Below are 57,671 nucleotides of genomic sequence, written 5' to 3'. Positions count from 1 at the left end.
TACTGAGCAAGGACCGCCATCCGAATGCCAATGCTATCCCCATGGCCACGATTGCCGAGCAGACCAGCGGGACCATGCTGTAGGCGAGTAATGCAGGTGCCAGCGTGCCCATTACCAGGCCCAACTGCAGAATCATGGCCACGTTGGAAAGCAAGGCTGCTCCTGCGAATGCAGGCGCCAGCCGGGGCGACGACCGCGCCCCGTCCGCCATTGCCGCGATGGTGGCGGTACTGGAGACAAACCCACCGGCGAAGCCGGTCAAGGCCAAGGCCGACCGGGGCCCCAGATGGCTTAGCGCCAGGTGCGCTCCGACGCTGACTGCCATCAGCGCCACGATGAGTGTGCCGAGCCGACTCGGGTTGATGACTTCCCAAGGGTCGACGGTGCGGTCTGGAAGCAAGGGAAGAATCAGAAAGCCAGCAACCAGCACCGTTGCGACGTCCCGAAGCTCACGGCTGGAAACCTTCGCATTCACCTTCCGTATCAGGGCAGGGCCCCCAACCAGTATCACCAGGATGGCACTGCCGGCGAGGATCGCCGTTGCAGGTGCACTTACCGCAATGGCGCCTACCAGATACAGGGCAGGCAGCACAATCAGACTGGCCGCGGCTGCCTGGGAGTGTCGTGGGCGAGGGCAGACTGCCAGGCCCAGCAGCACCGCGCCAGCTACCAGCGCCGCGCCTCCCAGCAGCGCTCCCAACCCGCCTGAGATCGCGACCAGCGCAAGCACAACACTGCCCCCAAAGCGCGTGTGGGCCGCCGCCATCCTCCCGCCTGCTCGCTGCCAGGCCAGTCCAACAAGGGCGCCCACGACAGAGGCGGTAATCAGCCCCGCGGCGGTGCCTGCCGGATCCTGGACGATGCTCAGCATTTTTGGTTGCCCACTGGAATCGGTCAATGGCGATTCTGCTCAGGCATTTGTCCAGAACGAATCCCGGGATGACTTGATCCAAGTCAACGATCCAGGGGAACTTTCGTTGACTTCGATCAAGTTCATTCGTCGCGCGGGGCTCAAGCTAACGACTCCTTCACCCCGGGGAGACCGATCATGTACTGCGACATTCTGCTGCCCTTCGTCTTGGGGCGCCTGCACGAGCAGGCGTTGGGTCTGGCCACGGCGCTTTCGCGTGAGCAGGGGAGCCGTCTGGTAGCTCTGGCTGGGGCCAGTGTAGTTGTGCCGGTAGCGACGGGTTGGATGTACTACCCTGCCGTCTACACCGCTCTGCACGAGCCGGCCAAGGAAACGGTCAGGATGCTTGCCACGTCGCTGGAGGAGCGGCTGGCGGGCGCAGGGGTAGATTGGCTCGTGTCCGCGAACGAGAGGGTGTGGGAGGGGCCTGTGGATCAGGTGATGCCTCAGTCACGATGCGTTGACCTGACCATCTTGGGGTTGCATCGCGATGACCCCGGCATTGAGGACACGCTTGTCTCCTCGTTGCTGGTGGAATCGGGCGTGCCGCTGCTGCTCGTGCCACCGGACGCACGCGATGCGGTGCCGCGTGACGTTGTAATTGCATGGAAAAGCACGAGGGAATCCATTCGCGCGGTCCATGATGCCTTGCCGTTGCTTGTCGCTGCACAGCGTGTACACCTGTTGTCTATCGATGCCGGTCCCGGCGAACCCAGCAGGGAGAAAGACGCGACTCTGCGCCTGGTGACTCATCTACAGCGCCACGGCGTCTCAGCCTCGCCTGTGCACCGCGGCTATGAGGAAGGTGGAGCAGGACCGGCCATACTGAACTTCGTGAAGGAGAGCGGCGCCGATTGCATTGTCGCCGGCGGCTACGGCAGATCCCGTGCCTCGGAATTCCTGTTTGGCGGCGTCACCCGCACACTGATCCGGCACAGTCCGATACCAGTATTTCTCGCCCACTGAGATCGGCGTGAAGCCCGCTGGCCACCCAGTTCTCCCGTACCGGGCATCGGCTGCCGAGCAACGCCGGCTTGGCCTGCCGCACGGCTGATCCAATGCCCTCCCAGGTGATCCATGTACGTGAACAATCCGCCTCACGATGCAACCCGCCTCAGTGTCTCGTTCCTGGGCGGCACGGATACTGTCACCGGCTCACGCTACCTGATAGAGGCCGGTGGCGCCCGCGTCATGGTGGATTGCGGGCTCTTCCAGGGATACAAACCGCTGCGATTGCGGAACTGGCTACCGTTTCCGGTGGATCCCGCATCCATTGATGCGGTGGTGCTCACCCACGCGCACCTGGATCACAGCGGATATCTGCCACGACTGATGAAGCAGGGATTCCATGGATCCGTGTGGTGCACACCGGCCACCCGGGATCTATGCAGGATACTTCTCCCCGACGCCGCGCGCCTGCTGGAGGAGGAGGCGCGCCACGCCAATCAGCGTGGCAGCTCGAAACACCATCCGGCCGAGCCGCTCTACACCGAGGAGGATGCGCAACGGTGCTTGGATCTAATGCGCGTCGTCTACTTTTCCGATCCCTTTGAACCGGTGCCTGGCGTAACGGCTACGTTTCGCAAACAGGGACACATCCTTGGCGCCGCATCGGTATCGCTGATCCATCGGGGCAGGCGCATCACGTTCAGTGGTGATGTCGGTCGTTCGAACGATCCGGTGATGCGCCCTCCCTGGGCGCTGCCGGCATCGGATTGGGTCGTGGTCGAATCGACATACGGCAATCGGCGCCATCCGACGACGTCTTTGACGGACCTGCTTATCGAGCCGATCCGGCGCACCCTCGGGCGGGGTGGAGTGGTGATGATACCGGCGTTCGCGGTGGGGCGCGCCCAGCTCTTGTTGCACGTGATCGCCACCCTGCAGGCGGAAGGGCGGATTCCGCGCGCCCCGATCTACTTGAACAGCCCCATGGCAAAGGACGTCACCTTGCTCTATGGGAAATACAGAAACGAACATCTGCTGGATGACGCCGCACTGGAGCGGTTGCACGCGGCAACCCGGTTCGTCAATAGCATCGAGGAATCCAAGGCTCTCAACCTTCGGCAAGGCCCTATGATCATCGTCGCGGGTAGTGGAATGCTGACCGGGGGACGCATTCTTCATCATCTCATCGCCTTTGGCCCGGATTGTCGCAACATGATCCTTTTGCCAGGCTTCCAGGCAGGGGGAACGCGCGGGGCGGCATTGGTGCGCGGTGACAAGTTACTGCGAATCTATGGTCAGGACGTGCCGATACGTGCCGAGGTGGTACAGGTGGAAGCAGCTTCTGCCCACGCCGACGCCGATGAACTTCTAAGCTGGCTGCGCACGGCACAGACGACTCCGCGGCGGGTTTTCATCACACACGGAGAGCCAGACGCTGCCGACGCTCTGAGGTTAGCCATTGAGCGGCAGCTGCATTGGTCTGCATGCATCCCCGAGTACTTACAGCACATTGATCTCGACCCGGGCTGAGTAAGGTCCGGCATGGCTGCAGACGCCGTAGGTCGTTGGCGCCCGTCGGCATGGGCGGAGAGTGCGAATCTTCTGAAAAACGGGATACTTTCGTGACACACCTTGTCTTCCGCTATTGGGTTGAAGCAGCTCTCGGGCTCGCAGACGCGTTGAGTGCGTACAAGCGAACCCGGGCATCGCTACTTGCTGTTTCGTGTACCGTGCTGCCCATGGGACGCCTCATCGCAGATTCGCTTGGGGCGCAGCTTAGGCTCGCGGTAATAGCTGACGTGCGTGTACCTGCATCATTCCATGTCGCGGCCGCCGGCCGACGGGCGAGGGCGGAAGGCTCACCGTCGTTGGACGGCCCAGAAGCCAACGCCTTCGAAGCAGGCCACGAGGATGTGCAGCAATCGCTCCTGGCCCAGGCACAGGCGTATCGCGGTCGCTGCGAAATCTGCTCATCTGCCGGAATCGAGCAGCGAACGATCATTGTGCTCGATGACGGCTCAGCGAAAGCCTCCACCATTGAAGCTGCCTTGAGAATGGCCCGCATGTATGGTCCGGCGCTGTTGGTGTATGCGGCACCGGTCACCACCAAAGCTACCCTGGCACGAGCGTCGGGGCTGGCCGATGTGTGCATCTATCTGGCCACGACGGACTCGGTCAATGCGGTAGCCGCGCACTTTCTGGAGTACCCAGCAGTCACTGACCGACAGGCGCTGCATGCGTTGTTCCCCAAGCCGATGCGATGGGGGGATGGTGACGGGACGTGCGCGGGCTGTCTTTCGTTCGGAACCGGAGCGCTGTGATCGCGTGAGCACGGCGGAAGGCGAACACGATGTTGCCTTTCGCGATCTCATGTACTGGAATCGAGGAGCAACTCATGAATGACCTGGCAATGGTCTTCGTCATCGATATGGCTGCTGAAGCCAAGATGCTTGGCCAGATCCCGCATATGTGTGTTCTGGGCGTCATCAATCGAGTACATCCGCTTGATTCCTCGCGACTTGGCGATGGCAATCAGGTGGTTCATGAGAATCACCCCCAATCCACGTCCCTGCCATTCGTCGGCGACCGTCACTGCGCACTCGCAGGCATCCCCGGAGGCATTGGTGCTGTAACGGCTCACCCCGATCAATTGCTCACAGGACTCGTCAGAAACGACCGCAGCAAACGCGACCTGGTGAGTGTGGTCCAGTACCGTCAACTGCGTCAGCAACTGTTCGCTGGGCGACCGAATCTGGCCCAGGAACCGGAAGCGGCGGGCCTGTGGCGACAAGCCCTCAATGAACGCGCGCTCGATATCCCTGTCCGCCGCTGTGACGGGTCGAATTAATACCTTCGTACGGTCGCGCAGCACCTCTATCCAGCGTGGAAAGAGCTCGGGGGATAGGGGAGATGATGGGTCTGGAGTGTTCATGGCAGCCGAGGCGAATGGGACGCTTGCATGCTAGGCCCCCTCCGGAGCCAGCGAATTGACGTAGATCAACTTACGTGGTGTTACGTGCAACCTCAGCGCGCCGTGTAGCCACCGTCGATCACCAGGGACGAGCCCGTGACGAACCGGGATTCCTCCGATGCAAGGAAGACCACTCCCCAGGCAATATCGTCCGGCGTACCGACATGGCCCAACGGGTGCAGTTGATCCAGCGCGTGTCTACCGGCCACCAGATCAGCGGTACCGCTGTCTCGCAAGTGCTGCTCGACAAGCGGAGTCCAGATGAAGCCAGGGTGCACCGAATTGACCCGAATGCCGTCGCTCGCATAGATCAACGCATCTGTCTTGCTCATCAGCGTGACCGCGCCCTTGGACGCGTGGTAGGCGGGAAGGTCCGCTGCGCCCACCAAGCCATAGATGGAAGAAAGATTGATGATGCTGCCGGCATGGTTCCTGCGCATGTGGGGCAGGGCATGCTTGGTGCAGAAGAAGACGCCTTTGACATTCACTGCCTGGACCTGGTCCCAATCGGCCTCGCTGAGCTCGTGGGTCGGACGGTTGGCGCCAGCGATTCCGGCATTGTTGACGATGACATCCAGACGCCCAAACCGATCCACGACGGCGTCGATGGCATCGTGCACACTTGTTTCCTGACGAACGTCGACGTGCCAGTAGATCGCGGCAGAGCCAGTGCCAGCCAGCTGATTGACCAATGCGTTGCCTTCTCCGTCATGTATGTCGAACAGGGCTACCGCGGCGCCTTCTTCGGCCATGCGAACTGCGCATGCGCGGCCAATGCCCACTGACGCACCCGTGATGATGCAGACCTTTCCTTTCAATCGATTCATTTGAAGCGTCCTCTTCAGGTTGGAGGCACGCACAGCACCCCCAATACTTATCCTAATTTTGTGGCGCACCGGAACAGGGTGTGTTGACCTGCATCAAGAAATGCGGTTCTTTACAGATCTTTACAAAACAGTACTCCACCGCCATCCGTCAGAAACCCCCCTCGCCTAAATTAGGTATGGGTCAAGTAGAGGATTGGATATGTGGGACACTCCCAATCGCGTCACGTTCGAAACGGCGGGTGTGGAAACCTTTCTTGGCCTTCAAGGCGGCGGCGCCGCCGGTGTTGGCGGGAGCTTGGAGCACCTGCTGCAGGGTATGCCCCTAGTCCGACGCCGCGTTCGCAGGAAGCAGCACGTCATCCGCGCAGGCCAGCCATTTCGTGGATTGTTCTTGGTGCGGTCGGGCATCTTCAAAAGTGCTCTCATCAGTGAAGATGGCCGAGAACGTGTGACGGCGTTCCCGATGCGCGGCGAACTGCTCGGTCAGGAAGCACTGGACCTGGCTGTGTATCCATGTGACGTAATCGCACTGGATGATGGCGAGGTGTGGGATCTGCAGCCCTTCCTTCTGCGTCAGTGCCTTCCTGAATTCGAGGCGCGCTTGACCGGGATACTCGCCTCGGAGATAAGAAGGGATTGGCAATGGATGCTCGCCCTCGGCAGCCTGAATGCCGAGCAGCGGTTGACATCGTTCCTGCTTGATTATTCCACGCGCCTGGCCGAGCGCGGTTTCAGCGCGACACAGATGCTGCTTAGTATGACGCGTGCCGACATCGGCAGCTTTCTTGCCATGCAGATCGAGACAGTCGTCCGCGCGTTGCACAGGTTGCAGGATCAAGGCCTCATCGAGGTCAGTCGTTCGCATATACGCATCGTCGATCTGCCGCGCCTGCGTGCGCAGTCAACAACGCTGAACTGATCTCTTGAGGCGCCCATGTCGGGTGCGAAGAACGCTGTCAAGCGATCAGTTGCTGGACCGCGAGCAAGAGATCCTCGCGCCGATACGGTTTGCGTAGCAAGGTGCCACAGTGCCCGAGGTCGGGAGTGGCATCGGGCGCGTCATCGTGGCCAGTGGTCAGGAGCACCGCCAAGCCGGGCAGCTGCTCGCGCAAGGTGGATGCCAGCGAATGGCCGTTCATCGCGCCTCCCAGCATGACGTCGCTGAAGACCAAGGCCGTATCCGGATGCATCTTTGCGATCGCAAGTGCCTCGACCGCGTCGCATGCTTCCAAAGTGACATAGCCCGCCGCTTGGAGAAGCGATACGGCAACCCGTCGCACGCCGGGATCGTCTTCCACCACCAGAATGGTCTGCCGCGCGCCCTCCACACGATGTCGCGGGGGCAGCACGCGCTCTGGCAGGGACGTGGCGACCGGGAGGTACATGCTTACCGTTGTGCCTCGGCCGTGGACGGTGTCAATGTGCAACATGCCTCGGCTCTGCCTCGTGAAGCCATATACCATGCTCAGGCCAAGGCCGCTCCCCTGACCCATCGACTTGGTGGTGAAGAAGGGCTCGACTGCGCGTCGAGCGGTACTGGCGGACATGCCCATGCCGCGGTCCGCGATCCGGATGACAATGTAGTGCCCTGCCTGCAGATCCTCCATCTCCCGCGGTCTGACCCATTGCTCGCCAACGGAGAGCAGGATTTCGCCGTTTCCCGGAAGGGCATCGCGTGCATTCAACACCACGTTGACTAACGCTGTCTCAAGCTGGCAGGGATCCACATGCGCTGGTGGGAGGCCACGGTGACATTCGATCGTCAACGAGAATGACTCGCCCAGGATTCGTTGCAGCATGGTGCCCAGATCGTGGACCAGCTGGTGAAGCTTGACCGATTGGGGAGCCAGGGGTTGGCGTCTTGCAAAGGCAAGCAGCTTGGAGGTGAGAGATGCTCCGCGCGCCACTGAGTGGAGGGCACCTGCGATAAGATCGCGCGCGCTTTGGTGAGCGGCGTACTCGTCATCAAGAAGCTGCAGGCTGCCGGAGATGATGGTCAACAAGTTGTTGAAATCGTGCGCGATACCGCCGGTCAACTGGCCGAGCGCATCCAGGCGTTGCGCGTGGGCGAGTTGCTCCGCCGTTCTGCGGCGCTGCATTATCGCCGCAACCAGGACTGCGACGCCCTGTATCAGATGAAGGATGTCGTGCTGGATCGGTCGCGTATCTGTGGAAAGTACCATCAGAATCCCTGTCGGCTGGTCGCGGTCACGGAGCAGCGTTGCTGCACCACACGCAAACCCCTCACCAGCTTCGCCCAGCAGTTCCAATTGCCGATCATCAAGAATGGTGGCGCGGTCCACTGGAAGCGACGCTTCAATCAGCGCCCAGCGTGACGACAGTATGTGTTCAAGGGCCTCGCGGTTGATCTGTCCGGCAACGCGCACATCCATGGCTTGACCGTCCGACTCAGGAAAGGCCAACGCGACTGCGTCGGCCTGCAGTTCATCAATAAGCATGCCAGGCAGTGAGCGAACAAGCTGTTGCTCGCTGCCCGCGTCCAGTGCCATCTGTCCCAACCGCGCAATGAAGGCATCATAGCTGGCCCGCACCAGGGCTTGCCGAACGCGTTGACTCTCCGAGATATCGCGCACCGACGCCAAGTAGTGTCGTCCGTGTGTGGTGTCGATCGGACTCAACGCGATTTCCACCGGAAACTGCTGACCGTCCGCCTTCTGTCCGACCAGCACCTGATCGGATTGGCCCATCGGTCGGACGCGCGGAGACGACATGTAACCGAGGCGATGCTGGAGATGTCGCTCTCTCGCGTCGGCCGGTATCAGTGCTTCCACGGCGAGGCCAACGAGCCCGTCATCGCCATAACCAAAAAGACGCTCTGCGTTGCCGTTGGCACGGATTATGCGCCCCTCTGCATCCACCAACAGCAGCGCATCAGGAACGATATCAAATAACTGTGGGAGCATCAGTGCGGTCACGGCGACACGCTGGCAGCCAACCGATAGCCGACGCCTCGGGTCGCCTGGATCAGCTGAGGCTGCGAAGGATCACGTTCGAGCTTGCGCCTCAGTCGGCCGATGTGGACGTCGATAGCACGATCGAAGGGGCCCGCATCGCGTCCGTGTAGCGTATTCATCAGCTGATCCCTGCTCTGTACCTTGCCGGCGCCTTGAACCAGCGCGTAAAGCAGGTCGAACTCGGCCGAGGTCAAGCGGATCGCGTTGCCGTTACGGTCAAGCACCACCCGCTCCGACGCGTTGAGGAGTATCCCATCGAAGAGGAAAGTATCTCTGACTGATGGCGACGGATGCTGTGCACGCCGCAGCACCGAATGTATGCGGGCCAGCAGTTCGCGGTAATCAAACGGTTTGGTAACATAGTCATCGGCACCGAGCTCAAGGCCCACGACTCTATCCACCGAGTCACCTCGGCCGGTCACGATGATGACCGGAATCTGACAGGACTGATCTCGCAACATCGTCAGCCCATCCCCATCTGGCAGGCCGAGGTCCAGCAGGATCAGGTCAACCCCCCCTCGGGACAGGCATTGTTCCGCCGCCGCAACGCCTGCGGCAATGTGGCACTCGACGCCGTGATTCTGCAGGAAGCGGGCTGTGAGGCCGGCAATGGCCTCGTCGTCTTCGACCAAGAGGATGCGCGGTCGGGGGATCAGGGGTCGTTCGAGCACTGCCATCGACGCGCCCTTACGGCATAGTTTGGATGATCATACCCTTAGCTGCGGCCTGCACGTGGCAAGCCCTTGATTCATCTTTGCGAAGGCTCCACTGTTTCTTCCGGAGGGTCGTGATCATGGCGCGGTCAGCACCCCAAACCACGCCCCTATGGCGTAGGTGGCCCCCATTGCGATGGCGCCCCAGACCACAACCCGGAGCGCGCCGCGCAGTTGGGACGCTCCACCGAGCCGCGCCGCAACAGCCCCGAGCGCGGCCAGGACGCATAGCGTGGTTACGACGACAACTCCCGCCAGGTTGCTATGCGCCACGGTTGCAGCCAAAAGAACCGGGGGCAGGGCGCCGACGACAAATGATATTGCAGAGGCACCTGCTGCCTGGAGTGGCCTTGCCTTCAGTACATCGTGAATGCCCAGTTCGTCCCTCAGATGTGCTGACAGCGCGTCATGCGCGGTCAGCTCGCGGGCAACCTCCTCAGCAAGCCGTCGCGTCAACCCTCTCTTTTCGTAGATGGTTGTCAGCTCAAGCAACTCTGCGTCGGGCTGGCTCAGCAGCTCCCCGCGCTCCTTCTCTTCGTCTGCATTTTCCGCATCTGCCTGAGAGCTGACTGAAACGTACTCGCCCGCCGCCATCGAGAGTGCGCCGGCGATCAGTCCTGAGAGGCCCGCGACAAGTATCGTTTGAGTTACCGCGCCAGCACCGACCATGGCGACGACCAGGCTACTGGTCGATATAAGTCCATCATTTGCGCCCAATACTCCGGCACGCAACCAGCCGCCGCGTTGACTGCGATGAAATTCTCCGTGGCTCATGACATGTCCTTGGAGTGTGTCGAGCTTTTGAAGGTACTCCCAGCCCGCTGAAGGCACTAGGCGTCTAATCGGGCGGTCCCCCAACATTGGGTTGCGCGGATCAATAATGGTCAGCTTGCAAGTTGTCAGGTTAGATCTCATAGACCTTGTTCAGCAGAACATCTCAAAACTTTTCGTGTTCTTGGATGGACGACCGCCTGTGCTATTGCCTGAGGGAGAATTCACTATGCTCTTTGAACCCGCGCCACCAAGGACGCCACCTAGGAGGCTACGCGTTGGTATGCAGTTTCACAGTCACCTTCAACCCGTTGAGGCATTGCGACGTTCCAAGGCTGATCTTCCCGCCGTGCACGTCCAATGTCTCCTGGACGATAGACAGGCCTAATCCGCTGCCCTCCGCGCCACTTCCGATCACACGGTAGAAACGGTCGAAGACGCGGTCCTGCAGGTCCTTGGGAATGCCGGGTCCTGAGTCTTCCACCGTAAGAACGCATTGCTCGCCCGTCTGTTCGGTAGACAGCACCACGACCCCATGCTCGGGGGTATACCGTATGGCATTCTCGACGAGGTTGCGAACCAGCAGGCCCAACGAGAACTCGTCGCCGAAGACGTCCGCTTTGTCGAGAACGAGGTTCATGACCTGACTCTTGGAAGCCGCCAAGGCCTTGAGCTCTTCAACCTCGTTGCTCACCAGGGCGTCCAAGCTCAGCTTGCGAAACGTATCCTTGCTGATGTTGCGCTCGGTTCGGCTCAGCGACAGCAGCTGTGATACCAAGCGCTCAACCCGTTCGACCCCTCGGGCAAGCAACCGCTGTGACTCTTGGCGTTCTTCATCAAGCATGGCCAGCCGCGCGTTGTCGGCATGAACCTTCACTGCGGTGATCGGCGTGCGCAGCTCGTGTGCTGCATCTGCGATAAAGCGACGCTCGCGTGCCAAGGCTAGATCAAGCCGCTGCAGCAGCTCGTTTACCGCGCGAACCAGGCCGTGGACCTCCTCTGGGAGCTTCGTGTCATCCAAGGGTGTCATTCGGTCTAGGTCACGCTCACCGATGTCGGTGGAGACTTTCCGCAACGAGCGCGTCGCCCAGGCGACCGTCAGCCAGATGACCAAGGCCATCACCGGAAGCGCAAACAACAGTGGCAGCAGCGTGCCGATGGCGATGTCCTCGGCCAGCTCCTGGCGGATGTCCGAGCGCTCGGCGGACTGAAACCAGCGACCCTGTGACGAGCGCAGCGTAAAGGTGCGCCACTGCGCCCCGTCTATGTCGACATCCGCGTAGCCCGGCGACAAGCTCGCCATTGGCGCAGTGGGCGCACTGTCCGATCGAAGAAGCAGGCGACCCTCAGGTGCCCATATCTGAAACGCCAGCTTGTTTTCGTATGCGTGCCCGTCTTTGAAGGCCAATGCCTCGCCAACGCCGTCGGCGCGCCCGTGCCACCCGCGCAGGACGATGGGGTCGCCGGGAAATGCGCTCAGATCGCTGAGCGGCTCGTCCACCAGGCTCAACAGCACCCGCGAGGACTGCACCAGGCGAGCGTCGAACATTTCCCCGGCCTCCTGCAGCCCGGCCCGGTAGCTCAGACCGGCCGCCAGGAGCATGAGCAGGGAGAGCACCCCCAGCAACACGACCAGCAGGCGGCGACGGATGGACGTCATGCAGCCGCATCCGAGGGGTCGCCCAAGGCGTAGCCGATCCCCCGCACCGTGCGGATGATGCCTGGATCCAGCTTCCTGCGCAGTTGGTGGACATGCACATCGACGGCATTGCTGGCCACGTCCTCATCCCAGCCATACAGGTGCTGCTGGATGGTCTCGCGCCCAAGCGGTCTGCCTTGTTGTTCCATGAGCAGTCTCAGCAGGGCGAACTCTCTCCGCGTCAGGTCCAACGTGTGCCCTTTCCAGATAGCAGTCAGACCCGCCGGGTCCAGGCTCAGCGCGCCCGCTTCCAACGTCGGTTTTGCACGGCCTACGCTGCGGCGGAGCAGGGCGCGCACCCGGGCAAGCAGCTCGGGGGTGTCGAACGGCTTGCCCAGGTAGTCGTCGGCACCCACGTCCAGCCCAAGGGTGCGGTCAGACGCCCGCTCGCGGGCGCTGAGGACCAAAATGGGCACGTTTCCGCCCGCTGCGCGCACCTTGCGAATGACGTCGATCCCGTCCATTCGTGGCAGACCCAGGTCAAGCACAACCAGGTCCATGTCGCCGTCGCCGATGGCGGTCAGCGCGGAGGCACCGTCCTGCACCCAGTCCACGGCGTATGCCGCTCGACGTAGGGCGGTCCGGATACCTTCCCCGAGTGATGCATCGTCTTCGGCGAGCAGGATGCGCATGCAGGCAGTCTCGTTGTCCCGGGCTTACTTGGCAAGGTGGCCCCGGACCTCGTTGAGTTTGGCGGTCGCTTCGGCGCGCCGGCCGGCATCGGCGACTTCCCGGCCGGGGCGGGCAGGTGCAGCAATCGCCTTCTCGAGCGCTGCCCGGGCGCCTTGCCAGTTCTTCTGGTCGCGCAGGAAATCCCCGTAGAAGTAGTTGGCATCGATACCGTTCGGGTCCACGGCCAAGCCCTTCTTCAGCATGGCCGCTGCGGTGTCGTCATTGCCGAATCCCAATGGCCACCCCGGCACCTGGTAGTAAAGGGCTCCCAGGCTGGTGTAGGCCGCACCCTGCAGTGCGTTGGGATCTATCTTCAGGGCGGCCTCGAAGTCCGCACGTGCCTGTTTCACCAGGCTGAGTGCCCCCATGCCACCTTTCTCGCCGGCGAGGCTGGAGAGGACGATACCCTCCCAGATCAGTGCACCGGCATCACCCGGCTCGGTCTGACGGGTCTTCGCTGCCTGGCTGGCCAAGGCCTCGAACGCGGTCTGTCGCTGCGGCTTACTGGTCTGGTAGTTGATCTGGGCCCAGCGGTCGCGCAACTGGGCGACCGTCATGGGCGTTCCCGGTTCGGCGGCACAGGCAATGCCGACCAACATGACCAACGCGCTGATGAGCAGGATGAACATGGTTTTACCGTGACGTTGCTTCATGGGAGGAGTCCTCGTGGATGGGCTGCGCTTGAGCGGCGTGGCGCCTGATGATGGGAAGCTGGGCACGCAGGCTGCGGTCGACCAGCGCGGGGAACATGCCGTTGATGCGCGCGAACAGCTTTTCCGGCCAGCCGAGCTGGCGGCGCCGGTCGCCTTGGACGATAGCGTGGACAAGCGCAGCGGCGACGGTCTCCGGCGCATCGCTGCCGACCTTGAGCTCGGCATTGAGCGCATCGACGGCAGGCGTATTGAAGGCGGTGCGCGTGGCGCGCGGGGAGAGATACTGGAAGCTCAGGCCGGTGCCGTCGTGTTCCCGTGACAGCGCTTCCATGAGCCCCCGCAGGCCGAACTTGCTGGCGCTGTAGGTGGCGAAGCCGGCGAAGCCAATGCTGCCGAAGGTGGAGCCGATGGCAACAACGCTGGCCTGTTCGTGGCGGCGCAAGACCGGCAACAGGGCGTGGATCAGCAGCGCCGAGCCGACCAGGTTGGTCTGCAGCAGGTTTTCCAGCTCATCGGGGTGCTGGTCTTCAAACAGACCGAACGCGCTCTGGGCGTGGCCCAGCACCAGCATCGAGGGGGAGACATTTGCCTGTCCGATCGCAGCGATCAGGTGGGAGCGGCCTAGTGGCGCGGACAGGTCGGCGACCACGGTGTGCACGCGCCCGGCCGGTAGCGCAGCGGCAAGTGTGGTGAGCCGGCTGCGGTTGCGCCCGACGGCCATGATCGAGGCGCCGGCCTGGACCAACGCGTGGCACAGCGCCACGCCGATGCCGCCACTGGCGCCGGTGACGATGACGGTCCTCCCGGCGAGATTCATCACGCGGCCTCCGCCCAGCGCACGCCGTCCTGACGCAGCGTGCGGAAGATGTCGCCATACAGCACGTAGAAGCGCCGGGCGGCGTGGATGACGGCCTGCTGATCCGCCGGATCATCCAAGCGCTCCATCAGCCCTTCGAAGAAACCGACATGCTCGATGTCCAGGTCGCCGTGGGACAGCAGGTAGCTGAACGCGTTTCGCGGCAGGTCGAGCGAGGTCTGGATCGTGTTGGCCGCACGGGTCGCCAGCGCCACGCTGGTTCCCTCCAGCACCAACACCATGCCGAAGAAACCGACCGGGTTGCCGCGGTGGATGGTGTCGTAGGCGTAGCTCACCATCAACTCGGTGGCCAGTGACGGCAGGCTGGCGGCGGCTTGGGCGCGGTCTGCACCGCAGGCCGCAAGGTCGTCCAAGATCCACTCCTGGTGGCCCATCTCTTCTTCGATGTACTCACCAATGGCGGTGCGCAGCCATTCAAGCCGGGCCGGCAGACGCGCCCCGCAGGCCATCAACAGCGGGACGGTGTGCCTGACATGGTGGTAGGCCTGCCCCAGAAAGGCGACGTAGTCTTCGCGGGAAATCTGGCCCCCCAGCGCGGACTGGATGATCGGCACGGAGATCAGGGTGGACCGCTCCTGCTGGGTCTGGGCGAGCAGTTCGGAATGGAAACTCATGCGGATACTCCCGTGGAAGGAACGGAGGCGGGACGGCGATAGCTCGCATCGACCTCGGCCTGGAAATGGGACAGGATGGCGTCGCGACGCGGGCGCCCATTGGCGGTGAGCAGCCCGGTACTTGCAGAGAATGGCGCCGGTGCGCGCACGATGCGCGAGACGCGGGCGTAGTCGGGCAAGCCGGCGTTGACCTCGGCTACGGCGCGGGCGAGGGCGGCATCGTCCAGGTCGGCGCGACGCGGAACCAGCACGGCGACGTTGTCGGCCTGTGCTTCGCCCCATACCACCGCCTGGGCCAGGTCTGGATGGGAGAGAAGCTCGCTTTCCACCCATTCCGGCGAGACATTACGACCAAAGGCGGTGATGAAGACATTCTTGCGGCGGCCGGTGACGTGGACGAATCCGTCAGCGTCGACGTGGCCCAGGTCGCCAGTGCGGATGGGACCGTCGGGAAGCGGTTCGGCACCGAGGTAGCCCAGTGCGCGTGCCCCATCGACCTGGATTTCATTGTCGACAATGGCGATACGAGCGTGTGGAAGCGCTTTGCCGACGCTGCCATCCCGGCTCGCACCGGGTTGATTGAGGCACACCACCGAGGCACATTCGGTCAGCCCATAGCCTTCGAAGACCGGCAGCGCCAGGGCGCGCGCCCGTGCAAGCAACCCCGGCCCCACGCGCCCGCCGCCGACGGCGATATAGCGCAGCGAGGCGGGCAGGGGAGCACCGCTTTCGGCGGCCATCACCACCGCCAGTAGCAGCTGAGGCACCAGGATGACGCTCTCCGGCTGATAGCGGTGCAGGCACCGAAACAGCGTCGGCACGTCCAGGCCCGAGGCGCCGGTGTAACCGATCTCCGCCAGCGACGGGAGCGCGATCTGCGCGTCCGAGAGCAGTGTTGCATACAGCCCGACGACGTTCTCCAGGAGCGTGGAGAGCGGCATCAGGCAGAGGTGGCGGTGCGGCGCAATCGCCGACGACCCTTGCACCAGTGAACTGGCCACCGTAAGCAGCGTGTCGGCCGACAGGCACACGCCCTTCGGGCGGCCGGTCGTGCCGGAGGTGTAGGTCACGCATGCGGTGCCAGTGGGAAGGTCGACCGACGTCGCCGGACAGGTCCGCCACTGGGCGAGCGTCCCGCCATCCAGGGTCCCCAGTGCGCCCGTGCTGCCTGTTGGCGCAGGCGCACCGCCGGCGGTGACCACGCATTGGGCGCCGCTGGACTCAAGGGCATGGGAAATCTGTTCAGGGGAAAAGAACGTCGGCAGCGGCACATGCACGCCGCCAAGCTCGCGCACGGCAAGATCCAAGACCAGCCAGTGAATACCGTTGTCCAGCTGGCTTGCGACGCGGTCGATGCCTTGCAGGTCCAGCCGACTAGCCAATCGCAATGCGCGTTGCCGGATCTGCTCATCGCCAATTTCCGCGCTGGAAGTGAGCACGCGTGCCTTGCGCCCGCCGAGACCGGCGATCAGGGGAGAGGTCAGTGCGTTCATTGCGCCCCCGCCATGGCTTGCAGAGATGGATCAGGATCCGTCTTGGCGCGCGAATCGCGTTTTCGTGCTTGATGCAAGAACGCACGTCCGGCAGCGACATTCCCGCAGACCACCTTCGGCCGGGCCTGGTAGTAGCTGCCCCACTGGGAGGCATCGCCGGTGAGTCGCTCTGGGCTTGCTTCGCCAAGTTCCACCGTCACCAGATGCAGTCGGTCGAGGGCGTTCCGCAGCTGTTGGGTGGCAGCGAACAGCACCCAGCGCACGCGTGCGGCATGCAGCATCTCGGTCAACCGGACAATCAGCTCACGGGCGATGCCAGGCGTGGTGGCGGCAAAGTTGCCGATCTCGGCGATACGGTCGCGGCCCACATTGGCGATCTCCCGATGCGAGAGGATGGCCTGCACGGGTTCATCGAGATATTGCTCGACAAACAATGGGCCTTCGCTGCCCGCGCGCATGCCGACCGCCGCCACCAAGTGCCCCTGGCCATCCCGGAACGCAAGCAGATGGGGCAGAAACGCGTGAAGGGTGGCACCGTAGCGTTCGCGATATACGTGGGCGATGAACTGCTCCACCTCGCTGCGGCTTGAGTCTTGAGGGCCCACGACCTGCGACAGCGGCAGGATCGACGGGAACGTGACAGCGAGAGAGGTGGGGATCCAGGACATGGCGAGCATGCTGGCCGGCCCGGATTAAGGACGAATTAGCCGTTAGTTAAGCAGTCATTATCTTTTGGGAAGACTTTCGTTGCGGTCGCCCAGCCATCTTTCATAGCCCCCAGGCGCTCAGGAGCAAGTGCGTATCCTCGATGGGCATTTGATCAATCGCCGGCAGTGCGGAGGATCAGGGGTGTTTATCGTGGTAGGGCAGATGTCCGCTCTTGGCCGAAAGCGAACCATTGGAGGGGGAAGGCTTGGCGATGTATATCGGGCGAAGGACAGGTGTCCGGTCCGTGCCGGCCACATCAGGCAAGGTCACTCGCCAAGCAGCTGCCTTTCCGTCCCCGGCGACGGTGGCCATACTAAGGTCATGACCTACATTCGCCGAATCCAGACGCACCTGACCGGCCAGTTGCGGAGCGAGGCATGGCGGCGCCGTGCCGCCCTCTGGACGGGCGCGGTGGTGGTTGCGCTCGCCGCGATCCTTTTTTCCAAGGCCAGCGATGCGGCATTTGCCCTGTTTCGACGCGCCATTGAGCACTCGCCGTGGTGGGCGCTGCTGCTCACGCCGGGAATCTTTGCGCTGCTGGCGTGGCTGACCAGCGGGGTGCTTCGTCCCACCCGGGGCAGTGGGATTCCCCAGGTGATCGCGGCGCTGGACAAGCCAGATGAAGCATTCCGGACAACCAACCTTTCACCGGCGGTCTCGGCAGGCAAGCTGCTCCTGACCTCGCTGTCGCTGCTGGGAGGTGCATCGGTGGGTCGCGAGGGGCCAACCGTGCACGTGGGCGCGAGCCTGATGTACCTGTTTGGCCGCTGGTTCGGTTTCAAGGATCCGCGGGAGCTGTCGCACTTCCTGTTGGCGGGCGGTGCGGCCGGTATCGCGGCGGCCTTCAACACGCCGCTGGCCGGCATCGTGTTCGCTATTGAAGAACTCAGCGGGCGCTTCGAGCATCGCTTCTCGGGCACGCTGTTGACGGCGGTCATCGTCGGCGGCGTAGTGTCGCTGGGCCTTCTAGGGAACTACACCTACTTCGGCCATGTGACAGCGGGCTTGCCGTTGGGGCAGGGGTGGTTGGCCATCCTGCTGTGCGGGGTGGTGGCGGGTCTGCTGGGCGGGGTATTTGCCCGCATGGTGCTGGCCAGCGCTGCAGGGCGCCCGCGCTGGCTGGGCAACCTGCGGCAGCGGCATCCGGTGCTGCTGGCAGCTGGCTGCGGGCTGGTGGTGGTGGCACTGGCGGCATTGTGCGGCGATGGGGCCTTTGGCACCGGCTATGAGCAAGCGCGCAGTCTTGTGCAGGGTCAACCGACGGTTGGGCACGAGTTTGGGCTGATGAAGCTGCTGGCGAACCTGGCCTCTTATGCGGCCGGCATTCCGGGCGGACTGTTCTCACCGGCCCTGGCCGTCGGCGCCGGCCTGGGCCACAACCTAGCGGTGGTGATGCCCGGCGTGGACCCGCGCGCGTTCGTGCTGCTGGGCATGTGCGCATACCTTACCGGTGTCACCCAGGCGCCATTGACCTCGGCGGTCATCTCGCTCGAACTGACGGACAGTGGCGATCTGCTGCTGCCTATCCTGGCAACGGTACTCACTGCCCGTGGGATGTCCGGGCTGGTGTGCCGGACGCCGATATACAAGGGACTGGCGGAGCAGTTGCTGTCGCCGGGTTTGCAGCAACCGAGCAGCAAATCGTAACCATTTGTCGCTGCCGCGATCTCGCCGATTCAAATTGGCTGGATGCATCAGTGGGCGGTCCCGGCAGGCAACGTGCTGCTAAGAGTGGCGGTGATAGGCGGGTACCGGACGGCCGTACTCAACGATCTGCCGGACCGCCTCGATCTTGAACTCATCGGTGTACCGCTTCGTGCTCATAACCACCTCCGCCTAAGCCATAGTTTATGGCTGCGAGGTGTCTACGGAACCCTGGGCGATTCAATGGGGCTGAAAGTAGACGCCGTTGCCGTCGCTGTGGACCAGCTCGACGTGGAGCCCGTGTCGTCCGACGATGATCGAAAGCTGTGGTCGCTTGTCTCTTCTACACGCGGCCAATCTGCGCCACTCCGAGCGGTCCAACCCAGACGGAATGGGGTAGTCCTCCGGGTGGGTGTGCCATTCGCCCAGATACCGCACGGTGCCACGGGAGGCGCGCCATCGATCAAGCGCAAGCTTGGCGTGGCCGATAGCGGAGCGGTGGAAAAAAGTGCGCAGCCTGACATCCCAGACGGTTGGAGCGGTGGCCTGTTCAATGATGAGATGCTCGCCATGAACTGTCCCAAGAAGTAGCCCGCCTGACTCGGGAGCTTCATCGCTATCCTGTATGTAGCGGGCAAACACGCCCAAAGTGTCTGGCGAAAGATGGATAAGCTTGCGCTGATCACGGCTGGACCAGTCATTCGTCAGTGGCATGCTGGGCATCCGCGTTCAATGGGCAGATCACCGTCCGGCGTAGCTTGTGCGAAGTCACGGTTCAGCACTTGCGTGCGCAGAGCGGGGGAGACGATATCATTGGCCCAATCGAGCGCCGCATCTACCCCCAAGCTAGCTGCTTGAATGGAAACCGAGGCGCCAAAAGGCACATACAATCCCTCGCACCCATGCCCTGACAGAATGCTGGGCAAAGGCTCGGTGGTCGAGCACATCTCTCCACGCCGAGTGAATTCCCAAAGACACCGATAGCAGCCGCCCTGCACTGTTCTAAGCAACGTGCGCACGGCAACTCCCGGGCCCTCAATCCAGACGGAAAGCACCTGAGTCGGCCGTGGGTAGTAGTTCGCCAGCCAATGGCCCAAGGACTCCTCGCCGGTCGCATCGATGAGAAGGTGTTGATCGGACAGATCGACTTCCCGGGCATCCTGGGTGACCGCTTCAATCGATACGCCAGGTGCCAAGCGCCGAAGTTCCTCAGCCATGGCCACGGATTTCTTCTGGAGCAGGGAGGGAAACCCTAATCGGTGACGCCCCAGATTCTGTGGTACCAGAGTGTCGAAATCGATCAGTTTCAGCGTGCCACCCTGAGTTCCTGCGCCGGCCTTGACCAGCATTTCGGCCAGGAAGCCGCCTATTGTCCCACAGCCAAGCAACGCGATTGTCTTCCCAGCGAGCGTGGACCGCCCTGGAATATTGCGCTCGGCGATATAACGCTCATCAATCCTGAATACGGAGAACGGAAGTATTTCCAATCCCAGCGTGCGATCGCGCCGATCTGCAAACTTCACCTTCGGAGCCTGCTCATCTCGTTCATAGATGACCCCAAAGGCATACGTTATCTTTGGTGAGTCGATCAGAATAAGAAGCGCGTTGAGCCGATCGCGCTCACCTTGCTGGATACGACGATGGATGCTTCGCCTACAGCGACTGTCCAGTTGGCTTTGCCATGTCAACAGCGAGCTGACGGTGGTGGGCGGCCACACGCCTGGGACAGGGCGTGGTTGGGCAGTGGTCTCTATTTTGTAGGTCGGGGTGGTCCTTTCGGTTGGGGTGAATCCTAGTAGTTCAGCCTTCTTCTTGGTTCGCGCAAGGTTGTCTGTAACGAACCAGATCGGGCGTTCGTTGCCCTCCACGATGAAGCACTCCTGGCGTCCCTGAGCACTTCCGTCGAGGTCGGAAAGGCAATACGCACCATTCCAATACGCATAGAACTCCTCGGTCAGGTCTTCTACCATCTCCCCCCGCATGATCCGATCGAAAACATGCTGCGCCTGCCGCAGGCAAGCCAGCGATTGGCCGATCGGGTCAAATATGTCCAACGTCACCGTGCCATTGGCGATGTAGCAAAGCCCGCCATTGGCGTTGAGGTGGGGGACTACGGCAGGAAGATGTGATGGGATCTCGAGCAGCCGGAAGCGCGGAAGTTCAAAGAAGTTGGGATCCAGTACTATTTCGCATGGCACCCCCTCCGGAGTGACGTCCGAGAACAGATGCCCAGAAACCCGGAACCAACCGTTATCTGCCTTGCCTGCGAAATCGAAGCCTTCGCGCCCAAACGCCTCAATCACCTGCATGGGCGTGGCACGGCTCACCCTGCCTTGCTCCGGCCGACGAGCTCACTGGGTCCGGGCTGAGCCGAAGTGGCACCGATTGTTGCAACAACCGAGACCACCTTGATGCGCTCCTCATCGGCGGGGAATCGATCGCCGAACTCGCTGCGCATCCACACGCAGGCCTGAGAAGGGCTGGACGCATTTACGCAGCCGCGAAGCGTGACCTCAAGCGCCTCGAAGGCTTGTGCGGCATCTTCCACCCCGCGCTTGCCCAGACGGGCAGTCAACGACTCGCTGTTCTCGACTGGGTTTACCACACCCGCCCGCAGGCGCTGCGGCAGCCCGGCTACGACATCCAGCAGCGCAAGGTCATCCCGCCGCTCACGTTTCTCGAAAATGGGTGCTGCAGCCGACATCAGGAGGATGGAGGAGGGGCCGCCGCTCTCCCAGCGCCAGTCCCGAAAGGCCTTTAGATAACGAATGACCCGGCGGAACTGCTCCCCTTTCTCGTCAACCTCCAGCAGGAACCACTCTTTGACGGGGCGGGGGTCTGAGGCCATCCAGTTGCATTTACGGTGGGCCAGAAGCACCTTGTCGCGGGGCAGGGCGGTCCAGGCGTCGCGTTCGGCGAAGATGGCTGCCTCGGCAATGGAGTCAAATCCATATTTCTCCATGGACGCCTTGGTCAATGCGGTGAACTCGCTGTCAGGGATGGCGTAGAGCGGGATGTCGATGTGGGCGAAGCCACAGATCACGATCCGGATGCAAGTGTCCTTGTTGTTCACAAGCTCCCACTTCTTCCGTTCGATCAGCGGAGCAAGTGCTTGCTCGGCAGCCTCGAAGAAAATGGTGGAAGCCACGCTCGGTCGCGTGCCTTGAGATACAAAGCTCATCGGCAAGTAGCACCCGTCATCAACGTCGGCTTGCTGCGGCTTTCGGGCCGGCGCGTTGAGCGTCTTGTACGCCCAGGAGCCTTGCGTGAAGAATCGCGGCTGCGGCACCGTATCGGTGTAGCCACGTTCAGCCAGAACGCGAGGAATTCCCGTACGCAAGCAGTCTCGAACCTCGGCCCGGGCGTGCGCAATCAGCGCACGCTCGGCGTCGCTCAAATCCAGGTTGGAATGCAGGCACGCCTCATCGGCGACCGTGGTGAACAACAGCGGGCTGAGGTTGAGCATATCGGTTCCTATGCGTTTTTGAGAGGGCCGTGGTAGAACACGGGCGAGGCGGCTATGTGGTCACGGAAGGGCTTAAACAGAGGATTGCCCAGTGCGCGTTGGGCTGCATGCTTACCCCGATCCTTTAGGGTGTTAGTGGCACCGACGGACACGCGATCCAATGCCTTGATGTCGCGGCATTGGTCCGGCGTAGCCTGATCGTCAATCTGCAGGTACTTGTCTTCAAGTGATTGCCGCAGCATGTAATCCACCGAGGATTCCTGGGCAGAAATGACCAGGTCGAACAGCCCGCCGCGCCACATTCCGAACCCTCGATCCAGAGTTGCACCGCCGCGCAGGGTGGCACCGATGGTCATGGTACCGATGGAGAGAACCCGGATCTCGGCCTGCCCACCCGGTGCCAGAAAGGTCCTCACTTCATGCAGCCCAAACAGTCCCGGGGCGTTGCCTACCAGGCCGCCATCTGCAAAGACTCCGCGATCGTTCCTGGATAGCGGGAAATAGACAGGTGCTGCGGCCGTCGCCATGGCCACGTCCGTCACCTGCATGCGGTGGTCAAGCTCAAAGGTGGGATGGTGGGGCGTCTTGAAGAACTGCCCTCGCCCGGTGGTGTAGTTCACCGCCGGAATCAGCACACGATGCTTCAGATCGCCGATGGTCGTGGCACCAAAGCGCTCATTTAGCAACCCCTGAAGGCCTGCCGAATCGTGCTTGGCTGCGAGCCAGAACCCAAACAGCCGGCGCGCCAGGCTACGTCGACCGAAGATGCGATTGCCCTGATCCTCAAACAGGCCTTTGAGCTCTACGGCAGGAATCTCGTTAGCCAAGCCCAAGGCCAACATCCCGCCTGCCGACGTTCCGCAGATCAGGTCAAAATGCGCAGCAATGGGTCGCCCCAGAACCGCTTCCAGTTCAGCAAGTACCGTGGCCGTGTACAGGCCACGATAGCCGCCTCCTGAAAGTGCGAGCACGTGGTAGGTCGGGATGTCAGCCATGGTCATCAGCCCTTCGGAGGGTTGGGGTCATGGCCGTGACTGTCTTTGTCACGGATCTGACCGTTCGGACGATGGATCACCAGCTCACTTTGCTGGTTGCGGGCGATCCCGCGACCGGCATCGATGGCTTCCTGCTGGGTCTGGTGGACCGAGGTTGCCCGCTGGTTGCCAGCACCGCGGACGGCCCAGCCATCCGAATGGGGTACGACATGTTGGTTCTTGCGTGGCATCTCGAGCTCCTATGTAGGTGGTGCAGACCACGTGGATAACCAGGTTGCTGCCGGTACCGCAATGAAGCACAATGCGTTGCTTGTCCAGACAACGGCCCGGGTATGGGCCGCCCCATTCATGAGAACGGAGCGCGTTGTCTGGATGGACAACACGCTAGCAGGCCTTGGGCGCGAAAGCAACTGGGATCCCCAAAATGGGGGTAAAGCCTCGCCTGGCGTGCCTTTGCACCGATCAGGAGTCAAAAATGCCGCAGACCGGCTTAGGCGTTGCCCTAAAGACGCTTAGAGAGCGAAATGGGATGTCGTTGAGGGATATTGGTCAGCGCTCCTCGACCGACCATGCGTACATCCATCGATTGGAAACGGGCGAAAAGACCAGCCCATCCAACGATCTGGTAGCCAAACTGTTGGCCGTACTGACACCAAGTGAGCGCGATGCAGGTATCGTCTACTGGCTGATGGACCACCCTGAGGCGGACGTGGATCTGGTGGACTATGTCCTGCAAAATGGAGACGTCAGCCTGGAAGTCTTCTCCGCCGCTGCGGGCATGAAACATCGAGGAACGGTCAGGCCGGACCCGGTTACTTTGATATCCAGAGTGAGGCGGGCATTCGAGGACGATGACGAGGATGGCTAAGCATGGACGAGCTGTGGGTTAGGCAGAAGGCGCGGGGGTTTGTCGCCAAAGTGGCGTTACCGCCGGTCTTTGGTGATCTGACGCCCTATCTGGAGGCTATCAACGCCAAGCTCCGACAAGAGGAGCTTGAACAAGGTGAATCTGGGTACACCATCACGAAGCCCAATGGCCGTCACATCGTGACGGTCAACAGCACTGAAACGCTGGAACGCCAGCGCTTTACGATCTGCCACGAGATTGCGCACATCCTTCTGGAGCTTCCCTCCAGTCACGAAGAGGTGCCTTCTTGGTCCTATGCCAAGCGGCACCCCAATGAGGTGGCCTGCGACACCTTCGCGTCAGAACTGTTGATGCCTTACAAGCTATGGCTGGACAAGGTGCCGCCGGACGACCCCTCCATGGAGGTCATCGAGAATCTGGCCGTCACATTTGGCACTTCTTTCCCTGCAGCTGCGTCACGGTACGCAAGCCTCAGTCACAGACCATGCGCCTTTGTCACGATGGACCGCGGTGCCGTTCGATACGCCTCTCGCTCCACATCGCTACGCAACGTCAACGCGCAAATCCCAGCTCGATCGATGATTCCGGCAGGGTCGGTCGCCAGACGCTTACGTGAAGCAGCTGTCAGCGCCGCCGCCGCCGGCGAAGTGCCCCAGGACATCTGGTTCGACAACTGGGAGAAGGGGGGCGTTCTGTGGGAAATCAGCCGTCACTTCTCAAGCCGCGATACTACGGTGTCGCTACTTTGGTTTGACGAAGACGAACTACCAGATAGAGAGCTCGACCGGTTCGGCACATCGATTGATGAGGAGGACGGGCTGGAAGAGCTCACCGGCCACCTCTCTTGGAACAAACAGAAGCGCTAATTGTCCTCGCTTGCTTGATCGACAGCAGGAGCAATCAGTCAACCAAGGAAGACTCAAGAGACTGAGGTCACCGTTCCGAACTTGGCCATCGAACTATTGTTCCTGGTGAGGCAGGGCACAGCTGCAATCCTTCGCAGTGGCGAATTGGAGACATTCGGTCCATAGCCCGAAATTCTCGCATTCCCGCTTCGGAATCCGGTTCTTCCCTGTAGCCATTTAGCCAGTAGATCATCTGCAGGAACTGCCCGTGACTGAAGGCGACGGCCTGAATTGGTTGCGAATACTTGCTGAACATGGACAGGGCGTCCCGCGCACGCCCAATGAACATCGAGAAGGACTCGGCGCCTGGGCCGTCTATGTAGGTGGGGTCTCCCCGCTCCCAGTAGTCGCAAACCCAGCGCATCCTCTCAGTAACGGTCGTTCCTGCGCAACGTGCCGGGCAAAGATAGGTGAATTCGTGGATGGGGACCTTCTGGATACGCACTCGGCACCGCTCTGCAGTGGGTGTTGCAGTTTGAACAGCCCTCAAGAAGGGCGAACTCCAGATTGCTCCTACTGGCGAGGCGACCGTCGACCTTGAGAATTGTTCTGCTTGCGAATGCCCTGCCGTCGTGAGTGGAATGGTTGCAGGGTGAAAGGTTGCAGAACCGGCATTCGCGGCACTTTGAGCGTGTCTGATTAGAGTGAGCATTGCATTTCAATCGAGTTCTCGGCTCCGGTCCTAAATCAGCGAGGTCAACAACTTACTCTACGCCCGCTTCGATGATCGAAGGCCACGGCGCGTGCGCTTTGTGCCCAGGATCAGATCTGCATTTGCGTCCAAGAACATACCCATATCGCTGCGGCGCTGAAGAACCTTCGCAGGTATCTCGAGATTCAACTTCCTGGCGATGGATACCGCATAGCTGATTTGAGCGGAGGTGGGAGGCTTCAGGTCCCAGTCGAGTGAGTCCGACAGGACCGGCAAGAGTCGTGCGGCGACCCTAGCTGCAAATTCTTCGCGCTCGGGGTTATGAGCAAGCCGCAACCATTGCTCATGTAAGGACTCAAGCACACCAGCCGGGGCACCTAAGTCCAGCAGGAGGTCGTAATCCGGATCGATTAGAAGCAGTGCCATGGCCTTGCCTGCTGATACCTATAGGTAGTCTACCTTTAGGGTGGTAGCTATAGAAGTAGCTCAACGCCAATCCTGTAGCCATGCAGGAACAAAATATAGCCCACCGGCTTGGGGCCGCCATTCGGACAAGCCGCCTGGCCACGGGGTCGAGCCAGGAACGTTTCGCAGACGCGATTTCAATGCATCGCGCCTATTACAGCGCGATCGAGCGAGGCGAGAAGAACATCACCATCGTCACATTGGCCCGCCTCGCCGACGGCCTTGGGCTCAGGCCGTCCGAACTTTTGGCTGCAGCTGGTCTGTAGTGCAGCTAGGCTTGAGGGTAGGGCTACCGTGGCACCCGCCGAACCTGCGGTTCGTCCGCTACGCGGCATGTGAGGGAGCCTCCGCCCATCAGCCTCAGCCGGAGGAAGGAGGCTTCGGCTGAGCAGATGTCGGCAGACGACGTCGTATAAGTGTCAAGCCGCTCGGTGTCGGCCTGCACGCGCTTCATTACGCCTGGGCACATCAAGCCATGGTTGCCTCGTGCCGAGTGCCCGGCTGTGGGGCGGTCTTGTCCTGGCGGGCCTCCTACAGCCGATGCCTCCCTGTATTCAGGTTCGTTGGCGCGGCCACGGTGCTAGAGCAGACTGAGCGAGAGCCGAGGGACATTGGCATTTGACGGATAGTCATAAATAAGGCCCGGTGCCTCTACAGGCCAAGCGCTCGCTCGTATTGAGGACAACCAGCGAGGCAACCCGACGGGCATGACCAGCGCCCTTCTTTTTTTTTGGGGGGGGGCGGGACCCCGGCTAGTCCCGTCTGGCGCTGCTCATCCACAAAATCACCGCCCCGTCGCCGGACTGGCAGTAGGACGCTCGCCAACCGACCGGGCCCGTGACTTCTCCGGGCGGGCTAATAGTCGAAAAGTAGGGGAGAGGGCGCGCGCCTTGCGAGCCGGGTTGCACGTCATCCCTTTTACTTGTGAGCGCGCGCAGAATCTGCAGCTGCGTCACTCCTCCTGCAACCTTCGGCCGCCTCTTCTGCCTGCCTGGATCGAATCGACGCTTGCCTCAGGCATAGCGCCTAGCTGACCCAATTTTTCCCTCGATTCGCGATACGACTTGTAGAACTGGGCCCACTTGTTGAATCCGCCCAACTCGCCGATCGCCCGGATCAGGGCGACATGTGACGAAGTCAGCAAGGCAACCTGAGACTCAAGCTCGGAGATATACAGGTCGCGATCTGCTAGCGCACTGGCGGCTGCGTCACCAGCCAACTTGGCAGGCCTGCCACGCCACTGACGGAACTCAGCCTGCCGCTGCTGGTAAACAGACAGAAGCCTGCTACGTTCCACGTTCCGCGTAATTGATGACGCCGCGTTGATCTTTGGATGTAGTCGCGCGACGGCCCGCGCAGTGATGTCCTGATCCCGCGCCAGGAGATCATCAAGCACCGAGAGCATTTCCGACTCCTGGTCAGTCCTGCCACGATCAGAGTTGTCATTAATCATCCAAAACTCCCTTCGGTGTAGGAAGTGAAAGGTCCCGGCCTTCTGGAAATGGCCTATCGCCAGGGGATGTGGCTAACAGCGTACGCACTCCCGCCAGCCTGACCTTCGCGTGATGAATCTGATTGGTTCGACCCGGGCTGCTAGAGCACCTTGACTCTGCAGCCTCAACAGTCGCGACAAGCTTGAGCTCTAGGGTCTGCAGATGGCGCCGATTCTCAGGTAGGTTGGTGGCGGAAAGATGCCTGCAGCCAGAGAAGCACTCAAGGTGCTTGGGGCATGGATCTACCGTGAAGCTATTTAAGCAGTGACCATAGGGCGTGGCATGAAATCCATCGGCTTCCGCCTTCAGGAAATCGAACGCAGCAGCGTCGCCCTCACTGCTCTGGATTCGCTTGAATGCGCTCACAATGGGCCCGCTTGCGCGGCCCAACTTAATCAACCTGGCCACGATGGACGCCTTCTCGCCCAGTGCTGTTTCTACCTCGTCTGGAAGCTCTATCTGATCAAGCTCTTCAGCCAAGCTGCGGTGATCGTACTCATAGCTCTGAGCTACGCTACGGCGGTTGAACCGCTTTGAGATGATTGTGTCCGCAACACCAAGCCTGAAGAGCTCAGTATTTTGAAGATGACGGAGAGAGTGCGAGGTTAGAACAAGCTCCTTGTCCGCTGGAGAGTCACTGTAGCGTTCAAAAAGTGTATTGCGAGATTTCTGCTCGCCCAGGCTCATATTGACCAAACGTTCGTCTGGCCTTCCTATGGAGAAATAGCGGGTTACATCGCAGACCCCTCCGTTTCGCTCTTCACTTAGCGACCGCTTTGGATGCAGGAAAAGGAACTCCCAAGGAGCAAATTTGCGGTCCTCAAGGTCGTATGCTGCCGTGTCTGGAAGCTTTGAAGCGGCCGCCGCACGAAGGTGGCTCTCAACGTCATGAATCCTCACGAATGCAGATCGGAGATCGCGCCAAGCGGTACTTAGGGAGATAGCCTCCCCATTTTCACTCCTAAGCGACAGAGCACCGCGGTCTCCACCACTGTCTGCCCCTGCCATGCGACGGAAGTACATCTTGGCGGCCGCGCTCACCTCTCCTTGAGAGTTCGTGCTCATCTGCTCCTGCAGAGACTGGATTTCAGAGAAACTCTCGACCGTGTATTGACGTCGACACCGCTCAATGAGACCACTCTTTTGAACCTCACTCAGATCAAGCCAGAAAGGATTTCCCGTGAGATAGGTGTAAATCTTCGTGGCGGGAACGATCTCATCCAACTGGAAGTCTGGAAGAAGGCGTTCTGTACTTACTTGCCGGCGAAGTGTATTTCGAAGAGGATCGGTGATTGCAGCCGCCCGCGCGAGCGTATCCGAAACAATGTCTTCGAACATCTTCGGCACGTAGTGACTTGCCTCGGTGAGCAGTGAGCTTCTTGCGTTCTTTGTCTGTTGCTTCTCTGCAAAATGCCGAATCATCAATGAATGCGAGTACCCGCCCAGTTCGCCTGCAGGGCGATACCTCGAGTCGTAGTAGTGTCTCTCCGTACGCCAATCCGCGGGGAGTAGAACTGCCTCGCCAATTCTAAATCCGGTCAGCATCATTGTTCGAATGGCTGCGAATCTAAGCTCATCCATGAATGTGATTGGCTGCTCAGTCATCACGATTCTTACTAGCTCCCAGAACGCTCGCCGCTCCGGAAGGCGCTCAGCCTTCTTGCGTTCCTCAAGGCTGTGCTTGATTTCAGGCTTCGATTTCAGGAAATTGGAGCGCCGAGGGGTACGGGTCTGGAGACGTGATGAAGCAAGGGCAGGGTAGAGCGGTCCCGAGTCCGTCAAGTGGTTGTTGTCGAGGAGATCGTGAGTCAGTCCGGCGATCAAGTCGCCAAGCTTTCCTGAGGCCTGAACTTCCTTTCCGATAGTGATCGCCAAGGCCATGTCATCGACTGTAGCTTGCCACGGGTCTATGGTAGCCAAGCAGGTCGCAACCACTCGCAGGGGCCTAACAACATTGTTGGCGACGTGGCCTGACGAGTTCCTTCGAACGAACAGTTGCTGCATCACCGCGGCTTTGATGAGGTCCTGCCATGGCAGGGAAAAGGTTACAGGATGCATCACTGGAAGGCCGTTAGACGAGCGCATGCGATTTAGGGCGCTCAGCGCAGATGGATCAGAGGATAGGTGGCGCAGGCGGTGCGTAGGCGCTACACCGCCTGCAAGACTTGTCAGATCCCACTCATGACCCTTCACTGCGGTCCCCGAATGATCGAGCGGAATCTCCCACCCCAAACCGTGCGTAGTTGCCAGCTGCATTCCATGCTGTACAAATGCATCGAAGTGGACTTTCATGAGGGTTCCCCCTCAATTTCGACTACGACCGCCTGAACCTCCGCGATTGTTCGCTCGAGCTGCAAGTAGACCGGCGACACGGCATCCCCCCGGGAAGACTCATGAAAGAATCTCGCAACCTCACGCAGGTCACCTAGTACCTTCAAGTGCATCGGAAGACTCTGGATCGGCATGAATTTGGGGCAGCCATAGCATGACAAAATTGGATTGTAAGGGCATGCAGGCTGACCAGAAGTGCACCCCCCAATCCCGGCGATTGCCACTCCATGAGGCGCGCCGCCGATCTGCTGCGAGTCCTTTAGGAGTGCCAGCTCTTCTGCACTGATAAATCTGTCATGGGCAATGCGGGCAACTCGCTGATATATCTCTGATATCCCAAGAGCCGAATTCACCCGTTCAGCTTGATTTGCAGACGTCTCGTAGTAGACCAGCGCGGTCGTGCTGTCTGAGTGACCGAGGAACTCTGCTAGCTCATCATGACTCGCTCCGGCATCAACCAGGCGCTGGGCAGCCGTATGGCGGAGGTTGACCGCTGTTGCCTCCAACTTGAGCCTGGTACGGAGCAGGGCGCTGATTTGACGGGTTGCCCCATAGGCGGAATGGATGCCAAACAGTCTATCGGGCCCGCCCGCGTTGTCCGTTCGCAGCTGATTTTCGATTTGGACAAATAGCGAAGTCCATTCGCTCTTTACACGCCTAACCAGAGGCTTGGTAGTGCTGGACGCCCGTTGCTTAACCATTCTAAAAGTGATGTAGGCGGAGGTGAAGCTCTCCCCAGGATTATCCCGAATCTTTAGATCGCGAAGTGAGAGAAACGCGATCTGAACAGGGCGCATTCCAAACTGATACGCACAGAGCAACATTGCCGCTTCCTGGGCTTCCTTCAGCGAGAGCCGCCCGCTGCCAGACTCCGCTGCTGCCTCGTCCAAGAATCGAACTATCGAAGCTTCCTCGTTAACAGAGACAAATGCGCGACCCGATCTGACGACAGCGTACTTGTCCTTGAAAGGAAGGGGTAGGGCAGATATCAACTCAAAATAGGACTCGGACCACCCACCAAGTCGATGTTTGCAGAGCAGTTGCAAGATTGACTTTGCACAGGCGTATGCCTCGGTGGGAAGTTCTCGAGAGAAGAATACTGACCAGAAGACACCAGCCTGGACGGGCGCAAGCGTTGAAATCTCCGATAGCCCTGCATCTCCTATTGCCTTGCTTCCGAGCACATACTTCACTGCTGTTGTTGGAGCACGCCCTTGTGCCAGAAGATTCACGAAAACGTGCTTTATCAAAAGCGCATGAGGAACCGATAGATGGTCGAGTCCAACAGTGATGGCTCGCCCATCAACGTAGACCACAAAGCTAGAGACCTCTTGGAAATCCCGAATTGATCGCTGCTTCTCATCGAAGTCATCGTAATAGCGGACCATCTGCGGCAACGCAGGGAGCTGGTCCACTATCGAGGAAGCATTACGATCAGCTGCCGAACGCGCAGTCGTTCTTTTCATCACGCTTCTCTCCTAAAGAGAGGGGCTCTAAGGTATCGCCCTCAACACCGCCATCCTTTCATCCAACGAATCATTCCATACCGTCGACAGGCGATCCTCGAATACCGCTCCGGCGTACCGGATGGGCATTTGGGACTCCCTGGACCAGCCGAAGAAGGATCTTAATTTTTGTAGCGCCTCCTCCATGGAGTCACCTTGTCTCAGTAGCTGGTTGAGTCTCACCACAGCACAGGTATGTCGCAGGTCGTGCGGCGTCACAGTCGAACGCCCGTTTCTGTCGACCAGCTCCTTGATAGTTCTAGGGGGAAGGCTGGCAGAGATCTTTGCGAAGATTTTTGTTAGAGACTCCGTGGACAAAGGAGTGTCTTGCTGAGTGTTTAGAAGGAAAGGGTGGTCAGGCTTCCCCCGGTAGTTTTCAACGTAAGACTGGACGACTCCTGCAGTCGCCGCGCTCACTGGCAATTGGCGAATTGCGTTTGAAGACTTGATGCTTGGGCGAGAGTAGCGCGAGTCAAGTTCATCATCTGCGTACTGGCTGACTGAGACATTCAACCAGTGCCGAGTCCGCTGTTGACGTTCGTCGAACGCACTATTGATCACATCAGCCGATAAGAGCATCAACTCGCCGCGGCGAAGCCCTTGATGAAGCATCAGCATGAATGCCACGAAGGCTAGCCATCGGCCACGCTGCCTTGAGAACGGGTTGATCCGGGACTCAGGATCAAGCATCTCGTACAGAGCTTCGATCACAGCAGCGGGGAGGGATCGAATTCGGCTGGTCTGCCTTCCTTTCCGAACATGTAGCTGGCCGTAGAGCGTGGTCAGTCGATGAAGCTGCCCGTCGATGCGTCGAAGTCTCTCGATGGGTAGGCTTGTCTTAGAAAGCCAAGTCACGACCGTCGTCACAAACACCAATCCGGTCCTCCACCGCGCTTCATCGGCTGATGTCGGTTCAGCCCGATTCCGGATGGATATGAACCAAGATTCCAGTATTTCAGCGAGCCGAACCTCGTCGAGGTCACCAATCGCGTCGTCTAAGGAGCACGCTCCAAATAGCCCGTCAGCGTGGCAATAGAGGCTTTCCACGTATCTAAGCCGCTTGATCTGCGTCGACACAGCCGCTCCTGATCCAGACATTGACGCCCAGACGGTAGCCCAGTAGCGCGGCAGGTTGTAGCGACTATCAACGATCAAAGGTCCCCGCAGAGAGCTAGGAACTTGGGTGTCAGTCAACTGTCTCAGCACGAGCTCGTCCTGGGAGGGCAACGTCATTTGTACTATTTGTTAGGTTGCTGTTGCAGTCAAACCTAGGCAAGATCCCGTAAGACGCAACACCTCCATAAGTACCACTTTTTCGCATAATGTATATTATGTTAAACATTGCCCGGTACTACGGAGGGCTGATCCGCCTCCTGCTGGCATCGCTGTTGCCTCTCCGAGGTTCCAAGGACAAAGCGAGCATTGATGCATGTGCCAGGACCTGGACGGCGACCGCATGACCCCCGCGGGTTGAAGGCGTATTCGCAGGGGCACAGCCCCTACATCCCGTCACTTGCAGGCGGCGTAGACCTGATCCTCCATCTGGCGGCTGATTTCAAAGGATCGATTCACCCCGGCCGCACGATACACCGCGTCCCGTCGATCTTTCGCCGCTTGGCAAAGCCCCGGGTCTCTATACTGACTGACTACTGCGCCGCTGCCACCGCTTCGCGCCGGAGCCTGATACGAGCGCCCTTGCGCCCGGATTCGATTTTGTTGGCGGATGCGCTCCAAGCGGGCCTGATTGGCGTACGTCTCAGGCTGCGGAGTGGCGTCCCACGACTTACGCGGCGCGCCATTAGGGCAAGGCGCCGACTGGTAGGTTGTCTTTCCGCCCTCAATGCATTTATGCACCTGTTGCGCAGATGCTGAGCCAGCAACCATTGTTGCCAGCAATAGAATCGCTCTAACGTCCATGTAGCCCCCTATAGCTGGGGCATGATAAACCTGCCTAGGCCGGAGGTCACGCTGAGGTCGCAATCATGACGCGCTCTCCTGCGGCGATTCGCACACCGTAAGCCTCAGCCGTGACACGAAATCCCATGGCGCGGATCTGCGTCATTCCAGCTGCTCGATAACCTTATTGCCATCGTTGGAAATCTACTAAATCCACGCCCTTTCACCACTGGACACAGTCGCCAGGATGCCAGGACGAATGCGGCATCTATCGCCAATTTCGGCGATGTATACGGCTGACGACAGCTGTTACCTGGCCTGCTGGCTGATGGGTGGCACCACGAACTGCCATGGCCGCCAATACGTTCTTGCCGCCTTCCTCGCAAACCTCAGTGTTTTCGGCACCCGGCGCGTACCCGTCATACAGTGGGAGAATTGCAGGGTCGTACCTAAAGGGTTTGGCCCCTACCCGCTCAAACTTTCCGGGAGACATGCGCATCCCGAACCTAAGCTGCCTCTAGTTCGCTGAATATCTGGAGCGGAATCCGCACCAGTAGCAAATTGCAAAGCGGGCACCCGCTGCTTCCGGCGATACCGCCCGGGCAGTGGCGCTACCTGCTGGTCGGCGAGAAGTTCTGAGCTCCACGCGTCTTTCGCCACTTGATCCACGCGACCGCGGCGACGAAGAAGACGCTGCACAGGTAACTGCCTTCCGGCCCTTGCGCGCCACCGGTCAGGGTGTCGAGGCCTTGCGGGCGCAGCGCCACCAGCAGCGCCGGCAAGTGCGTATCGATGCCGGTAACAGGCAGTTCGAAGCCGGTCGCGAGCAACCAGTTCCACCCCGCGTGCCAGCCCATCACGCCCCAGATATTGCCGGTCCGCAGCGCCCAGGCGCAGGCGAACAGCGAGAACAGGAACGTGCCGAGCATGACCCGGGGCGGCTGGTGCGGACTGAAATGCAGGAAGCAGAAAGCGAGCGACACCAGCAGCACTGCCACCGTGACATTGGTCTTGCGCGCCACCACGGACAGCATCCAGCCGCGGAAGATGACTTCCTCCACGCTCGCCTGGAACATGAAACTCAATAGCAGTAGACCGATGTGCAGCAGGCTGACGGGCGACCGCCAGGCCTGCCCCAAGCCCGCCGCCTGCATGCCGCCAGCCATCCAGATCGCGACTACGACCAGCGCGATCGTGCCGAATCCAACGGCTAGTCCGCGCAGGAAGGTTTTCAGCGGTGCCGGACCGGTCAGTCCGATACTCGCCAGCGTGCGCCCTTCGACGAAGCGTACCCAGGCGAGCACGGCCGCCAGCGTCGGCGCGAAGCCGATCCACAGCAGCGCATACAAGCCAGCGAGACCGATCGGATCGCCGCCCGGCGTCGACCATTGCTGTGACTGCATCCACCCGTCCAGCGCGATCACCGGTACCGCGTTGAACAGGATCATCAGGATCGGCGTCAGCCAGGCCCAGGGCAGCCAGCCGCGGGCCGGATCGGGCAAATACAGGGCAACGGGGGTCATGCAGGGCACCAGGTCGACGTAATCGTCGCTGCAAGGTGCCGTCCGCGCGGGGGCGTGGCAACCGGTTTGCGACCAAGCCACAGAAGCCGCCGATGAATCACCCGGATCGCCGACGAAATGGCGCTGAGTCGTCGCCCGTGGTGTCCGCTTTGCAAGGCGTCGACATTCGGATGAATGTGTTCCTCAACGAGCACAACATCCGGACCGTAATTACGTCATATCCGCTTCCAGCCACATCGCCCCGGGAAGCTCATCCTCGGCCACTACCCCTTCAAAGCGCGGACGAGCAAACCAGTATCCCTGCATCAGCTCGATGCCGAGATCGGAAAGGCAGCGCGCCTCGTCAGCGGTTTCTATCCCCTCGGCGATCACGTCAATTGCCAGCGCTGCACACATGGACACCACACCGGCAACGATGGCGCGCCGTGAGGCGCTCCGGTCAACCCCGCGGATCAAGCCCATGTCCAGCTTGACCATGTCGGGCTGGAAATCGGCCAGCAGGTTCAGGCCGGCAAAGCCGGCACCGAAATCATCGATGGCCGTCTTGAAGCCGATCCGTTTGTACTCGGTGAGGATCTCGGCCAGCCACTTGCCGTCGTTGATCTGCTCGCCTTCAACGGTTTCGAAGATGATCCGCTCGACCGGAAAGTCGTGTCGTCGCGCAGCCTCCAGGGTGGAGCGGATGCACAGTTCGGGCCGGTAAATGGCGTTGGGCAGGAAGTTGATCGACAGATGCGAGGGCATCTTCAACCGGGCGGCGATCTCGATAGCCTTGGCACGGCATGCCTGGTCGAACACGTAACAGTTATCGGCGGTCACCCGGGACAGCACCGAGTTGGCCGGCTCGCCTGCCGGGCCGCGCACCAAGGCCTCATGGGCGAAGACCTGTCTTGTGCGCATATCGACGATGGGCTGGAACGCATAGCTGAACGCGAACGACAGCGGCTCGGCGTCACGACACAGCGCACATTGGGTGCGCTTTTGGGCGGAGGGCATGCGCTGGGTTCCTGCACGCGATGGCGGGCGAGCATAGCCGATGCGTGTCAGGACCGCGTCGACGCCTGGGCGAGCATCCCACCGCCCTGGCGCCTCCTGCGGGAAGGGTGGCCTTCACAGCTACCACGGCACCCCCAATGCAACTATGAGGGCCGCGACCTGCCCCCCATCGGTAACCTATGCCCCACCTTCGTCGTCTTTTTGGCCGTTGGCTGCGTCTGCGTCGTCTTGTCCGTTGGCGCTGGCGGGAGCGCCAGGCCTCGGCGCCGGCCATCGAGGCCACCGAGGGCCCCCTGCGCGCCGCGCTGTACAGCGTTGAACAGATGGAGGTGTACGGCCGCGCCCTTGCGCGCCAGCACCGGGTGCGGATGCGGCCTGGCGCAGAGCGCCTGCTCGATCGCCTGCAGGCCAACGAGCGTGTCCTGGAAGACGCCAACACGCTGCTCAGCAGCGTGGTGCGTGAACAGCGGCCGGTCACCCCCGCCGGGGAATGGCTGCTCGACAACTACTACCTGATCGAAGAACAGATCCAGACCGCGCGACGCCATCTGCCGCGCGGCTACAGCCGTCAGTTGCCTTCACTTGTCGCCGGCCCCTCGGCCGGCCTGCCGCGTGTGTATGAACTGTCGATGCAGACCATCGCGCACGGCGACGGTCGCATCGACGCCGATACCCTGGGCCGTTTCATCGCCTCCTACCAGTCGCTTGCTCCCCTGAGCCTGGGTGAACTGTGGGCGGTCCCCATCATGCTGCGCCTGGCGCTGCTCGAAAATCTGCGGCGCATGGCCGCCCGGGTGATGCGCGATGGCACGGACCGCAGCCTGGCGGCGCAATGGGCTGAGGACCTCAATCGCGCGGCGTCCGACACCCCGACCGAGGTGGTCCTGGTGGTGGCCGACATGGCCCGCTCCGAGCCGCCCTTGACCGGTGCCTTCATCGCCGAGCTGACCCGCTCGCTGCAGGGGCGCGGCGGCGCGTGGGCCATGCCCATCGCCTGGCTGGAACAGTGGGCCGCCGCGGCCGGGCAGCGCATCGATGAACTGGTCGCCGCCGAGGGCCAGCAGCAGGCGGCCGACCAGGTCTCCATCGGCAACAGCATCGGCAGCCTGCGCTTCCTCTCCACCATGGATTGGCGCACCTTTGTCGAAGACATGAGTGTGGTCGAGCAGCGGCTGCGGGAAGACCCGATGGCCGTCTATCCGCAGATGGATTTCGGCACCCGCGATGCCTATCGCCATGTCGTAGAGAAGATCGCGCGCGGGAGCCGCGTTGCGGAAGAACGCGTTGCGACCATCGCGCTGGATCTGGCACGCACGGCTGCGCCGCACGATGGGCCACGTACGCACGTGGGCTATTGGCTCGTGGGCGAAGGCGCCTCGGCCACCGTCGACGCAGTGGCCGAGGCAGCGCCACGGCACCGCAAGGCCCGGCGACTGGCGCACCGCGTGCCCCTTGCCCTGTACCTGCTGCCGATTGCCCTGCTGGCGGTGGTGGCCACCGGCGGCCTGCTGGCATCGGGCAGTGGCGCGGTGCCCATCTGGCTGGCCGCGCTGCTCGGGCTTCTGGTGTTCAGCGAGCTGGGCATCGTCCTGGTGAACTGGACGGCGACGGTACTGGTCACGCCCAGGCCGCTGCCCAAGCTCGATTTCAACGAAGGTATCCCCGCCGCCTGCTCCACCGTGGTCGCGGTCCCCTCGATGCTGTCCAGTATCGAAGGCATCGATGTGCTGACCGAGGCGCTGGAGGTCCGCTTCCTGGCCAACCGCGATCCCCAGCTGCGCTTCGTGCTGCTGACGGACTTCCTCGACGCCGCGGCCGCCGAGACGCCGACGGACGACACCCTGCTTGCGCACGCCGTGGAGCGCATCGAGGAACTGAACAGTCGCTACGCGGCCGAGCGCGGCGATCGCTTCTATCTGCTGCACCGCCCCAGGCAATGGAACCCGGGCGAAGGGGTGTGGATGGGGCACGAGCGCAAGCGCGGCAAGCTGGCAGCGCTCAACGCCCTGCTCCGCCAGGGCGATGCAGCCGCATTCATGCGCACCGTCGGTGACACGGCCGCCTTGGTCGGCGTCCGCTACGTCATCACCCTGGATTCGGACACGCAGCTTCCGCGGGATGCCGCACGCGCCTTCGTCGCCACGTTGGCGCACCCGCTCAACCGCCCGCGCTTCGATCCGGCGCTGCAACGCGTGGTGGAGGGCTACGGCATCCTGCAGCCCAGCGTCGGCACCAGTCTGGGCACGCGCCGCACCTCGCGGTTTGCGCGGATGTTCGGCAGCGAGCCCGGCATCGACCCGTACTCGCGCATGGTCTCGGATGTCTACCAGGACCTGTTCGACGAAGGCTCGTTCGTGGGCAAGGGCATCTATGACGTCGAAGCGTTCGAGCATGCGCTCGAGGGCCGCCTGCCCGAGAACCGCATCCTCAGCCACGACCTGCTGGAAGGCTGCTATGCCCGTGCTGGCCTGGTCAGCGATGTGCGCCTGTACGAGGACTACCCCGAACGCTACGCCGCCGATGCCAAGCGCCGTGCGCGCTGGATCCGCGGCGACTGGCAGCTGTTGCCCTGGTTGATGCCGTGGACACCGCGCCCGGGATCGGGATGGGAACGCAACCGGCTCAGCCTGCTGTCGCGCGGCAAGTTGCTGGACAACCTGCGCCGGAGCCTGGTGCCGATCGCCGCCTTGGCCTTGCTGGTGGCGGGTTGGCTGTATGCCGAAAACCCGGCTGCGTGGACGGCATGGGTGCTGGCGCTGTGGTTCGCGCCGCCGCTGATCGGCATGCTGCGCGATGCGCTGAGCGTTCCGGACGACACGCCGCTGGAAGCGCACTACATCATGGTCGGGCGCGGCACGCTGCAGTCGTTGCTGCGCGCGGCCACCCAGGTCGCGTGTCTGCCCTACGAAGCGTTGCTGGCCGGTGGCGCGGTGCTGCGCACGCTCTGGCGCATGACCGTCACCCGCCGCCATCTGCTGCAATGGAACCCCTCCAGCGAAGTCGAGCGCCGCCTCGGTAGCGACCGCGGCGCGGAATGGCGGGTGATGGCGCCGGCGTCGGTGTTGGCGGTTGCGCTGGCGGCGGTCGTGGCCAGCGTGGCTCCGCAGGCACTGCCTGTCGCCCTGCCCCTGCTGTTGGCGTGGACCTTCGCGCCCGCGTTGATGGCGTGGCTGGGCCGACCGCCGGCCGCGAGCGTGGCCGAGCTTTCCGTGACGCAGCGGGCCTTCCTGGGCCGGCTGGCCAGGCGTACCTGGTCCTTCTTCCAGGCCTGGGTACGCGAGCAGGATCATTGGCTGCCGCCGGACAACATCCAGGAGCATCCCTCGCTGGTGGTGGCGCGGCGCACCTCGCCGACCAACATCGGCCTGTCGCTGCTGGCCAATCTGTCTGCATGGGATTTCGGCTGGCTCCAGCTGGGCGCGGTCGCCGAACGTACCGCGCTCACGTTCGATACGCTGGACCAGCTGCCGCGCCATCGCGGCCACTTCCTGAACTGGTACGACACCGAAACCCTCGCGCCGTTGCCGCCGCGCTACGTCTCCACCGTGGACAGCGGCAACCTGGCCGGCCACCTGCTGACCCTGCGGCAAGGCCTGCTCGCGCTGGTGGACGCGCCGGTACTGGCGCCGCACACCTTCGACGGCCTGGCCGATACGCTCGGTGTGCTGGAAGAGGAACGGCAGCGTCATCGCTCTGCTGACGCGCCACTGGGCGAGGCACTCAACCACCTTCGCCAGCGCCTGGCCTCAACGCGTACCGACCCACCCCGTGGGACGGCGCAGCTGCTCGCCCGGTTGCAGGAGCTGGCCGGTCTGGCCGATGCCGTGCTGTCGCAATGGCCGGCACCGCCAGCGCCCGAGGAAGGTGCGCTGCACTGGCCGGCCCTGTTCGCTGCCGAATGCCACGCCGCGCACGCGACACTTGCCAACCTCCCGGCCGATGCCGGCGCGGACGACGAGGCGCCAGTACCGAGCCTGCGCCAGCTGGCCGCCCTGCCCGGCTCCGCCGGTGCGGACGCGCGCGCGCGCATCAAGCAGCTGCAGGCGCTGGCGCACCGCGCCGGGCAGTTCTCGCTGATGGAATACGGCTTCCTGTTCTACCGCACCCGCAACCTGCTCTCGATCGGCTACAACGTCGACGACCATCGCCTGGACAACAGTTTCTACGACCTGCTGGCGTCCGAAGCGCGGCTGTGTGCCTTCGTCGCCATCGCCCAGGGCCAGTTGGCGCAGGAGAGCTGGTTCGCGCTCGGGCGGATGCTCACCGAGGTCAACGGCACACCGACGCTGTTGTCGTGGAGTGGCTCGATGTTCGAGTACCTCATGCCGCAGCTGGTGATGCCCAGCTATCCGGACACGCTGCTCGACCAGACCGCGCGGCATGCGGTGGAGGCGCAGATCGTCTACGGCCGCACCTTGAATCTGCCGTGGGGCGTGTCCGAGTCGGGCTATAACGCTGTGGATGCGCGCCTGAACTACCAGTACCGCGCGTTTGGTGTGCCCGGGTTGGGGCTCAAGCGCGGCTTGGGCCAGGATCGGGTGATTGCGCCCTATGCCAGCATGATGGCGCTGATGGTGGCGCCGGAGGCGGCGTGCCAGAACCTCCAGGCACTCGAAGGGCTGGGGTTCTCCGGGCGCTTCGGTATGTACGAGGCGATCGACTACACCCCCGCCCGGGTGCCGCCGGGGCAGGAACACGTGCTGCTGCGTTCGTTCATGGCCCACCACCAGGGCATGGGCCTGCTGTCGCTGGATTACCTGTTGCGCGACCAGCCGATGCAGCGCCGTTTCGTTGCCGATACCGAGTTCCAGGCGACCTTGCTGCTGCTGCAGGAACGCATTCCGCGCATCGGCGTGTTCCATCCGCATGAGGTCGAAGCCCTGGGCGAGCACTCGGCCATGGCCGAGCACGAGACCTCCCTGCGCGTCCTGCGCGACCCGGCGGGCCCGCGCCCGGAAGTGCAGCTGCTTTCCAACGGGCGCTACCACGGCATGCTGACCCATGCCGGCGGCGGCTACAGCCGCCACGGCGACCTGTCGCTCACCCGCTGGCGCGAAGACGGCACCACCGATGCCTGGGGGTCGTTCTGCTACCTGCGCGACGTGGACAGCGGCGAGTTCTGGTCTGCCGCCTACCAGCCCACCTGCGTGGCGCTGGACCATTACGAGGCGATCTTCTCCGACGCCAAGGCGGAGTTCCGCGGTACCCGCCGCGGCTGCGAGAGCCACCTGCAGGTCGCCATCTCCGCCGAGGACGACATCGAGCTCAGGCGCCTGCGCCTGACCAACCGCGGCCGTCGCCAGCGCACGGTGGAAATCACCACCTATGCCGAAGTGGTGCTGGCGCCCGCAGCGTCCGACGATGCGCATCCGGCCTTCAGCAACCTCTTCGTGCAGAGCGAGATCCTGGCCGCCAAGCAGGCCGTGCTCTGCACGCGCCGGCCCCGTTCGCACGACGAAGTGCCACCGTGGATGTTCCATCTGGTCGCGGTGCATGACGCCGAGGTGGTGTCGATCTCCTACGAAACCGACCGTGCGCGCTTCCTGGGGCGTGGCAACACGCCGCGGACCCCGCAGGCGTTGACCACCGATATCGACCTCTCCGGCACGGACGGCTCGGTGCTCGACCCGATCGTGGCCATCCGCGTGCGGGTGGTGCTGGAGCCCGAGCAGACCGTGCAGCTGGACATGGTGTTTGGCATCGGCGCCGACCGCACCGGGTGCGAGGCGATGGTCGACAAGTACCGTGATCGTCGCCTGGCAGACCGCGTCTTCGACCTGTCCTGGACACACAGCCAGGTGGTGCGCCGGCAGATCAACGCCAGCCAGGCCGAGGCCTCGCTGTACGAGCGCCTGGCCAGCCACGTGCTGTATGCCAATCCGCTGCTGCGCGCGGGCGACGCCGTCCTGCAGCAGAACCAGCGCGGACAATCCGGGCTGTGGGGCCATGCCATCTCCGGCGACCTGCCCATCGTGCTGCTCAAGGTCGCCGACGCGGAGAACGTGGAACTGGTCAGGCAGCTGGTGCAGGCGCACGCGTATTGGCGCCAGAAGGGACTCAACACCGATCTGGTCATCTGGAACGACAGCAAGGCAGGCTATCGGCAGGAACTGCAGGATCAGATCCTGGGGATGGTGGCCGCCAGTTCGGAGACGGGCCTGCTCGATCGCCCCGGCGGCATTTTCGTGCGGCCGGTGCAGAACATGAGCCACGAGGACCGCGTTCTGCTGCAGGCGGTGGCACGGGTGGTGCTCAGTGACGAGGACGGCACGCTGGCGGCGCAGGTGGGGCGCCAACCGCTGCCCGTGCGGCGCATTCCGGCCCTGGTGCCGCAGGCGGAGCAGCAGGAACTGGCCCTGGCGATGGAAGAGAAGCCCGGGCTGCCCGTCGTCGCCGACCCGGGACCCGAACCCGGACTGCCCCCAGGTGTTGAGCACGACGAAGAGGTGGACGACCCGTGGCCGTTCCTTCCGTATCGCGGCGCCGGCCGATTCGACAACGGCACCGGCAGTTTCAGCGAGGACGGCCGCGAGTACGTGGCGGTGGTACGCGAAGGTGCCCCGACCCCGGCCCCATGGGCGAACGTGATCGCGAACGCCCGTCTGGGCACGGTCGTCAGCGAGAGTGCACCGGGCTACACCTGGTTCGAAAACGCACACGAATTCCGCTTGACGCCCTGGCTCAACGATCCGGTGTCCGATACCGGCGGCGAAGCCTTCTACGTGCGCGATGAGGACACCGGCCGTGTCTGGTCGCCGATGCCGCTGCCATGCCGGGGCACCGGTGCGTACCGTACCCGCCATGGCTTCGGCTACACGGTCTACGAGCACATCGAAGACGGCATCGCCAGCGAGTTGTGGGTCTTCGTCGATGTCACTGCGCCGCTGAAGTTCTCGGTCCTGCGCTTGCACAACCTGTCGGGCCGGCCACGGCGGCTGTCGGCCATCGGCTACGTGGAATGGGTCATGGGTGACCTGCGCCCGAAGTCGCGCATGCACGTGGTCACCGAACGCGACCCGCAGACCGGGGCGCTGCTGGCGCGCAACAGCTACAGCACCGAGTTCGGCGGCCGGATGGCCTTCTTCGACACCGATGCCGAGGGCTGCGGCTGGACCTGTGACCGCCTGGAGTTCATCGGCCGCAACGGCGGATTGCACGCCCCTGCGGCGTTGCGTCGCGAGCGTCTGGATGCACGGGCCGGTGCGGGCATGGATCCCTGCGCGGCGATCCAGGTGCCGCTTGAGCTGGCGCCGGGCGACCGCAGTGAAACCACGTTCCGCCTTGGCGCGGGGCGCGACCGCGAGGAAACGCTGGCATTGGCAAGAAGCCGCCAGGGCAATCAGGAAGCCATCGATGCGTTGGATGCCCTGCGGATCCACTGGCGCAATGTACTGGCCACGGTGCAGGTCCGCACGCCGGATCCGGCGTTCGACGCACTCGCCAATGGCTGGCTGGTCTACCAGACCCTGGGCTGCCGCTACCTGGCACGCAGTGGCTACTATCAATCCGGCGGCGCGTTCGGCTTCCGTGACCAGCTGCAGGACGCGCTCGCCCTCGTACACGCGCGCCCGGACCTGACCCGCGAACACCTGCTGCTCTGCGCGGCACACCAGTTCACCGAAGGCGATGTGATGCACTGGTGGCACCCGCCGCAAGGTCGCGGCGTGCGCACCCGCTGCTCGGACGACTATCTGTGGCTGCCCCAAGGCGCATGCCGCTACCTGGAGGTCACCGGCGACGCCAGCGTGCTGGACGAAGTGGTTGGCTACATCGAGGGCCGCGCGGTGACGCCGGAGGAGGAAGGCTACTACGACATGCCCACCCTTTCGGCACAGCGCGGCACACTCTATGCACACTGCGTCGTCGCGCTGGAACGCGGGTGCCGGTTGCTCGGCGAACGCGGGCTTCCGTTGATGGGCAGCGGCGATTGGAACGATGGCATGAACCGCGTCGGTGACCAGCAGCGCGGTGAAAGTGTGTGGCTCGGGTTCTTCCTGCATGACACGCTTCGCCGCTTCATCGGGCTGGCCAACGCGCGTGGCGATGCCGCCCGTGCGCAATGGTGCGAAGAACAGGCCGAACGCCTGCGCCAGAATCTGGAACAGCATGCCTGGGACGGCGCGTGGTATCGCCGTGCCTGGTTCGACAACGGCGCCATATTGGGCTCGTCACAGAATCAGGAGTGCCGCATCGATTCGATCTCCCAGAGCTGGTCGGTGCTGTCAGGCGTGGCCGCGCCTGAGCGTGCCACGCAAGCCCTGGATTCGCTGTACACGCATCTGGTGCGAAAGGACGCCAAGCTGATCCAGCTCCTCGACCCGCCCTTCGACCAGACCACCGAGGACCCCGGCTACATTCGGGGTTACGTACCGGGCGTGCGCGAGAATGGCGGCCAGTACACCCACGCGGCGGTGTGGGCGGCGATGGCATTTGCTCAACAGGGCGATGCAGTGCGTGCCTGGGAGCTGGCCGGCATGATCAACCCCCTGAACCACACGCTGGACGCCGAGGCGGTCCAGACCTACCGCGTCGAACCCTATGTGTTGGCTGCCGATGTCTACGCCGTGTCGCCGCACGTCGGGCGCGGCGGCTGGACGTGGTACACCGGGTCGGCCGGGTGGATGTATCGCCTGCTGGTGGAATCCCTGCTCGGTATCCGTCGCGACGGCGATCGTCTTTCGCTTGAACCTTGCCTGCCCGATCATTGGCCGTCCTTCGAACTGAGCTACCGCTTCGGGCGCAGCCTGTACGAGTTCGTGGTGACCCGCACTGCGCAGGGTCAGCCGACGCTGCATGTGGATGACGTCCTGCAGCCGGACCTGACCGTCCTGCTCCGCGACGACGGCCATTACTACCGTGTCGCGCTTGATCTGGGTGCACCTCCGGGATGAGCGTTCGTCCCGACATACAGGTGCAGCTTGATGCGCTGGCCGACAAGCTGGACCACTGGGTGGCGCGAGTGCGCCACCCAGCGCAATTCTGGCCGCAGTTTGAACAGCTGACTGGTGAGATTCTTGACCAATGCGCGAACATGGAGAGGGACCACGCGCGTGCATGTGTACAGGCCATGCTCGAACGCCACGCGCTGGATCTCCCGTCCTGGCACCAACGGGACGATACCCTGCCGCCGGGAACGCCGGGAGCGTGATGGCGCGAACGATCACGACGCCCCGTCGGATGGCGTCGTCGCATTGCCGTCCTTCCAGCGCCATCGGCCGGGCAATGGCGCCTCGCCACACTGCCCAGCCACTCAGCGCCCCCTACACCGCCTCGACCTCCATCGCTGCCCCACCCCGCCGCTGCTCACGCCGGCGATGCACCCAGTAGTACAGCGTCGGCAGTACCAGCAGGGTCAGCAGCATCGCCGATAGCAGCCCACCAATCACCACCACCGCGAGTGGCTTCTGGGTCTCGGCGCCGATCGCGTGCGAGGTGGCCATCGGCAGCAAGCCGAACATCGCCAACAGCGCCGTCATCAGCACCGTGCGCAGGCGCTGCAGGGCGCCCTGCACCACGGCGTCGTAGAGCGCCATGCCCTGTTCGCGCAGCTGGCCGAACCGGGTCAGCATGATCACGCCGTTGAGCACCGCTTGCCCGAACAAGGCGATGAAGCCGATCGCCGCCGAGACCGACAGCGGAATACCGGTCAGCCACAGCGCCAGGATGCCGCCGATCATCGCCAGCGGTACGTTCGCCAGGATCAGGGCGGCACTGGTGACGTCCTTGAAGGCATCGAACAGCAGCACGAAGATGATCAGCACCGAGAGCGGCACCACCCAACCCAGACGGGCCATGGCGCGCTGCTGGTTCTCGAACTCGCCGGACCAGTCGATCCGGTAGCCCTCCGGCAGATCGATGGTCGCGTCGACCTGCCGGCGCATGTCGGCCACCACGCTGCCCATGTCGCGCCCGGCGATGAAGATGCTCACAGCTTTGACGCGCTGGGCGTTCTCACGCGAGATGTTGATCGCACCGCTGGCCATGTTGAAGTACGCCACATCTCCCAGTGTCACCGTCTGGCCTGAGGCCGTACCCACCGGCACGGTGCGCAGGCGCTGCAGATCGCGGTCGGCATCGGACAGGCGCAGGCTGATCGGGAACTGGCGCTCGCCCTCCCACAGCTGGCCGACCTCGCGGCCGCCGATGGCGGTCTCGATCACGGCATCGATATCCTGCACGTTGAGGCCGTAGCGCGCTGCGCGATCACGATCGATATCGATGCGCAGCTGCGGCAGGCTGCCGTCGCGGTCGATGAAAGCACTCTCCACGCCCTCCACGCCTCTGACCTGCGCCAGGATCGCCTGGGCCTGGCCGGTCAGCACGTCCAGATCTTCGCCGCTTACCTTGATCACCACCTGGCCCTTGATTTGGGAAATGCTTTCCAGGATGTTGTCGCGCACCGGCTGGGAGATCGAGAACTCGGGGCCGGGAATACGCGCTTCCAGCATGCGCTGCATCTGCGCCACCAGCTCGCGCTTGTCGATCTTCCGGGTCCATTCGGATTCGGGCTTGAGGGTCGGCAGGGAATCATTACGTACAGGGCCAAAAGCTGCCTAAGCGACTGAATTTCAAGGTTGATTGCTCATCTCTCGGGCAGGTTCTCCCCATCTATGGGGTCTGTTCAAGCACCTTGGCTGTGTAGCTCAGCGGCGCCACTTCCCTTTCAAGATCCAGGTGGTAATCGCCGAAGCGATTGATGTGGCTGGTCCGATAAGGCGACAGGCCGGCCAGGATCTCGGGCGTCAGTTCAATCCCCTCCTTCCTCATCTCGGCCAAGTTCCGGCTCATGCCTTCCACGTTGTGGAGGATGATCATGTTGGCCACCAGCTGGCTGTACTTGATGATCTTGCGCTGCTCGTGTTGGACGTTCTCAGCAATGATCCCCTGGCTGCCAAAGAACACCCATTTCACGAAGCCGTTGTATTCCTCGCTCTTGTTGGTGGCAGCATGGATCGTTTTGCGGATCTCATTGTCATCAATGTAGCGCAGCAAGAACAGCGTTCGAACGGCCTTGCCAAGTTCCCGGAAGGCGAAGTACAGCTTGTTCTTCCGGCTGTAGGTGCCCAGCCGGCGCAGGATCGAGGACGCGGTGATCTTGCCCAATCGGATTGAGATCACCACCCGCAGCATGTCGTGGAGATGGGTGGCGATCAGTTGCCAGTCGATGCTGTCCCCGAACAGTGCCTGGATGTTCTTATAAGCCCTACCCGGTTCGGGCCGAAAGAATGTCAGGTCCTTGATGTTCCGGATCCGGGGCATCAGCTGGATGCCCAGCATGTGGGCCAGGCCGAAGACCGGGTAGCTTTGGGCCTGCGTGTCGCCATGGACGATCTCAGGCTGGATGTCGGAAGTGTTGGCCAACAGACCGTCGAGGATGTAGATGCCCTCGTGCACGCCACAGGGAATGAAGTGGCTGAAGAGCGCCACGTATTTATCGGACACATGGTAGTAGCCGATGCCACCGTAGCCGCCGTAGCGGATGTGATACTCCGACAGCAGGTTGTCCTCGTACACGCTCCACTTTGTGCCATCAGCTGATGCGCTCTTGCCGCTGCCCCAATAGCCAGGCAGGTCGAATTTGTTGTAGGTATTGATGACCTCCACGATGGCCTTCTCAAGCACATCCTCGGTCACGTATTTCAGGTTGAGCCAAGCGACTTGGCGCCGGCTGAAGCCCTTGATCGACCGCGCCGTCTGCGTCGGCCCCAGGTTGCAGCCATAGCAAAATAGCGTGGTGATCACACGTCGGGGCAGATCTTCGACCTGGCTCTCGGTGCCGGCGATCGGGCGGAAGAAACGGTGCAGATCCAGCCATTGGCTGGCATCGATCAGGACATCGACGATGCTGGATTCTGGAAGCCGTTCGGCGATGAGGCGATCCACCGTGGTAATCGCGCTGGAGACTTCGGCGCGTTGCCCCTTCCGCAGCACCAGGCGCCCATCCAGGATGTCCGCATGTACGTTCTCCGGGAAACGCGCGTCGACCTCATCGGCCAGGGAGGTCAATTGTGCGCGCAATCCCGCGACGAAAGACTCGGCGTCAGTGGGCAGGCCTGAGACCTGGCCATAGGCTTCCAGTTCCTGGGCCAAGGTAGCTTCATCGACCAGCTGCTCGCGGTAGTCGTCGAAGCGCTCGCTGCTGGGAATGAAGAGATCTCCGGACTTCAGCTCGTCTTTGACCTGCACCAGCACGGCCAGCTCGAAGTACTTACGGTGCATCCAGCCGGCGCCTGCTGCGCTGGCACGCTTGCCGAACACGTGCTGACGCCAGAGCTTGGACATCCAGTCGAAGTCCTTTTCCGGGTCCAAACCAAGGGAAGCGACCTCGATCAGCTCACGGCGTTGGTTACGCAGCGAGAGCACCGCTGCGATCAGCGGCTCCATGCCGGCATCGTGGCTGGTCGCCCGCAAGTTCATCAGCTCCAACCCGTTGAACAGCAGCGGCCTGACCGCGCCATAGGGCTGCAGCATGAAAGGCAGGTAGTTCTTCCCGGCGTAGGCCATATGTTCTTCGCATTCGGCCAGCAAGGTCGACACTTCCGCTTCCAGGCTGTTGTCGATGGCATCTACGCGCTGACTATCGCTGCCGTCGAGCTGATAGGCCTGCAGGATCTCCTTGAGCTGGCCGATGAGGAAGTCGGCCCGCTTGGCATGTTCGAGCTGGTAGGCCAGCAGCTTCTGTTGCGCGGTGTTTTCCAATCCACGCACCTGCTTGATGAACAACTCGGCTGCATCATCCAAGGTCTTGGCGTGCTGGGCGCGAATGAAGATGGTGGCCAGCGCATAGCGCTTGTCCTCAGCCAATTCGGCCAGTTCGCTTGCGTCGTAGGCGCGAGCCATTGCACGGAACTGCTTGAGCTTGGGCACCGGCACATCGATGGGAGGCAGCTGGTCGGCCAGCTGCTGCAGCATGCGGATGTGCTGCAGATAGAACCGAACTTCCTTGTTGGTGGGCCGGCCGGGCTCGCGCTTGAGCGATTGCCAGCCGGTGAACCTGGACCCTTCCGGTGCGCGCAGCAATTCGTCGATGAGCGTGCGCGTGGCAGGCGTCAGTGCGTGACTAATGCTGCGGTAGTAGCGCAGATTGACCCGCTCACGGGCGCCGATGGCGGCCAGCTCCAGGGTGCGGAAACCGGGCAGTTCGTAGCGATGGTGCACCAGCTCTTCAAGCAGGACGTTCACGATGTCCGGGATGGTGTGCTTGGTCTGGGCTGCACCGGTGGCCACCGTGTCCAGCCAAGACAACCCGGCTTTGTCCAAGGGACGCACCCCAATGAACTGCCGAAGCTGCGGCATATGCCGGCGCTGGCTGCCGGAGGCGTCGTAACGTTCGAGCTGGTCGGTGTCCAATACGCGCCCGAGTCGGGCGGCCTTGGCGATGTGCTTCCGGATCCGCTCGGGTACGTCGGCCAACACCGTGAAGTAGCCCAAGCGTTGGAAGAGCTTGAGATGAATCAGTACCGCCAGCTGCGGACCCGGCTGGGTGGTCAGCTGCTTGGCGAATGCAATCTCAGCGGCGGTCGGGGTATAGATCTCCTCCAGTTCCTTGGCGGTGGGATCAGGCTTCAGTCGCGGGTAGGCGGTCTCGTGAAGGGTAGCCATTGGATCCGGAGGGTGTGAGGGGGATCAGTCCCAGTGCCGGCCGTCGTCTGTACTGAGCGACGCTTCCAGGAAGCACTGGTGCGTATCGGCCATGCGGTGCATGTCATCGAGCAACGTGGCCAGGATTTCATCCAGATCCCTTTCGGGATCGGTGGGAGCAGTCAACTGGTACTCGCTGCTGGCGGTGTTCAGGCGCACAGCCTGGAACGGGGCCAAGCAGATCTCTTCAATTCGGCCTCGGGCCTTGGCCGCGCCGCGGCCGGCGCGGGCAAACGGGGTCAGCACCAGGCGTAGGCGCAGCTGCAGGGCAGATTTGCCCTCGGGCGCCGGCAGCACCATCGTCGGAGCTGGCGCGGTTGGGCTGGGCAGGCTCGCTTCAATGCGATCCCGGGCGAACGGGTCACGCCCGTCCAGGTAACGCATGGCCGAGTGCACATCGCGCCAGCCCACGTACTCCATCAGCGCCTTCATATCCCAGCCTTGGTCGTTGGCCCAGCTGGCAAACCCGCGGCGCAGCGAGTGGCTGCTGTGGAGCCCAGCATCGGCAAACCCGGCACTGGCCAGCAACTCGCGCAGCAAGCGCACCAAACTGTTGGGATGCAGGCCCTCGGCGCTCACCTGGCCCCATTGGTTAACCGCCCGAAACACCGGCCCTTCGTGCAGGTCGGCCGCCTGCAGCCACGTCTGGGTCGCCTCCACCGGACACAGCCGCGACAACGCTGGCACTTTGTAGGTGACGCCGGCGGCCTGCCTATCGCCCTTGCTGCGCGGCAGGAAGCAGGTCATCCCCTGTCCCGGCACCAGCGTGAGATGGGCCACTTCCAGCCGCAGCAGTTCATCGCCGCGAAAGCCACGCCAGAATCCGAGCAGCACCAGCGCTCGGTCCCGTTGGTGGCGAAGCGCTGCCGCTCCATCGCCCCGGGCATGCGCCGCAGCGATCGCGGCAGCCAACCAGTCATCGAGCTCGACCAGCCGCCGAATCTGCAGCGGCGCGGCTTGCTTGACCTGGCCCGAGTGCAGGGTCTGGATGCCTTTGAGCACCTTGCGCACCAGCGGCGACCGGGTCGGGTCGACAAAGCCGTGGTCGCGGTGCCAAGAGGCAATGGCGGCCAGCCGGTGGCGAAGGGTGCTGGTGGCCAGGGTCTGCGCATACGCGGCCAGGTAGCGGGCCACGCTGTCCGGTGTCGCTGGGAGGTGTCCTTGCCACTCGACTTCAAAGTGCCGCAGCGCCGACGCATAGCTGCGCACCGTGTTCTGGCGCGTGGCCGCATCGAGGTAGCGGTCCAGTTCGGTCACTGGCGCGTGGCCTCCACCGAGGCCGGCTGCCGCAGCGTTGACAGGATGGTGCATTCAGCCCGCTGCCCGCCGTGGCAACTGGCAATCACCCGTTCCAGCTCGCTTGCCATGCGCTGCAGGTCGGCCATGCGCGCCCGCACGTCGGTCAGATGGCTGCGGGCCAGCCGATCCACGTCCCCGCATGAAAGCTCTTCATCGCCCGCCAACTGCAGCAGGCTGCGGACCTCCTCCAGGCTGAAGCCCAGGTCCCGGCCGCGCGCAATGAAGCGCAGTCGCTCGATGTCGGCCGGGCCATAGACCCGGTAGCCATTGCCCGAGCGCCCCGGGCGCGGCAGCAGGCCGATCCGCTCGTAATAGCGGATGGTCTCCAGATGGCACCCACTGGCGTCGGCAGCCTCACTGATTTTCATTCGTAGTACGCTTGACTCCGTAGTAGCTACGGACTTTACCCTCACCGGCTGTGTCATGCCAGCGTCCCGCCCGGGCCCGGCTTCCTTGCGAATGGAGATGTTCCGATGAGTGATTGTGGCTGCCACCACGAGGCCAAGAATGCGCAGGAGCAGCGCGTCCTTTGGATCGCCTTAGCATTGAACGCGGCGATGGCCGTGATCGGCGGCATCGCCGGCTGGATTGCCCATTCCACTGGCCTACTGGCCGACGCTCTGGACATGCTGTCCGATGCCACCGCCTATGCCATTGGCCTGGTCGCTATTGGGCGCACGGCGCGCTTCAAGGCCAATGCCGCGTGGGTCAGCGGCAGCGTGCTGCTTGTGCTGGGTGTGGGCGTGTTGGCCGAGGTCGGCCGCCGCGTAATGTTCGGTGCCGAGCCGGTCAGCGGCTGGATGATTGGCACCGCCCTGCTGTCGCTGGTGGTCAACGTGACGGTGCTGCGCATGCTGGCGCCGCTGAAGTCCGGCGAGGTGCACCTGCGGGCGACCTGGTTGTTCACCCGCGCCGATGTGGTGGCCAATGTTGGGGTGATCCTGGCCGGCCTGTTGGTGTGGTGGTTGGCTAGCCCGTACCCGGATTTCGTGATCGGCGCCCTGATCGGTCTGTATGTGATCAAGGAAGCCTTCGAGATCCTGGGTGATGCCCGCCGGGCACGTGCCGACGCGCGCAAGACCCCTGCATGACCGCCCGTGGCCGGCTGCGGACGGGCCTACGCTGGCTGCTGCTGGCGCAGCTGGCGATGGGTTTGCTAGTCCAGCCGGTCTTGGGTCTGGCGAGCGAACTGCACGTTCACATCCATCCGACCATTGCCGCCCATGGGCCGGCAGTGGTCGCACCAGCACCTGAGCGTGGCATCGGCGCCGCCTTGCACCGGCTTCACCAGCTGGCGCTGTGCTGCAGCCAAGCCGCACAGCCCCCTGAGATCCTGCTGTCCGTTGCGGACATCGGCCGGCATTTGTCGGTGATGCACGTCAACACGGTCCCGTATCCGCACGAGCAGCCGGTCGCGCCGTTCCGGCCTCCGATCGCAGGGTGATCTCCGCCGGCAGCGCCGGCCTAGCGACCTGCTGCTGTGCGCGGTTGGTGATCGTTTGTTGATGTCGAAACCCTTCGGAGTACTTCCATGCATGTGCGATTGGCGGCCTTGGCCGCATGGCTGCTGCTGACTGCGGCGACAACGCCGGCGGCAGCGGCCGAACTGATGACCTTGGACGACGCGTTCGCGCGCGTGGCCCAAACCCACCCCGAGCTGCGCTTGGTCGATGCGCGGGCCACCGTGCTCGCTGCCGAGCGCGACCAGGCGGTGCAGCGCCCACCGTGGACGCTCGGTGCCGAGGTCGAAAATGCGTTGGGCACTGGCGCGGCCCGCGGTCTGGACAGCGCCGAGTTGACCTTGAGCCTGAGCTCGGTGCTGGAGCGCGGCGGCAAGCTCGACGCCCGGCGCACCTTGGCCCAAAGCCGGATTGATGCACTGGCCGTGCAGCGCGAGACCGGGCGGCTGGACTTGCTCGCCGAGACGGCGCAGCGCTATTTGGCCGTTGTCGGTGCCGACCGGCAACACAGCCTGGCGGACATGGATGTTGGCCAGCGCCAGCGAACCGTGGCCGCTGCCCGGCAACGCCTGCAGGCCGGCGCTTCACCCGAATCGGTGCTGCTCACCGCGCAGGCAGCGCTGGCGCGGGCCGAGCTGACGCGTGATCGGGCCGAGCAACAGCGATTGGCCGCCCGTCAGCATCTGGCCGCGCTGTGGGGCGAACGTACTCCCACCTTCGAGGTGGCTCCGGCCGATCCGATGGCCCTGCCGGCGATCGCCTCCATGCAGACGCTGGCCGATGAGCTGGAGCGGACTCCGGAACTGGCGCAGTTTGCCGACGCCCGACGGATCGCGCAGGCGCGACTCCAACTGGCACGTTCAGCGGCCTCACCGGACCTGTCCTGGCAGCTCGGCGTGCGCCGCCTGCAGGAGACCGACGACACTGCACTGGTCGCTAGCATGTCCATACCGCTGGGCAGCCGCAGCCGCGCACAGCCAGAGATCCGCGCCGGCGAAGCCGAGCTGGAGGTCCTGACGATCGAGCGCGAGGCCAAGGGCCTGTCGCTGTACTCCACGCTGGTCGAGGCCCATGGCCGCTACACCGTGGCGCAGGCCGAGGTGGCGCGGCTGCAAGGAGACGTACTGCCGAAGTTGGCCCGGGCCGAGCAGGCTGCCGAGCGGGCCTATCGCGCCGGCGCGATCAGCTATCTGGAATGGGCACAGTTGCAATCCGAACGCACGGCCATGGCCCAGCAGCAGCTTGACGTCGCCTTGGATGCGCAGCGCGCCCTGATCGAAATTCAACGACTGACCGGCCAGGCGCTTGTCACGCCGCCGGCGGCCGCTTCCACCGGAGAGACCCCATGAATCGCTTTTCCTGGACCGCACTGGGCATGGCCCTGATGCTGGCCGCCTGCAACGCGTCGACCCCCAACGAAGCCTCTGAGGGCGGCGCCGCCGCTGAGGGCGAAGAGCACGGCGAGCACGAGGAAGCGCCGCTGGAAACCAAGATTGCCGCCAAGGCGGCGCAGGCGGCGGGTATCCAGGTCGCGCCGGCAGGCCCCGGTGAGATTGCTGACGAGCATGAGGTGCAAGGGCTGCTCACCCCCATCGATGGGCGCATCGCGCAGGTCACTGCACGCTTCCCCGGACCGGTCCGCTCCGTGCGAGCCGGCGTGGGCGATCAGGTACGGGCCGGCCAGGCACTGGCCACGGTAGAGAGCAATCTGAGCCTGACCACCTATACCGTCACCGCGCCGATCAGTGGCGTGGTCATGGCGCGTACGGCCGCTGTGGGCATGGCGGCTGCTGAGGGCGCGCCACTGTTCGAGGTCGCCGACCTGTCCACCCTGTGGGTGGACCTGCACATCTTTGGGGCCGACGTCCAGCACATCGGTGCCGGCGTACCGGTGACGGTCACCCGCTTGAGCGATGGCGTCACCGCGCAGACCACCTTGGAGCGCGTCCTGCCCGGCACCGCCACGGCCAGCCAAAGCACCATTGCGCGCGCCACCGTGGCCAACACCGATGGCCTGTGGCGGCCGGGTTCGGCGGTCAAGGCGCGGGTCACCGTGGATCGCCAGTCGGCGGCACTGGTGGTGCCGATCACCGCGCTGCAGACCGCAGAAGACCAGGACGTGGTCTACGTGCAGCAGGGAGAGACCTACCACACCCGGTCGGTCAAGCTGGGGCGCCGCGACGCTGAGCGCGCCGAAGTGCTGGAAGGGCTCAAGGCCGGTGAACAGGTGGTGGTGGCCCAGAGCTTCCTGATCAAGGCCGACATCGAAAAATCCACCGTCGAAGAAGACCATTGAGGCCCGCCATGCTCGAACGCCTCATTGGGCTGTCCATCCGCCATCGCTGGCTGACGCTGGTGTTCACCGCTGCGCTGGTTGCGCTGGGCGTGTGGAGCTACCGTCACCTCTCAATCGACGCCACGCCGGACATCACCAACGTCCAGGTCCAGATCAACACCCAGGCCCCGGGTTACTCACCGCTGGAGGCCGAGCAACGGGTCACCTTTGCCATCGAAACGGCCATGGCCGGCCTGCCCAAGCTGGACTACAGCCGCTCACTGTCACGCTACGGGCTCTCCCAAGTCACTGTCGTGTTCAAGGACGGCACCGACCTGTACTTTGCCCGCCAGCAGGTCGCCGAGCGCCTGCAGCAAATCGCTTCCCAGCTGCCCGAAGGATTGGACCCGGAAATGGGGCCTATCTCCACCGGACTGGGCGAGATCTTCATGTACACCGTGGAGGCCGAGCCCAACGCTCGCAAGCCCGACGGCACCCCGTACACGGCCACGGATCTGCGCACCCTGCAGGACTGGGTGATCCGGCCGCAGCTGCGCACCACGCCCGGCGTCACCGAGGTCAACACCATCGGCGGCTTTGAGCGGCAGATCCACATCACCCCCGACCCGGCCCAGTTGGTGGCGCTGGGCTTCACGTTGAACGACGTGGTCGCCGCGGTCATGCGCAATAACCAGAACATCGGCGCCGGCTACATCGAGCGCAACGGCCAGCAGTTCCTGGTGCGCGTGCCCGGCCAGCTGGCCAATCTGGAGGCGATCGGCAACATCGTGCTGGACCGGCGCGATGGCGTGCCCATTCGGGTGCGCGATGTGGCCAGCGTCGGGGAAGGCAAGGAGCTGCGCACGGGCGCGGCCACCCAGAACGGCCATGAGGTCGTGGTCGGCACCGCCTTCATGCTGTTCGGCGCCAACAGCCGGGAGGTCTCCCAAGCGGCTGCGGCCAAGCTGGACGCCGCCAACGCCAGCTTGCCCCCGGGCGTGCATGCAAAGGCCGTGTATGACCGCACCGCGCTGGTGGACCGCACGATCAGCACGGTGTCCAAGAACCTGATCGAGGGCGCGCTGCTGGTGGTGGTGGTGCTGTTCCTGCTGCTGGGCAATGTGCGCGCTTCGCTGATCACCGCCGCAGTGATTCCGCTGGCGATGCTGTTCACCATCATCGGCATGGTCCGTGGCGGCGTATCGGGCAACCTGATGAGTCTGGGTGCGCTGGACTTCGGCCTGATCGTGGACGGGGCGGTGATCATCATCGAGAACTGTCTGCGCCGGTTCGGGGAGGCGCAGCACGCGCTGGGCCGCCAGCTCAACGATGAAGAGCGCTATGACCTGACCGCCTCGGCCACCGCCGAGGTGATCCGTCCCAGCCTGTTTGGCCTGGGCATCATCGCGGCGGTCTACCTGCCGATCTTCGCGCTGTCCGGGGTGGAAGGAAAAATGTTCCACCCGATGGCGATCACGGTGGTGCTGGCCCTTACCGGTGCCATGGTGTTGTCGCTGACCTTTGTGCCGGCAGCGATCGCCACCTTCCTGCGCGGCCGCGTGGCTGAGCACGACAACCGCCTGATGCGCTGGTCGCGGGCCCGCTATAGGCCGCTGCTGGATTGGGCGCTGCGTCGGCGCGTGGTGGTGCTGGCCGGCGCGGCCGTGCTGGTGGTGGGCTGTGGCGTGCTGGCCACCCGCCTGGGCTCGGAGTTCGTGCCGAGCCTGGATGAAGGCGACATCACCTTGCAGCCCATGCGTATTCCCGGCACCAGCCTGGAGCAGTCGGTCGCCATGCAGGAAACGCTGGAGAAGCGCTTGGCCCAGTTCCCGGAGGTAGCCAACATCTTCTCCAAGATCGGCACCGCCGAGGTGGCCACCGACCCGATGCCGCCGTCGATGGCCGACACCTTCCTGATGCTCAAGCCCCGCGACCAGTGGCCCGACCCGCGCAAGCCCAAGGCCGAGCTGGTAGAAGAGCTGGAGGCAGCGGCCAAGGAAATTCCGGGCAGCAATTACGAGTTCACCCAGCCTATCCAGATGCGCACGAACGAGCTGATCTCCGGCGTCCGCTCTGACGTTGCGGTCAAGGTCTACGGTGACAACCTCGACCAGCTGACCCGTCTGGCCAGCCGGGTCGAGCGGATCATGCGCAGCGTCCCCGGCGCCAAGGATGTCAAGGCCGAGCAGGTCACCGGCCTGCCGCTGCTGACCATCACACCAGATCCGGCGGCATTGGCTCGGTATGGCCTGAACCCGGGCGACGTGCAAGAAACGGTGGCCACCGCCATTGGGGGCAGTGTCGCCGGCCAGTTGATTGAAGGGGACCGTCGCTTCGACCTGGTGGTGCGCCTGCCCGAATCGCAGCGCCAAGACCCGGCCGTGCTGGCAGATTTGCCGATTCCGCTGCCGGCAAGCACCAGTGTCGACGAGTCCAGCCGTCTGGCCGCCGGCGCCAATGGAGGGCCTCGTACGGTGCCACTGCGGGAAGTGGCGAAGATCCAGGTGGAACGCGGGCCCAATCAGATCAATCGCGAAAACGGTAAGCGGCGCGTGGTGATCACCGCCAACGTGCGGGAACGCGATCTGGGCGGGTTCGTCGGCGAGTTGCGCACGCGCATCGGCCAAGATGTCACGCTTCCAGAGGGCTACTGGATCGATTACGGCGGCACTTTCGAGCAGCTGATCTCGGCCACCCAACGCCTGGGGGTGGTCGTTCCGGTGACGCTGGCGTTGATCTTCGCCCTGCTGTTCATGGCCTTCGGTTCGGCCAAGGACGCGACCATCGTGTTCAGTGGTGTGCCACTGGCGCTGACCGGCGGTGTGCTGGCGCTGGCCCTGCGCGGGATTCCGCTGTCGATCTCGGCCGGCGTGGGCTTCATCGCACTGTCGGGCGTGGCCGTACTCAACGGCCTGGTCATGATCGCGTTCATTCGCCGCTTGCGCGAACAGGGTGATCCGCTGGACGAGGCGGTACGCGACGGCGCCCTTGGCCGGCTGCGGCCGGTGCTGATGACCGCCCTGGTAGCCTCGCTTGGGTTCCTGCCCATGGCCTTGAATGTCGGTGCTGGCTCGGAGGTGCAGCGGCCGCTGGCCACCGTCGTCATCGGCGGCATCGTCTCATCCACCGCATTGACCTTGTTGGTGCTGCCGGTGCTTTATCGTTGGCTGCATCGCGACCGCGCTCCCCGCGCCGGCAGCACTGCTTTGGAGTCTTCGGCACCATGAACGAGCTCAACCTGGAACAGGTGCGTGCGGCGATGTTTACCGACCCGGGCGTGAAAGCGGTGGACGACCTGCGGGGTTCACCCCCGTTTTCACGGACACTTACGAGAAGGCCGATCAAGGCCATGAGGAGTGTTCATGTCGAAGCGAAGGAAGTTCAGCACCGAGTTCAAGCGCGGTGCGGTTGAGCAGGCCAGCCAGC

Annotated in this window: 43 protein-coding genes and 2 pseudogenes (1 of these 45 running past the window's edge); 15 read left to right on the top strand and 30 right to left on the bottom strand. The window is 63.0% G+C overall.

The genetic code is table 11. The features are described 5' to 3' along the window. On the bottom strand, positions 1–898 hold the 5' portion of the coding sequence (locus NJD74_RS14195; RefSeq protein ID WP_319624410.1) for a DUF4010 domain-containing protein. The gene continues 383 nt to the left of window position 1, outside the view; the window shows 898 of its 1,281 coding nt (coding positions 1–898); the start codon lies at positions 896–898; the stop codon falls past the left edge of the window. Between the two features lie 150 nt (positions 899–1,048). Between NJD74_RS14195 and NJD74_RS14190 the strand changes: the two genes are divergently transcribed. The 3 genes from NJD74_RS14190 to NJD74_RS14180 all read left to right on the top strand — a co-directional run bounded on the left by NJD74_RS14190 (position 1,049) and on the right by NJD74_RS14180 (position 4,179). After that, on the top strand, positions 1,049–1,876 hold the full coding sequence (locus tag NJD74_RS14190) for a universal stress protein (protein WP_319624409.1): 828 nt from the start codon (positions 1,049–1,051) through the stop codon (positions 1,874–1,876). 111 nt (positions 1,877–1,987) lie between these two features. Next, positions 1,988–3,388, top strand: coding sequence for an MBL fold metallo-hydrolase (locus tag NJD74_RS14185; protein WP_319624408.1), 1,401 nt, complete (start codon positions 1,988–1,990; stop codon positions 3,386–3,388). A gap of 209 nt (positions 3,389–3,597) precedes the next feature. Then, positions 3,598–4,179, top strand: a complete 582-nt coding sequence (locus NJD74_RS14180; protein WP_187576253.1) for a hypothetical protein — start codon at positions 3,598–3,600, stop codon at positions 4,177–4,179. Positions 4,180–4,226: 47 nt separating this feature from the next. On the opposite strand, the gene NJD74_RS14175 is transcribed toward NJD74_RS14180, so the two are convergent. Both NJD74_RS14175 and NJD74_RS14170 read right to left on the bottom strand, forming a co-directional pair. Next, positions 4,227–4,730 carry a GNAT family N-acetyltransferase gene (locus NJD74_RS14175; protein WP_316250754.1) on the bottom strand — a complete coding sequence of 168 codons (504 nt, stop codon included), beginning with the start codon at positions 4,728–4,730 and terminating at the stop codon, positions 4,227–4,229. A gap of 152 nt (positions 4,731–4,882) precedes the next feature. Beyond that, on the bottom strand, positions 4,883–5,656 hold the full coding sequence (locus NJD74_RS14170; protein ID WP_319624406.1) for a glucose 1-dehydrogenase: 774 nt from the start codon (positions 5,654–5,656) through the stop codon (positions 4,883–4,885). Positions 5,657–5,855: 199 nt separating this feature from the next. Here NJD74_RS14170 and NJD74_RS14165 point away from each other — a divergent pair, with 199 nt between their 5' ends. Continuing rightward, positions 5,856–6,575, top strand: a complete 720-nt coding sequence (locus tag NJD74_RS14165) for a helix-turn-helix domain-containing protein (RefSeq protein WP_187576256.1) — start codon at positions 5,856–5,858, stop codon at positions 6,573–6,575. A 37-nt stretch (positions 6,576–6,612) separates the two neighbouring features. Here the strand turns inward: NJD74_RS14165 and NJD74_RS14160 are convergent, their stop codons facing one another. The 10 genes from NJD74_RS14160 to NJD74_RS14115 form a co-directional block, all read right to left on the bottom strand. After that, positions 6,613–8,592: a PAS domain S-box protein gene (locus NJD74_RS14160; RefSeq protein ID WP_319624405.1), complete on the bottom strand. Its 1,980-nt coding sequence runs from the start codon at positions 8,590–8,592 to the stop codon at positions 6,613–6,615. Further along, positions 8,589–9,308: a response regulator transcription factor gene (locus tag NJD74_RS14155; protein WP_319624404.1), complete on the bottom strand. Its 720-nt coding sequence runs from the start codon at positions 9,306–9,308 to the stop codon at positions 8,589–8,591. Before NJD74_RS14155 ends, NJD74_RS14160 begins: the two co-directional genes overlap by 4 nt. A 114-nt stretch (positions 9,309–9,422) precedes the next feature. After that, positions 9,423–10,118: a VIT family protein gene (locus tag NJD74_RS14150; protein ID WP_319624403.1), complete on the bottom strand. Its 696-nt coding sequence runs from the start codon at positions 10,116–10,118 to the stop codon at positions 9,423–9,425. A 268-nt stretch (positions 10,119–10,386) separates the two neighbouring features. Continuing rightward, positions 10,387–11,754: an ATP-binding protein gene (locus NJD74_RS14145; protein WP_319624524.1), complete on the bottom strand. Its 1,368-nt coding sequence runs from the start codon at positions 11,752–11,754 to the stop codon at positions 10,387–10,389. Between the two features lie 17 nt (positions 11,755–11,771). Continuing rightward, on the bottom strand, positions 11,772–12,446 hold the full coding sequence (locus NJD74_RS14140; RefSeq protein WP_187576260.1) for a response regulator transcription factor: 675 nt from the start codon (positions 12,444–12,446) through the stop codon (positions 11,772–11,774). Between the two features lie 24 nt (positions 12,447–12,470). After that, positions 12,471–13,085 carry a hypothetical protein gene (locus NJD74_RS14135; RefSeq protein WP_319624523.1) on the bottom strand — a complete coding sequence of 205 codons (615 nt, stop codon included), beginning with the start codon at positions 13,083–13,085 and terminating at the stop codon, positions 12,471–12,473. Positions 13,086–13,119: 34 nt separating this feature from the next. After that, a complete protein-coding gene (locus NJD74_RS14130) occupies positions 13,120–13,956 on the bottom strand; it encodes an SDR family oxidoreductase (RefSeq protein ID WP_319624402.1) in 837 nt (278 codons plus the stop codon). Next, complete coding sequence (locus NJD74_RS14125; RefSeq protein ID WP_187576261.1) at positions 13,956–14,630, bottom strand: iron-containing redox enzyme family protein; 675 nt, start codon at positions 14,628–14,630, stop codon at positions 13,956–13,958. Before NJD74_RS14125 ends, NJD74_RS14130 begins: the two co-directional genes overlap by 1 nt. Beyond that, complete coding sequence (locus NJD74_RS14120) at positions 14,627–16,123, bottom strand: AMP-binding protein (protein ID WP_319624401.1); 1,497 nt, start codon at positions 16,121–16,123, stop codon at positions 14,627–14,629. The genes NJD74_RS14125 and NJD74_RS14120 overlap by 4 nt, the downstream gene beginning before the upstream one ends. After that, a complete protein-coding gene (locus NJD74_RS14115; protein WP_319624400.1) occupies positions 16,120–16,791 on the bottom strand; it encodes a thermostable hemolysin in 672 nt (223 codons plus the stop codon). Before NJD74_RS14115 ends, NJD74_RS14120 begins: the two co-directional genes overlap by 4 nt. A 361-nt stretch (positions 16,792–17,152) precedes the next feature. Between NJD74_RS14115 and NJD74_RS14110 the strand changes: the two genes are divergently transcribed. After that, entirely contained in the window at positions 17,153–18,478 is a 1,326-nt protein-coding gene (locus tag NJD74_RS14110; RefSeq protein WP_319624399.1) for a chloride channel protein, read from the top strand. A 102-nt stretch (positions 18,479–18,580) separates the two neighbouring features. Here the strand turns inward: NJD74_RS14110 and NJD74_RS14105 are convergent. The 6 genes and pseudogenes from NJD74_RS14105 to NJD74_RS14080 form a co-directional block, all read right to left on the bottom strand. Continuing rightward, positions 18,581–18,655, bottom strand: a pseudogene (locus tag NJD74_RS14105) (transposase); the annotation flags it as partial. Positions 18,656–18,715: 60 nt separating this feature from the next. Next, positions 18,716–19,189 carry a Mov34/MPN/PAD-1 family protein gene (locus NJD74_RS14100; protein ID WP_319624398.1) on the bottom strand — a complete coding sequence of 158 codons (474 nt, stop codon included), beginning with the start codon at positions 19,187–19,189 and terminating at the stop codon, positions 18,716–18,718. Continuing rightward, the gene (locus NJD74_RS14095) at positions 19,180–20,802 is read right to left on the bottom strand and encodes a ThiF family adenylyltransferase (protein ID WP_319624397.1); all 1,623 of its coding nucleotides are present in this window, start codon (positions 20,800–20,802) and stop codon (positions 19,180–19,182) included. Before NJD74_RS14095 ends, NJD74_RS14100 begins: the two co-directional genes overlap by 10 nt. Further along, positions 20,799–21,941: a CBASS cGAMP synthase gene (locus NJD74_RS14090; protein ID WP_319624396.1), complete on the bottom strand. Its 1,143-nt coding sequence runs from the start codon at positions 21,939–21,941 to the stop codon at positions 20,799–20,801. The genes NJD74_RS14095 and NJD74_RS14090 overlap by 4 nt, the downstream gene beginning before the upstream one ends. A gap of 8 nt (positions 21,942–21,949) precedes the next feature. Beyond that, positions 21,950–22,936, bottom strand: a complete 987-nt coding sequence (locus NJD74_RS14085; protein ID WP_319624522.1) for a CBASS cGAMP-activated phospholipase — start codon at positions 22,934–22,936, stop codon at positions 21,950–21,952. A 5-nt stretch (positions 22,937–22,941) separates the two neighbouring features. Next, complete coding sequence (locus NJD74_RS14080) at positions 22,942–23,166, bottom strand: DUF2188 domain-containing protein (protein WP_319624395.1); 225 nt, start codon at positions 23,164–23,166, stop codon at positions 22,942–22,944. A 245-nt stretch (positions 23,167–23,411) separates the two neighbouring features. Here NJD74_RS14080 and NJD74_RS14075 point away from each other — a divergent pair, with 245 nt between their 5' ends. Together NJD74_RS14075 and NJD74_RS14070 are read left to right on the top strand one after the other, a co-directional pair. Further along, positions 23,412–23,804, top strand: coding sequence for a helix-turn-helix transcriptional regulator (locus tag NJD74_RS14075; protein ID WP_319624394.1), 393 nt, complete (start codon positions 23,412–23,414; stop codon positions 23,802–23,804). A gap of 2 nt (positions 23,805–23,806) precedes the next feature. Beyond that, a complete protein-coding gene (locus NJD74_RS14070; protein ID WP_319624393.1) occupies positions 23,807–24,670 on the top strand; it encodes an ImmA/IrrE family metallo-endopeptidase in 864 nt (287 codons plus the stop codon). Positions 24,671–25,418: 748 nt separating this feature from the next. Here NJD74_RS14070 and NJD74_RS14065 read toward each other — a convergent pair. Further along, positions 25,419–25,787 carry a hypothetical protein gene (locus tag NJD74_RS14065; RefSeq protein WP_319624392.1) on the bottom strand — a complete coding sequence of 123 codons (369 nt, stop codon included), beginning with the start codon at positions 25,785–25,787 and terminating at the stop codon, positions 25,419–25,421. 80 nt (positions 25,788–25,867) lie between these two features. On the opposite strand from NJD74_RS14065, the gene NJD74_RS14060 reads away from it, so the two are divergent. Continuing rightward, complete coding sequence (locus NJD74_RS14060; protein ID WP_319624391.1) at positions 25,868–26,092, top strand: helix-turn-helix transcriptional regulator; 225 nt, start codon at positions 25,868–25,870, stop codon at positions 26,090–26,092. Positions 26,093–26,778: 686 nt separating this feature from the next. On the opposite strand, the gene NJD74_RS14055 is transcribed toward NJD74_RS14060, so the two are convergent. The 6 genes from NJD74_RS14055 to NJD74_RS14030 all read right to left on the bottom strand — a co-directional run bounded on the left by NJD74_RS14055 (position 26,779) and on the right by NJD74_RS14030 (position 35,570). Next, positions 26,779–27,279 (bottom strand): hypothetical protein, encoded by a 501-nt coding sequence (locus NJD74_RS14055; protein WP_319624390.1) that lies wholly within the window; start codon positions 27,277–27,279, stop codon positions 26,779–26,781. Next, on the bottom strand, positions 27,272–29,377 hold the full coding sequence (locus tag NJD74_RS14050; RefSeq protein ID WP_319624389.1) for a hypothetical protein: 2,106 nt from the start codon (positions 29,375–29,377) through the stop codon (positions 27,272–27,274). The genes NJD74_RS14055 and NJD74_RS14050 overlap by 8 nt, the downstream gene beginning before the upstream one ends. A gap of 230 nt (positions 29,378–29,607) precedes the next feature. Then, positions 29,608–31,116: a site-specific integrase gene (locus tag NJD74_RS14045; RefSeq protein WP_319624388.1), complete on the bottom strand. Its 1,509-nt coding sequence runs from the start codon at positions 31,114–31,116 to the stop codon at positions 29,608–29,610. A 27-nt stretch (positions 31,117–31,143) separates the two neighbouring features. Further along, positions 31,144–32,232 (bottom strand): site-specific integrase, encoded by a 1,089-nt coding sequence (locus NJD74_RS14040; RefSeq protein ID WP_319624387.1) that lies wholly within the window; start codon positions 32,230–32,232, stop codon positions 31,144–31,146. A gap of 1,430 nt (positions 32,233–33,662) precedes the next feature. After that, entirely contained in the window at positions 33,663–34,574 is a 912-nt protein-coding gene (locus NJD74_RS14035; protein ID WP_319624386.1) for a type II CAAX endopeptidase family protein, read from the bottom strand. Positions 34,575–34,784: 210 nt separating this feature from the next. After that, a complete protein-coding gene (locus NJD74_RS14030; RefSeq protein WP_319624385.1) occupies positions 34,785–35,570 on the bottom strand; it encodes an EAL domain-containing protein in 786 nt (261 codons plus the stop codon). A gap of 179 nt (positions 35,571–35,749) precedes the next feature. On the opposite strand from NJD74_RS14030, the gene NJD74_RS14025 reads away from it, so the two are divergent. Beyond that, a complete protein-coding gene (locus NJD74_RS14025) occupies positions 35,750–44,461 on the top strand; it encodes a glucoamylase family protein (RefSeq protein ID WP_319624384.1) in 8,712 nt (2,903 codons plus the stop codon). Beyond that, positions 44,458–44,718 (top strand): hypothetical protein, encoded by a 261-nt coding sequence (locus NJD74_RS14020; protein ID WP_319624383.1) that lies wholly within the window; start codon positions 44,458–44,460, stop codon positions 44,716–44,718. The genes NJD74_RS14025 and NJD74_RS14020 overlap by 4 nt, the downstream gene beginning before the upstream one ends. A gap of 112 nt (positions 44,719–44,830) precedes the next feature. Here NJD74_RS14020 and NJD74_RS14015 read toward each other — a convergent pair. The 4 genes and pseudogenes from NJD74_RS14015 to NJD74_RS14000 form a co-directional block, all read right to left on the bottom strand. Next, positions 44,831–46,105: pseudogene (locus NJD74_RS14015) on the bottom strand (efflux RND transporter permease subunit); the annotation flags it as partial. Between the two features lie 73 nt (positions 46,106–46,178). After that, a complete protein-coding gene (locus tag NJD74_RS14010; RefSeq protein WP_319624382.1) occupies positions 46,179–49,172 on the bottom strand; it encodes a Tn3 family transposase in 2,994 nt (997 codons plus the stop codon). Between the two features lie 24 nt (positions 49,173–49,196). Further along, positions 49,197–50,468: a site-specific integrase gene (locus NJD74_RS14005; protein ID WP_319624381.1), complete on the bottom strand. Its 1,272-nt coding sequence runs from the start codon at positions 50,466–50,468 to the stop codon at positions 49,197–49,199. Beyond that, positions 50,465–50,878, bottom strand: a complete 414-nt coding sequence (locus tag NJD74_RS14000) for a helix-turn-helix domain-containing protein (protein ID WP_014159616.1) — start codon at positions 50,876–50,878, stop codon at positions 50,465–50,467. The genes NJD74_RS14005 and NJD74_RS14000 overlap by 4 nt, the downstream gene beginning before the upstream one ends. 105 nt (positions 50,879–50,983) lie before the next feature. Between NJD74_RS14000 and NJD74_RS13995 the strand changes: the two genes are divergently transcribed. The 5 genes from NJD74_RS13995 (at position 50,984) to NJD74_RS13975 (ending at position 57,472) form a co-directional block, all read left to right on the top strand. Continuing rightward, positions 50,984–51,601, top strand: a complete 618-nt coding sequence (locus tag NJD74_RS13995) for a cation transporter (RefSeq protein WP_024956708.1) — start codon at positions 50,984–50,986, stop codon at positions 51,599–51,601. Then, on the top strand, positions 51,598–51,954 hold the full coding sequence (locus tag NJD74_RS13990; protein ID WP_024956707.1) for a hypothetical protein: 357 nt from the start codon (positions 51,598–51,600) through the stop codon (positions 51,952–51,954). The genes NJD74_RS13995 and NJD74_RS13990 overlap by 4 nt, the downstream gene beginning before the upstream one ends. 87 nt (positions 51,955–52,041) lie before the next feature. Continuing rightward, entirely contained in the window at positions 52,042–53,319 is a 1,278-nt protein-coding gene (locus NJD74_RS13985; protein ID WP_024956706.1) for a TolC family protein, read from the top strand. Further along, positions 53,316–54,266 (top strand): efflux RND transporter periplasmic adaptor subunit, encoded by a 951-nt coding sequence (locus NJD74_RS13980; protein WP_024956705.1) that lies wholly within the window; start codon positions 53,316–53,318, stop codon positions 54,264–54,266. The genes NJD74_RS13985 and NJD74_RS13980 overlap by 4 nt, the downstream gene beginning before the upstream one ends. Before the next feature lie 8 nt (positions 54,267–54,274). After that, positions 54,275–57,472 (top strand): CusA/CzcA family heavy metal efflux RND transporter, encoded by a 3,198-nt coding sequence (locus NJD74_RS13975; protein ID WP_319624380.1) that lies wholly within the window; start codon positions 54,275–54,277, stop codon positions 57,470–57,472. Positions 57,473–57,671: the final 199 nt, after the last annotated feature.

Source organism: Stenotrophomonas sp. RG-453, from assembly GCF_033843685.1.
GTDB classification, from domain to species: Bacteria; Pseudomonadota; Gammaproteobacteria; order Xanthomonadales; family Xanthomonadaceae; genus Stenotrophomonas; species Stenotrophomonas bentonitica_A.
Note: the sequence above shows the minus strand (reverse complement) of the source record. Positions and strands in the feature narration are given on the sequence as shown.

Bases quoted from the DNA above. Each gene is read 5' to 3' on its own strand.
- NJD74_RS14190 (WP_319624409.1), top strand. From the start codon at position 1,049: ATGTACTGCGACATTCTGCTGCCCTTCGTCTTGGGGCGCCTGCACGAG.
- NJD74_RS14185 (WP_319624408.1), top strand. From the start codon at position 1,988: ATGTACGTGAACAATCCGCCTCACGATGCAACCCGCCTCAGTGTCTCG.
- NJD74_RS14180 (WP_187576253.1), top strand. From the start codon at position 3,598: ATGGGACGCCTCATCGCAGATTCGCTTGGGGCGCAGCTTAGGCTCGCG.
- NJD74_RS14170 (WP_319624406.1), bottom strand. From the start codon at position 5,656: ATGAATCGATTGAAAGGAAAGGTCTGCATCATCACGGGTGCGTCAGTG.
- NJD74_RS14165 (WP_187576256.1), top strand. From the start codon at position 5,856: ATGTGGGACACTCCCAATCGCGTCACGTTCGAAACGGCGGGTGTGGAA.
- NJD74_RS14155 (WP_319624404.1), bottom strand. From the start codon at position 9,308: ATGGCAGTGCTCGAACGACCCCTGATCCCCCGACCGCGCATCCTCTTG.
- NJD74_RS14150 (WP_319624403.1), bottom strand. From the start codon at position 10,118: ATGAGCCACGGAGAATTTCATCGCAGTCAACGCGGCGGCTGGTTGCGT.
- NJD74_RS14140 (WP_187576260.1), bottom strand. From the start codon at position 12,446: ATGCGCATCCTGCTCGCCGAAGACGATGCATCACTCGGGGAAGGTATC.
- NJD74_RS14135 (WP_319624523.1), bottom strand. From the start codon at position 13,085: ATGTTGGTCGGCATTGCCTGTGCCGCCGAACCGGGAACGCCCATGACG.
- NJD74_RS14130 (WP_319624402.1), bottom strand. From the start codon at position 13,956: ATGAATCTCGCCGGGAGGACCGTCATCGTCACCGGCGCCAGTGGCGGC.
- NJD74_RS14125 (WP_187576261.1), bottom strand. From the start codon at position 14,630: ATGAGTTTCCATTCCGAACTGCTCGCCCAGACCCAGCAGGAGCGGTCC.
- NJD74_RS14120 (WP_319624401.1), bottom strand. From the start codon at position 16,123: ATGAACGCACTGACCTCTCCCCTGATCGCCGGTCTCGGCGGGCGCAAG.
- NJD74_RS14115 (WP_319624400.1), bottom strand. From the start codon at position 16,791: ATGTCCTGGATCCCCACCTCTCTCGCTGTCACGTTCCCGTCGATCCTG.
- NJD74_RS14110 (WP_319624399.1), top strand. From the start codon at position 17,153: ATGACCTACATTCGCCGAATCCAGACGCACCTGACCGGCCAGTTGCGG.
- NJD74_RS14100 (WP_319624398.1), bottom strand. From the start codon at position 19,189: ATGCCACTGACGAATGACTGGTCCAGCCGTGATCAGCGCAAGCTTATC.
- NJD74_RS14090 (WP_319624396.1), bottom strand. From the start codon at position 21,941: ATGCTCAACCTCAGCCCGCTGTTGTTCACCACGGTCGCCGATGAGGCG.
- NJD74_RS14085 (WP_319624522.1), bottom strand. From the start codon at position 22,936: ATGGCTGACATCCCGACCTACCACGTGCTCGCACTTTCAGGAGGCGGC.
- NJD74_RS14080 (WP_319624395.1), bottom strand. From the start codon at position 23,166: ATGCCACGCAAGAACCAACATGTCGTACCCCATTCGGATGGCTGGGCC.
- NJD74_RS14075 (WP_319624394.1), top strand. From the start codon at position 23,412: ATGCCGCAGACCGGCTTAGGCGTTGCCCTAAAGACGCTTAGAGAGCGA.
- NJD74_RS14070 (WP_319624393.1), top strand. From the start codon at position 23,807: ATGGACGAGCTGTGGGTTAGGCAGAAGGCGCGGGGGTTTGTCGCCAAA.
- NJD74_RS14065 (WP_319624392.1), bottom strand. From the start codon at position 25,787: ATGGCACTGCTTCTAATCGATCCGGATTACGACCTCCTGCTGGACTTA.
- NJD74_RS14060 (WP_319624391.1), top strand. From the start codon at position 25,868: ATGCAGGAACAAAATATAGCCCACCGGCTTGGGGCCGCCATTCGGACA.
- NJD74_RS14055 (WP_319624390.1), bottom strand. From the start codon at position 27,279: ATGATTAATGACAACTCTGATCGTGGCAGGACTGACCAGGAGTCGGAA.
- NJD74_RS14050 (WP_319624389.1), bottom strand. From the start codon at position 29,377: ATGCATCCTGTAACCTTTTCCCTGCCATGGCAGGACCTCATCAAAGCC.
- NJD74_RS14045 (WP_319624388.1), bottom strand. From the start codon at position 31,116: ATGAAAAGAACGACTGCGCGTTCGGCAGCTGATCGTAATGCTTCCTCG.
- NJD74_RS14035 (WP_319624386.1), bottom strand. From the start codon at position 34,574: ATGACCCCCGTTGCCCTGTATTTGCCCGATCCGGCCCGCGGCTGGCTG.
- NJD74_RS14030 (WP_319624385.1), bottom strand. From the start codon at position 35,570: ATGCCCTCCGCCCAAAAGCGCACCCAATGTGCGCTGTGTCGTGACGCC.
- NJD74_RS14025 (WP_319624384.1), top strand. From the start codon at position 35,750: ATGCCCCACCTTCGTCGTCTTTTTGGCCGTTGGCTGCGTCTGCGTCGT.
- NJD74_RS14020 (WP_319624383.1), top strand. From the start codon at position 44,458: ATGAGCGTTCGTCCCGACATACAGGTGCAGCTTGATGCGCTGGCCGAC.
- NJD74_RS14010 (WP_319624382.1), bottom strand. From the start codon at position 49,172: ATGGCTACCCTTCACGAGACCGCCTACCCGCGACTGAAGCCTGATCCC.
- NJD74_RS14000 (WP_014159616.1), bottom strand. From the start codon at position 50,878: ATGAAAATCAGTGAGGCTGCCGACGCCAGTGGGTGCCATCTGGAGACC.
- NJD74_RS13995 (WP_024956708.1), top strand. From the start codon at position 50,984: ATGAGTGATTGTGGCTGCCACCACGAGGCCAAGAATGCGCAGGAGCAG.
- NJD74_RS13990 (WP_024956707.1), top strand. From the start codon at position 51,598: ATGACCGCCCGTGGCCGGCTGCGGACGGGCCTACGCTGGCTGCTGCTG.
- NJD74_RS13985 (WP_024956706.1), top strand. From the start codon at position 52,042: ATGCATGTGCGATTGGCGGCCTTGGCCGCATGGCTGCTGCTGACTGCG.
- NJD74_RS13980 (WP_024956705.1), top strand. From the start codon at position 53,316: ATGAATCGCTTTTCCTGGACCGCACTGGGCATGGCCCTGATGCTGGCC.
- NJD74_RS13975 (WP_319624380.1), top strand. From the start codon at position 54,275: ATGCTCGAACGCCTCATTGGGCTGTCCATCCGCCATCGCTGGCTGACG.